This is a genomic window from Shewanella sp. Isolate11, from assembly GCF_022398315.1.
Lineage (GTDB): Bacteria > Pseudomonadota > Gammaproteobacteria > Enterobacterales > Shewanellaceae > Shewanella.
The window spans coordinates 749731-807401 of the sequence record NZ_JAKEVF010000001.1 but is presented as its reverse complement, the minus strand read 5'-3'; the positions used below and the strand labels follow the sequence as shown (position 1 = coordinate 807401).

The window sequence follows — 57671 nt, the reverse complement described above, 5'->3', positions numbered from 1 at the left end:
TAGCGCAATTTGTTAAACTCAAACTATCCTTCATTACAAGCCAGTTAAAGATGAGAATCGACCCTAATATCTCCTTAGTCTATAGCACTGATGGCGGTAAAATTACCGAGAAGCCAGAACCGAAATCTATCCCTGAAGGCGATGGCATCGTCCGTATTCATAAAGACAGCAAGGGACGAAAAGGCAAAGGCGTATCAGTGATCAAAGGACTGGGATTAGACGAAAAAGAGTTAAAAGCCTTAGCACAAAAGCTGAAAAAACAGTGCGGCTGTGGTGGAACTGTCAAAGAGTTTAATATCGAAGTCCAAACCGATAACCGCGAACAGCTTAAATCACTGCTTGAAAAATTGAATTATCAAGTTAAATTGGCCGGTGGTTAAACCACCGTGAGGTGCCAGATGGAAAGTTTGCAGAACCATTTATTGTTAGCCATGCCCGCACTCAATGATTCTTTTTTTGAGCGCAGCGTGATCTATTTATGCGAACATAATGAACAAGGCGCCATGGGTTTGATGGTCAATAAACCCATAGGCGTCGATGTCAATGAGCTGCTAAAACAGATGCAACTTGAAGACTACCGCACCATAGAAAGTATCAATAGTCAGGTACTGCTCGGCGGTCCAGTGGCACAAGAGAAAGGCTTCGTATTACACACGCCGCAATCTCAATGGAGCAGCAGCCAACAGATCAGCGATCAGCTCATGCTAACGACCTCTCGGGATGTGCTTACATCACTTGGAAACGATCAGGCACCTGAAAACTTTATTGTCGCCCTAGGCTATGCCGGCTGGAAACGCGACCAGTTAGAACAGGAACTGGCCGATAATGCCTGGTTAACCATTCCGGTAGATATCGATATCCTTTTCAATACTCCCCATGATGAACGCTGGGTAAAAGCCACTCAATCATTGGGGTTTGATATCAGTCAGCTCTCCTCGCTTACTGGCCACGGATAATCAGACCAAACATCATTCAACAGGAACAATAATGAGCTTAGCAAGCGTATTAGGTTTTGATTTCGGAACTAAAAGTATTGGTGTTGCCATTGGGCAACAGATCACCGGCAGTGCCACACCTCTGAGTTCTATAAAAGCCAACGACGGCATTCCCCGCTGGGAAGAGATTGAAGCCTTAATCAAAGAGTGGAAGCCCGATCTGATCGTTGTAGGTCTGCCATTGAACATGGATGGAACTGAACAAGAGATGACCCAGAGAGCACGTAAATTTGCCAATCGGATCAACGGTCGATTTGGGGTGAAAACCGCGACCCAAGATGAACGCCTGACCACTGCAGATGCCAAAGCAAGACTATTTGAAATGGGCGGTTATAAGGCGCTAACTAAAGGGCAAGTGGACTCGATGTCAGCAGTGTTAATCATCGAAAGTTACTTCGAAAACCTCTATTAAATCTACAACACCACTTTTAGTCTGCGTCACTGTCGGCTGGATGATTAACACCATCGAGAGTGACAACCTTTCCTAAATCAAACGGATTAACCCCTTCTAGACAGCCAACATTATAGCCATATTCATTGGGTGCAGAGCGGCGTTGGTGATGGGTATAAATACCACAATTTGAGCAAAAGTAATGCTTAGCGGTCAGCGTATTAAACTGATATAACTTGAGTAAATTGTCACCTTTTAAAATAGTGATCCCATCCAGCGCCACAGAGGCAACAATCGCCCCTTTTCGGCGACAAATAGAACAATCACAGCGACGAGGGTTTTCTATCCCATTAGGCAGATAAAGTAGTAGTTCCACACCACCACAGTGGCAGCTCGCTATGTGTTTCAATTTTATTGGCGTTTTACCCACAACTGTAATCATCTTATATCCTTATAATCTTGCTTACATGACTTTCTGCTAGCCTGAAATTTACTGATAAACACGCCCATCATGTTTTAGCCAACCATCCACATGGTATCCTCTCGGGTCGTGATGAGTCCAATGTATCACTCCCCCCTTGTTGTTCCACTCATATTCACCATAAAACTCAAGCTTATCGCCAACATTCAAGTTTGCGACGCGCGGGGCAAGGTCGATATTATGAGCGATTAAGATGGTTTGCTGTGCAGAAACTTTAACAATAAATTTTTGATGTTTTGAGCCACGTGTATCATCGGCCAATAAACGGATAACTCGGCCAACACCTTGAACTTGAATATCACTTTGTTGTTGCTCAAAGGCTCTCTGTAGCAGCTTGCTACTATCGATAGCAACTGCGTCAACTGCTGCAACGTCAACGCCCAGATTATTGATTTCATCGGATCCGAGCTTATCTCTATCGACAGAGTCTCGATGTAAAAACTGCCAAGCGGCAATCAAAACTAGACACAAAATCAGTATGTTTTTCATCATTCACTCCCTGTAATGACAGTCTCTTGCTCGCTTTTGATTAATCGGATACAAGAGTGCATGTAGCAATAAAAACAGATAATCCTAGGTCAAGATAATACGAAAAATCGATAAAAAAACCGATAACCTCAGAGGCTACCGGTTTTGTCCACTAGATTAAACAAACCTTGTTAATCTAAGTCTAGAGTTACCCCTTCCATAAAGCCGGAGCTGGCAGACTCTTTACTTTGCAGCTTAATCATCAAGCGAAGATCGTTGGGTGAATCCGCATGATGTAGTGCATCTGAATAAGTAATTTCGCCTTCCACATACAGCTTCAACAATGCTTGGTCGAATGTCTGCATTCCTTGCTCATTGGACTTGGCCATGGTTTCTTTGAGCGCATGAAGCTCATTTTTCTGAATCAAACTGGCAACACGAGGGGTATTGATTAACACCTCTATCGCCGCTCGACGACCACTACCATCGCTCTTAGGAATCAGCTGTTGTGCCACAATACCACGTAGGTTCAACGATAAATCGAAAAGTAACTGCTGATGTTTACTCTCAGGTACCAAGTGCATAATACGATCTAAGGCTTGGTTCGCGTTGTTGGCGTGCAAGGTAGCCATACACAAGTGACCCGTTTCGGCGAACGAGAGAGCAAACTCCATGGTCTCTTGAGTACGGATCTCACCAATCAGAATCACATCTGGCGCCTGACGCAGTGAACTTTTCAGTGCTGCATCGAACGATTCGGTATCTATGCCGACTTCGCGTTGAGTAATAATACTCTTACGATGATCGTGAACAAATTCTACAGGGTCTTCAATGGTCAAAATATGACCGCGCGCCTGAGAGTTTCGATAACCCACCAGCGCTGCCAGTGAAGTTGATTTACCGGTACCGGTACCACCGACCATGATGATCAAACCACGCTTGCTCATTACCAGATCTTTCAAAATTGGCGGCAACATTAAGTCTTCAACCAAGGGGATTTTGGTTTCGATACGACGCATCACGCAACCTGGCGATTCTCGCTGCCAAAATGCACTGACACGAAAACGACCGAGTCCTTTTGCCGCATAAGCAAAGTTACATTCGCGGCTTTCGAGAAACTCTGTACGTTGTGCCTCTGTCATTAAGGATTCGACAAATTCTAACGACTGCTGCGGCGTAAATGGATTTTCAGCAAGAGGTTTAACCTCACCATCGACCTTAGCACTGGGGGGAAAGCCCGCGGTGATAAACAGATCCGACGCTTTGCGGTCAACCATGACTTTTAAAAATGGGAGTACATCCATAATAAAAACCTTAACTAGAAACTAGCATTTTTGTTTGAGCTCTTAGACATCGCATCTTCACGAGTAATGAGGCCACGATTCACCAGATTCTGTAAACACTGATCTAGCGTCTGCATTCCGTGAGCCATACCAGTCTGAATAGCTGAATACATCTGTGCCACTTTATCTTCACGGATCAAGTTACGGATCGCAGGCGTGCCCATCATAATTTCGTGAGCTGCAACACGACCACCACCGACTTTCTTAATCAGTGTCTGAGAGATAACCGCCTGTAGCGACTCAGATAACATGGTACGCACCATACTCTTTTCGCCTTCAGGGAATACATCGACCACACGGTCAATGGTTTTCGCCGCTGAGGTGGTATGCAAAGTACCAAAAACGAGGTGACCGGTTTCCGCCGCCGTCATAGCTAGGCGAATGGTTTCAAGGTCACGCATCTCACCCACAAGAATCACATCGGGATCCTCACGCAATGCGCTGCGCAGTGCGGCATTGAAACTATGGGTATGGCGATGCACTTCACGTTGGTTAATCAAACATTGTTTGTTTTGATGAACGAATTCGATAGGATCTTCGATAGTTAGAATATGATCATGACGATGCTCATTCACATAGTCGATCATCCCCGCCAAGGTGGTACTCTTACCCGAACCCGTTGGTCCGGTAACCAATACCAAGCCACGAGGGTAACTCGCAATCTTCTTAAAGATTTCTGGGGCACCCAGCTTTTCAAGACTTAGAATCTCACTAGGAATGGTACGAAATACCGCGGCAGCACCACGGCTTTGGTTAAATGCGTTCACACGAAAACGAGCTAAATTGGGTACTTCAAATGAGAAATCGATCTCAAGATGTTCTTCATAATCCTTACGCTGCTTATCATTCATGATGTCATAAACTAGGCTATGTACACCCTGATGATCTAGCGCTGGAAGATTGATCTTCCTGACCTCACCATCTACACGTATCATGGGAGAAACCCCAGCTGAAAGGTGTAGATCCGACGCATTGTGTTTTACACTAAAGGCAAGTAACTCTGTGATTTCCATAGTTTGGGATATCCATTCAACCAAAAACTTACACCATGACAACAATAGCAGACAGACTGACTCACGCCCACCAAAGAATCAACCAAGCGGCGCAAAAATCATCACGTAATCATGATGAAATACAACTTCTTGCCGTCAGTAAAACCAAACCTATCGAACAAATAGTAGCGGCTTATAAAGCTGGGCAGCGACTTTTTGGTGAAAACTATGTGCAAGAGGGTGAATCTAAGATAATTGCACTAAAGGCCGATTACCCGGATATCGAGTGGCATTTTATCGGTCCACTGCAATCGAACAAAACAAAAACCATCGCAGAAAACTTCGACTGGATGCACACCCTCAGCCGAGAAAAAATCGCCCTCAGACTCAATGAACAGCGCCCTTCTCATCTCGCGCCACTTAAAGTGTGTATTCAAGTCAATGTCAGCCAAGAACAGAGTAAATCTGGTGTATCGGCCGATGAGATTGCCCCTCTGGCTAAACTTATCGACTCGCTGCCCAACTTAGAACTACGCGGCTTAATGGCCATTCCAACCGCCACCGACGATATTGAAATACAACACGCTGAGCTACAAAAGATGCAACGACTATTTGAGTCACTCAAGCAAAGCTACGCAAAACTTGATACCCTCTCCATGGGAATGAGTAATGATTTAGAGCAGGCTATCGCATCAGGCTCCACTATGGTGCGAATTGGCAGCGCCATTTTCGGCAGCCGTAATTGACTTAGTTTTAGCCGTAATTAACTTAGTTTAATCACCAAATATGTCACCACGCCCTTGTGATCTCACTCCAAGCCCAGATATACCATTCATTGATTTAAAAGAATAATTGAGACCTTTTATGACACAGAAAAAAATATGCTTTATTGGTGCAGGTAACATGACTCGCAGTATCGTCAGTGGTTTAGTCAAAAGTGGCTACCCTAGCGAATTAATTCATGCCACTAACCCAAGTGAAGGCAAACTTATCGCCCTACAACAAGATCTCGGTATTCAAGTTTCCCATGACAATTTAGCCGCCGCAGAGCAGGCCGATGTGATTGTACTAAGTGTCAAACCCCAATTGATGCAACAAGTGTGTGAACATCTCGCCAGCTTAGATTTATCCAATAAGCTGATTGTCACCATCGCCGCAGGTATCACGGCTAATCGTTACCACGATTATTTTAATCAACCGATTAAATTTATCCGCTCAATGCCAAATACGCCAACTCAAATTGGCTATGGCATGACAGGTCTCTTTGCAGAAGCGTCAGTATCAGAGGCTGACAAAGCCTTATGCGAACAAATTATGCAGACGGGTGGTGAAGTGGTTTGGGTCGATAAAGAAGATGATTTAAATCAAGTTATCGCGCTAGCAGGTAGCTCGCCAGCCTATTTTTTCCTTATGATGGAAGCTATGATAGACAGTGCAAAACAAGATGGTGTCGATGAAGCTGTCGCCCGTGCATTAGTGCAGCAAGCCGCTTTAGGCGCTGCACAGATGGTTAAGCAAAATCAACAGTTAACCGCTGGCCAGCTCAGAGAAAACGTCACCTCAAAAGGCGGCACTACGGCTCAAGCCCTCGCGGCATTTGAAAAAGCCGGTTTACGCGATATTGTCAGAGGGGCAATGCATGACTGCATGGCTCGCGCCGACGAAATGGCTAAGCAATTTTAATTAAGATCGAATCTGCATACCAATAAGTAGAGACACACAATGAATGCATTAAGCTTTTTAGTGAATACCGTTTTTGACCTATACCTGATGGTCGTGATCATCCGCATTTGGCTGCAAGTAGCCCGTGCTGACTTTTACAATCCCTTCAGCCAATTTGTCGTGAAAGCCACTCACCCTATTGTGGCGCCAATGAGACGTGTATTACCTGCTATGGGCGGTTTAGACACAGCTTCTGTGGTATTGGCGATATTAGTTGTGGTGTTAAAATTCGTTATTTTAAGCTTAATTGCCGGCGCAGCCATCAGCCTGCCGACTATCTTGCTGGTTTCAGTGGTGTCTGTGTGTAAACAAGCCGGTGTACTACTGTTCTGGATGTTGATCCTTCGCGCTATCCTAAGTTGGGTCAGCCAAGGTCATAATCCGATTGAAATGGTGATGGGGCAGTTAACTGAACCACTTTTATCACCGATCCGCCGTATTCTTCCGCCGATGGGAGGCTTAGATCTATCCTTACTAGTAATGATGATCATCTTAAACTTCCTCAATATCTTATTGGCTCAATACGTACCATTCTGGGCTAATGTTTAGTGGTTGCAGTGCAACAGCAACAAGGTGATCTGTTACTTAAACTTTATATTCAACCTAAAGCCAGTCGGGACCAAATTGTGGGTCCCCATGGTGACGAAGTTAAAGTGGCAATCACCGCGCCGCCTGTCGATGGCAAAGCCAACGCCCATCTTAGCAAATACCTTGCTAAACAGTTCAAAGTACCCAAAAGCAATATCATCATAGAAAAAGGGGAACTGGGGCGTCATAAGCAGATTAAAGTGATTGAGCCTAAACAGGTTCCTGCAGAAATACAGCTGTTACTCACTGGCAATACCTCTGCCTAAAATCAAGCCATTCAGATACAGACCCAAGCCAATATTAAACAAAAATGACTATACTAAACCCACTATCTAGTCTCTAGGAGTTAATCATGTTCCGTACGCTAATTTGTGCCCTGCTACTCTCTTTTGGCGTGGTAAGCAGTGCTCTCGCAGAACAAAAGCAGACTGTCGGTAACTTCGATATTCACTATGTCGCCCTCGGCAGCACCTTTATCACTCCACTAATCGCTAAAACTTATGGTATTCAGCGCAGCAATTACACAGGCATCATCAATATTTCGGTACTAGACACCAGTCAAAAGGGGAAGCCAGCCATTCCCGTTGAGATATCGGGTATCGCCAATAACCTCCTCGATGCTCGTGTCGCTCTGACATTCAGGGAAATCAGAGAGGGAGAGGCGATTTACTATATTGCCGAAGTTCCCTATCGCGACGATCAAGAAATCAACTTTCAAATCGCCATCAAAGCGGGTAACAGACTTAATACACAGCTGACATTTAAGCAAAAGTTTTATATCGAATAAGCAGAGTCCCACCTCTATCTCGGCGACTTTCCTATTTTCTGACTAAAGTAAAATGCAAAGTCGCCCGTCTCCCCTACCGTTTCACCTTAAGCTTGGGTATCATTGCGCCCATAAATTGCAGCAGATGAGTCCGAGATCCAGATGAATAAAATTGTATTAGCCAGTGGCAACAAGGGAAAACTAAAAGAGTTTGCAGAAATCTTGGCCGAATATGGCATCGAAGTGCTGCCACAGAGCCAGTTAGGAGTCGAAGAAGTTCCAGAAACCGGCACCACCTTCGTCGAAAACGCCATCATCAAAGCCCGTCATGCCGCTAAGGTGAGCGGACTTGCCGCAATTGCCGATGACTCAGGATTAGAAGTTGATCTACTCGGTGGTGCGCCTGGCATCTATTCAGCTCGTTATGCCGGTGAGAATGCCAATGCAACAGACAACTGCATAAAGCTATTGGACGCATTAAAAGATGTTCCACAGCAGCGTAGTGCGCGCTTCCAATGTATTTTGGTGTACATGCGTCATGCTGACGACCCAACCCCCATCATCTGCCAAGCATCATGGGAAGGTCATATTGGCGTTGAAGCTAAGGGCGATAATGGTCATGGCTATGATCCTATTTTTATCCCTCAGCAGCATCAATGTAGCGCCGCAGAACTCAATAGCGATGAAAAAAATGCCTTGAGTCATCGTGGCAAGGCGATGCAATTATTATTGGCTGAATTAAAAGCAAAAGGCGTACTCGGTTAATGCTTACTCTGCCTCCACTGAGTTTATATATTCATATACCTTGGTGCGTTCAAAAGTGCCCCTACTGTGACTTCAACTCCCATGGTCAGCATGGCGAGTTGCCACAGCAGCAATATGTCGATGCGTTATTGGCCGATCTCACCAATGACCTTCAATATGTGCAACAGCGCAAACTGCACTCTATCTTCATTGGTGGCGGCACCCCTTCTCTGTTTAGCGCCGAACAGATCAAACGTCTGCTCGATGGCGTACAACAACAGATACCCTTCCAGGACAAGATCGAAATTACCATGGAGGCGAATCCCGGCACGCTAGAGCATGATGATTTTGTTGATTATCGTGCAGCAGGCGTGACAAGACTCTCTATCGGTGTACAAAGCTTCTCTAGTGACAAGCTCAATTTATTGGGACGAATTCACGATAAAGATGAAGCCAAAGTGGCTGCAGAAAAAGCCAGCCAAGCTAATTACAAAAGCTTTAACTTAGACTTAATGCATGGCTTGCCTAACCAAAGTTTCACTGAAGCGATGCGCGATATCGAAACGGCTGCGGCGCTTAATCCACCGCACCTATCTTGGTATCAACTGACAATTGAACCCAATACCCTATTTCACTCTAAGCCACCACAGCTACCTGATGATGAAGCCTTATGGCAAATCTATGAACAAGGGCAACAACGCTTAGCGGAATTGGGCTATGAGCAATATGAGATCTCCGCTTACGCTAAGCCGGGATATCAGTGTCAGCACAATCTTAACTACTGGCAATTTGGTGATTATCTCGGCATAGGCTGCGGCGCCCATGGCAAAATAACCCAACTTGCAGAGCAAAAAATTTACCGCACAGTAAAGATTAAACACCCTAAGGGCTATTTAGCTGCAAGCGATTATCTGTTTGATAAAACCGAAGTAGCTGAAGAGGATAGAGCCTTAGAGTATTTAATGAATCGCCTCAGATTAATGTCGCCTATCCCTAAAGCAGAATTTGAAATGAGAACCGGGCTTGCGCATACAAGCCTAGATATAGGCATGCAAAAAGCGGCTGAAAAAGGATTAATGCAAATTAGTCACGACCACTGGCAACTCACTCCCAAGGGCAACATGTTTGTTAATGAAGTTCTTGGTCAATTCTGCGATTAACTTCAGCAAAGCCAATTGAGAGCTAATTTAAGTACCACTGAATTTACCAGCCATACAAAACGGTCAAGTTTCAAGCAAACAAAGCAAAATCGGCTTAAGTTAACGGTTAACCTCAGTTTAACGCTTAACTTTCACCTTAAAAAAATTTACATTAAAGAAACATTTAATAACATTTGTGTCAGTTACTTTTCTGCTCATTTGGTTAGGATGGTTAGCTTAAAGTAACGGGAAAAATTTATGACCATAAAAATAAAAACAACAACAAAATTACTCACCGTCGCCATATCGACGCTTTTATCAGCAAGCTTTAGCGCAAATGCTTTGCCAGTCAGCAGTGTTAATGTTCAAGCCCCTAATGGAATAAATAGTGGAATAAGCAGCGCCCAAGCCAATCAGCAGGAATCGGCTAAAGCCAACAAGCTGTTTGAAACCATCTTTATGGAAAATGTGATGGCCAGCCCCACTTTCCAGACACAATTGGGTATCAAAGCAGATTACGACAAATGGGATGATATCGGTAAGACTGCCGATGAAGCCGATCTAAAACGCGATAAAAAACATTTAAAACAGTTACAACAGCTCAACCGCGATGGGTTAGATCTACAAACTCAGTTGAGTTATGACTTACTCAGCCAAAAACTACAAAACAGCATAGATGATTATCAATGGCGCCTTTACAGCTACCCAGTTAATCAGATGTATGGCGGTCATTCCATGGTCCCATCATTTTTAATCAACCAGCATCAAGTTGACAATATTGACGATGCCAAAGCCTATATCAGCCGTTTAAGCGGTGTGCCTAAGTACCTTCTGCAACTACAAGAGGCATTGGAAGAGCGAGCTGCAGCCAGTATCATCGCACCGAAATTTGTATTTGCTTACGTACTTTCCGATAGCCGTAATATCATCAGCGGTGCTCCTTTCGATCAACAAGCCGATAGCGCGCTTTGGGCCGATTTCAAACGTAAAGTCGCAAAACTTGAAGTCAGCGACCAGCAAAAAGACCAGTTGCTCGATGAAGCTAAAAACACCCTTATCACCCAAGTACAGCCGGCATACAATAAGTTGATCACTTATATCGGCAGCTTAGAACAACAAGCCGACAATCGTGATGGTGTATGGAAGTTTAAAAATGGCGAGGCATTTTATAATAATGCGCTAGCACGTACGACAACCACCAACATGACCGCTGATGAGATCCATCAATTGGGTCTTGCAGAAGTGGCGCGTATTCACGATGAAATGCGTGCCATCATGAAAAAAGTGGGATTTAAGGGCGATCTTACCGCTTTCTTCAAATTCATGCGTGAAGATAAGCAGTTCTACTACCCTGACTCTGAAGCTGGACGAGAAGCTTATTTAAGCGACGCCACTACTATAATAGAGAATATGGAATCTCGCCTAGATGAGGTATTCAACGTCAAACCTAAGGCACCGATGATCGTTAAGCGAGTTGAAGCCTTCAGAGAAAAATCGGCAGGAAAAGCCTTTTATAACGCGCCGACGCCGGATGGAAGTCGCCCAGGGACTTACTACGCCAACTTGTACGATATGGACGCTATGCCGAAATATCAGATGGAAGCCTTAGCCTATCATGAAGGTATTCCAGGTCATCACATGCAGATCGCTATCGCTCAAGAATTAGAAGGAGTTCCTAAGTTCCGAAAATTTGGTGGTTATACCGCTTACATCGAAGGTTGGGGACTTTACAGCGAATTCTTCCCTAAAGAGATGGGATTTTATAATGATCCCTATTCTGACTTTGGCCGTCTGGCGATGGAATTATGGCGCTCATGCCGCTTAGTCGTCGACACTGGCATTCATGCTAAAAAGTGGACTCGTGAACAAGGGATCAATTATTACGTCGATAATACGCCTAACGCTAAATCAGATGCGGTTAAGATGGTTGAACGTCATATCGTAATGCCATCACAAGCAACGGCTTATAAAATTGGCATGATGAAAATTGTCGAATTAAGAAAGCAAGCAAAACAGATCATGGGCGATAAATTTGATATTGGTCAGTTCCATACCTTGCTACTTAAAAATGGGCCATTGCCGCTGAATGTGCTTGAACAAAAAGTACTAGAATGGGCACATAAGTCCTGAGCATCACCGGCGAAGTTCAAATAAAAAACCACCTAATATAGGTGGTTTTTTATTGTCTGCCGACGGCAAAGACACATAACACTGAGTGGCTATTCATTCAGATAAAAACAGGGATAATTTGATAAAGCGAGATAAGCAGAAGTAAGCCAAAGGCCCTAAAGAAAATACCCCAGCAATAAATTGCTGGGGTAAACCAAAACTAGGATGATGGTTTTAAGGCTAGCATTGTTTTAGTTATTAAATCGCTGCCAGCGTTGAGATCAGATTGCGTTTAAGCCGACCTGAACAAATAACTTTAGGAGGGGTCATTCCATGGTTATTTATGTAACTCAGTTCATCTAAAATCAACTGTTGCCATTGTATTAAATTAAGAACAAAGTTCAAACCTATTTGTCATACAATATTAGTTCCGGCTTAACAAATCGCTAGCAATCACGCCCAACAAATACATATTAACCTACTGATAATAAACAAAAAGCCAGCCAACCATCCATTGACTGGCTTTTTATCTCAGAAATAGAACAATGTTTTCAATTTGGCGATAAATAAAACTTGATTTAGGTTTTATCTACACGAAGATAACCAACTCTATTTCACTGTTCATTTTGTTTATTTACGCTGAGCATAAAGCACATTGTATTTATCATCCCAATAAGGTGGCGTACCAATTCGCTCCTTAATGAAATCAATAAATGCACTCACCTTAGGAGCTAAATGCTTACGTCTTGGGTAGACAGCTTGTAGAGGTAAATGGTGAGTCAATTGCCAATCAGCCAATAATGGCACTAAGGTACCGGCCTCAATTTCATCTTCTAGTAGATAACTGGCGAGATAGGCAATGCCAAGACCACTAATCGCTGCTGACTTTAACGCTGGCGCATTATCCACTCTAAAATTACCTGAAACCCCTATTTCACAGTAATCATCGCCTTTTTTAAACTGCCAGACGCTGTGCTCATGCCATTCACCTTGATAGACCAAACAATTATGGTCAACCAACTGCTCAGGGCGATCGAGCTGATTGTGCTTAGCGACATATTCAGGCGAAGCGACCAACAAAAACTGACACTTCATTAGCGGTCTTGCAACCATGCCTAGAGGCAGTTGCTCCGACATAGTCAGTAACAAATCTAACCCTTCGCTGACAACGTCAACCTTGTGATCTAACAGGCTCACTTGAAGTTCCAGCTCGGGGTGTTTAGCCATAAAATCTGGCAAAGCAGGAATAATATGCATGGTACCGAAAGATTGAGAAATCCCCACTTTAAGTACACCACGAGTCGCATCGTTAAGGTTATGCACACTCGCTACCGCTTGCTCGGCGTCCCTCAATAACTCCTCACCTTGGGCGTAAAGTAACTGACCCGCTTCGGTTAAACTCAAGCTACGAGTAGTACGCTGAATTAATTGCACTCCAAGCTTATGCTCGAGATCTGCAACCTGCGTACTCACCTTAGATTTAGAAATCCCCAATTTACGCGCAGCAGAACTAAAACTGCCAGCACGAGCAACATGAGTAAAAATTGCAATAGGTTCTAAAAGTTCTAACATTTAAAAAGCCTTAAGGTGTTATCAACCCTAGTAATACTAATAATAAATCAGAGAGATAGCTCATGATGTCAGAGCATTTCAATGACAATTAACTATAGTTCAAGAGTAGAGTCAGGCTGTTATCCATTTCTTAGGGAAATTTCGTCAGCATTGTTTTTATTTTTCACAAGTATACCAAAGATTTGCACTCTGATTCTAATACCTATGTACTAGTTACTATACACACAATCAGATTTCGAAGAAAAGCTATCAAAAACAATACAAACAAAAAAGCCCTACACCCAAGGAAAGTGTAGGGAAACTGCTGGTTGTCCAAGTCCAAACAGAGGGGAAACTCGTTACTTAATAAACCTATTTCAGCTGTTGTTGCTGCAGGTTCATCAATGGATATTTGTTAAGTTGTGGCACTTGTTGATGAAGCTGTTGTTCCAATGCCGCCAATTGTTGGAAGTTATCGCAAAGTAAATTGGCTCGCTCATCAAGCTCATCGGCTTGCTGCTCGATTTGGGTTTCTATATCTTCGCCGACTTTCTCCATCTTAGCCGAGAAAGACTGCATCTTTTCTTCAAACGAGTCGCCATCGCCACTCATCATTTCGCTACCTAGGCTCATCATCATGCTACCAATAGAGCTTTGAACCAACTGCTCCATCTCCTGCTCAAATTCTTTACCAAAGGTTTCTTCAAGAGAAGACTCTGTCGCACCAAGATAGAAGCGGTCACCATGCTGATAGGCTACGGTATCGATACGCTCACTCAGACTTGCCATCATGGCATCGATTTTAGCACCAGCAGCATCGCCCAATAATGGCGTTAATGCCATACTTACGGCAGTTGAAGCAATATCAACAGCGTCATGCACTAAATCGATAACTTCAGGCAGTTGCTTAGACACATCTGCGGCATATTGATTAACCAACTGCTGTTGTTCGCTATCAAGCTCTACTTCATTGCCTTCAACATAGAGTTTGCCCTGCTCAATACGGTAAACCTCTTTTTGCGCTTCACTGATCACCAACTTACGAGGCTCGACCGCAACATCATAATTAAGGCTAACCTGACATTGATTATCATCACCAAAAGAAATTTGATTGCCTTTATCACCAGCCCAAACATTGCTTGATAATAAGGTGGTTAAGCCTAATGCCGTTAACCCTAATACGTTTAAGCGCGTTCCATTTAAACCCAGTGAAGTCGTCAGCTTTTTCATCTCATTCATCCTTAACTTGTATTTTTACTCTTGGTGATTACGCTTCTAGCAGCGCATCACAATTAATATAGAGCTTTCAATACAGTTATCGTGCCAAAAATAAAATGACATTATAAATCAATAAAATAAAGAACATTCGATATTAATTTCAAAAACTAAATTAGCCATTTAGACGAGTTATTAGCTGAAATGACTAATAAAACCAATCGCAGTAATTATCTGGTCATTCTTGCTCGTTAAAATCGCCGATAACCGTGTTATAAATTTTGTTATTAGAATCACTAGTGACTGCAATGTACGCCTTGTTATCGACAACTTTTCCTGCGCCCTTTTCTGTTACAAACGAGCTGATCACCAATTTACTTTGATTGGTATAAAACATTTGAGTTCGGAAACGGTAATAAGAGAATAAAGAGTAACGGCAATTAGCGGAAAGTGATTAAGGGTAATTGTCACCAGCTAAAAAGGCGAATCGAGGTAAAATCAGGGAAAAATAAGCAGGTGACGGCTTGAAGGAATCAGTCCGTGAACACCTGCTCTTATCGTCTCAGCGGCAAATTAGCGCTTAACCCATACCGCAGATTAATTCCACCAAATGTCGTAAAGCTCGCTCACTTCAACACTTGATGTTGGCTGCTGTTTCCAGAAAGCGCTTACGGCTTCACGGTCTTCCTCGGTGCACTTACCTATGCTTTGGGTCGCAACTATGCCTTCCCACTCTTTATGTCCGCCACCATGGAATCCCAGCTTACGCGCCTCGATCACTTCATCGATAAATTGATCAACGATAGTATCGATCTGCTCTTCAGATACCGAATCATCGAAGGTCCAATTAACATCAAACCCAAACTCTTGAAACTCATCAATACGTAATTTTTTACGCAAACGACGGCTACGTGTTGCCATGTTCTAACCCCTTCAGTTTATAAAATTGATAAATTGTCGCGAAGTTATTCGCAGCGCTCGAACATTAAATCCCACACACCATGACCGAGTCTGTGACCGCGAGCTTCAAATTTCGTTAATGGACGATGATCCGGTCTAGGTACAAAATCATTGTTGCTTGACTGGTTCTTATAACCCGACGCAGCGCTCATCACTTCAAGCATATGTTCGCTGTAGTTTTCCCAGTCTGTCGCCAAATGGAACACACCACCAATCTTAAGGCAATTACGGATTGTTTGTGCAAACTCAGGCTGCACAATACGGCGCTTATGGTGACGCTTCTTATGCCAAGGGTCAGGGAAGAACAATTGCACTCGCGCAAGTGAACCCGGCAAAATACTGTTCTCTAACACCTCAATGGCATCATGATGAAAAACCCGTAAATTGGTAACTCCCGCTTCAGCAGCATCGGCTAAGCAGGCTCCGACACCCGGTTTATGCACTTCAATGCCGATAAAGTTAAGCTCGGGTGCAGCTTTAGCCATTTCGACCAAAGAAGCGCCCATACCAAAACCAATTTCCAACACGGTATCGGCTTCACGACCAAACACCTTGGCAAGATCTAACGGCTCAGGAGAGTAATCCAACCCCATTAGCGGCCATTGTTGCTCCATTGCAACCGCCTGTCCTTTGGTTAAACGTCCTTCTCGAAGCACGAAGCTTCTAACTTTACGAAGGTATTTACCCTCTTCATTAAATTCAGCGGTGGTAACGTCGCTCATGGTATATCGCCTTAATATCTGCCATTTGTTGGCCATATTGCTGCCAAAATCTACTTAGGATAAAGCAGAAAACTGCGGTGAATTTCACCGTAAGTTTAATCGCAATATGAATATAAATTTTTAAAAAGAAGGGCATTATCCAAAGTTAGTGGTGTAGTGCAAGCCCTATTGTTGCCAAAGTATACCAATAATCCCGTCAGGTGCGAGGAAAGGCCAAACTTAGCCTGTAATTAAGTTGAGAATTGTGCGGCTGCTCTATACACTGAGCGCCATGAAAACAGAGCAAAATCACCCACGCCAATTTCACCAGCGTATAGTAACTTGGTATGGCGAGCATGGCCGCAAACACCTTCCTTGGCAGCAAGACAAAACACCTTATAAAGTTTGGGTGTCCGAGATCATGTTGCAGCAAACCCAAGTCGCCACCGTTATTCCCTATTTCGAAGCTTTTATGCAGCGATTTCCCAGCATCAACGAGTTAGCTGCCGCTAGCCAAGATGAAGTGCTACATCATTGGACAGGTCTGGGTTACTACGCCAGAGCACGAAACCTGCATAAGAGTGCGCAGATAATCGCCAATGAATATCATGGCGTGTTTCCAACTCAGTTTGAACAAGTGCTGGCTTTACCGGGGATCGGCCGCTCAACCGCTGGCGCGGTTTTGTCACTGTCATTAGGCCAACATCATGCTATCCTCGATGGCAATGTAAAACGTGTATTGGCACGTCATGGCGCTATCGAAGGCTGGCCAGGAAAAAAACAAGTCGAAACCCAGTTGTGGCATTTGGCCGAGAACCTCTCACCAGAGCAGCAAATAGCACACTACAATCAGGCGATGATGGACATTGGTTCAAGCATCTGTACCCGCGCTAAACCCAAGTGTGAAATTTGCCCTGCTGCCATCGACTGTAAAGCCCAGCTAATGGGACGACAAAGCGAATTTCCCGGCAAGAAGCCCAAGAAAACCATTCCCGAGAAACAAGCTTTCATGTTGGTGATTAAGGACGATGACAAAGTCTTAATGGCTAAGCGACCACCAGCGGGCATTTGGGGTGGGCTATGGTGTTTTCCTCAATTTAGCACTAGAGGCGAGCTTGAGCAGTATCTATCACTACATAAGCTAACCTTAACCAGTGAAGAACCGCTGACTGGCTTCAGGCACACATTCAGTCATTTTCATCTGGATATCACCGCATTTACCACAACTTTAAACCCGAGTAACGCGCAGCTAATCATGGAAGATGACGCATCACTCTGGTATAACTTAGCCAATCCCCCCAAAGTTGGTTTAGCCGCCGCCACTGAGCGTATATTAATCAGCTTAGGTTCTGTATTAAATAAGGAGTGATCATGGGTCGCAAAGTAAACTGCCAGCATCTTAACAAAGAGGCAGATGGTCTAGCCTTTCAACTTTACCCAGGTGAGTTAGGCAAGCGCATTTTTGACAATATTAGCCAAGAAGCCTGGACACTTTGGCAAGCCAAACAAACCATGCTCATCAATGAGAAAAAGCTCAACATGATGAATGTCGACGATCGTAAGTTTTTAGAAGAACAGATGATCAACTTCCTGTTTGAAGGAAAAGAGGTCGAAATTGAAGGTTATGTGCCTCAAAAAGATGATGAGTAACCTCAAGTCTACATAAAGCGACTCGAGCGCTTATAAGTTTGGCAAAAATACTTTTAAAAAGGGTCTAGTGAAATACTAGACCCTTTTTAATTTTAGCCATCCTTATGCTAAACAATTACCAACTCAGCAAAAAGTGTACTTTCCCCCTTCAACTATCCTCCTAAGAAAAACGGCCTTCTCATAGAGAAGGCCGTTTCAATATTGCTACGACTATTATATAACCAGCTCAAACGCTGTCATTGATAACAAGAGCCGAGATAAAGCTGTTACTGTTTAACACCTTCGACGATAAAATCTAACGCCACTTTGGTCGCTGAAGGGCCTAAATCATAATCGATGCCGAAATCTTTTAAAGCAAACTCAGAGCTGCCGACAAAACCGGCGCGATAGCCACCCCAAGGATCTTTACCCTCTCCAATATATTGAGCATCGATACTGATAGGTTTAGTCACACCATTTAATGTGAATAAACCATTAAGTAATAGCTTACCCTCGCCTTTATCTTCGACCGAAGTCGATTTAAAGCTAGCTTGAGGAAATTTTTCAACATTAAGGAAGTCGCCACTACGCAGATGTTCATCGCGTGCTTCATGATTTGAGTCAACGCTTACGGTATTAATAGTTACTTCAATTTTAGCCGCACCAAGCTGGTCTTTATCGAAACTAAAGTTCCCAGAGAAATCATTAAAACGTCCGGCAACGAAACTATAACCTAGGTGACTGACCTTAAATTGAATCGATGCATGCGCGCCTTGTTTATCGATAACATAGTCAGCTGCTGAGACCGAAGCGGCCATCATCAGCCCGAACGCCAATAAGCTACTTAGAAAAACCTTTTTCATTGATATCTCCTTTACCTTTTAATGTGGAAACGACCTAGTTAAATTAATCACGGCTTCATATGTATAAAGTGAGTGTAGACAATAAAACAATCACACTAACGATATTAACTTCGATTTATTCGGGTAAAAATCGCGTAATTTCGCTTATAAACATCTAAATATTAGAAACATCGAACCCCATAAAACAAAAAGGACTTCATAGAGCTAACTGTGATTTATCGCTATCAAGCAAAAAATTTGCCCTTAAAGCCATTTTTTCAACAAAAAGTCACCGTGATCTCATAAAAAACCCAAGGTTTTGCACATTAACTAACCATGCGGTTAGATTTATCTAAAAAAGCACTTGCAGGATAAATTTCAGCACTATATTATACGCGCACTCCAAACGAGACGGGTTATTAACCCTTCTGTTTGTAGTCACTAAACATCAAGCTAAGTGCTTAGTTTAGCTGCCCGAATAGCTCAGTCGGTAGAGCAGAGGATTGAAAATCCTCGTGTCCCTGGTTCGATTCCGGGTTCGGGCACCACATTCGCCGGCATAGCTCAGTTGGTAGAGCAACTGACTTGTAATCAGTAGGTCCCGAGTTCGACTCTTGGTGCCGGCACCATACAAATAAAAAAACCACTCATTGAGTGGTTTTTTTATGCCTGAAATTCATGCTGAATCCCTTCTTACAACGCTGACTCACAGAAACTTAGTGAAGATAAATAGCTAAAGCCAGATGTAAAAAAACCGATGAACACTAGGACGTGTTCATCGGTTTTATATCAGCTTAAAGCTAAGCTTATTTCCAACTTTTCATCTTATAGCCTTTAACAGCGTAGAAGAGGATAAATAGGTAACAAGGCAACATTACCATATAACCCCCTTGCTGACCCAAAGACGTTGCTGAACTGGTTAAGCCCCAAAATAGCGGCCCAAACGCGCCACCAGCAATCCCCATCACTAATAGTGCAGAGCCTGTACTGGTCAGCTTACCCATACCCGATAATGCTAATGGCCATACTGCAGGCCAAACAATGGCATTGGCTAAACCGAGGAAAGCGATCATCAGCAAGGTATCAGGTAACATGGCGCCACCAAAAGGTACTAGCAATACATTAGCAATCGCATAAGACTCATTATCACCAAACAAGATCCCTAAAGTCAGCATCAAGCCCAAGATGGCAGAAATCATCAACGCCTTAGGCTGAGAGATAAAACGCGGAATAGTCAAAATACCTAAGGTATAACCCAGCACCATGCAGATCATGGTATATGATGTCATCACACCGTAATTTTCGACGCCCAGAGACAATGCAAAGGTACCGATAGTATCGCCAGCAATCACCTCTACTGCGACATAGAAAAATAACGCCACCACACCTAAGGCAAGATTGGGATGAGAAAGCGCCTCACGAGTTAAGCCTTTACCATCATGAGATTCATCTTCTTCCTTCTCAAGCTCAGGTAACGGAGAAAGCTTCACTAATACTGCAAGCACACCGATAAAGATTGCCATACCTAAATAAGGGACAACTAGGCTGTCAGCCATTTCATCGATCTGAATTTGAGTTAACTGAGTCCCCACACGATCTCTAAAGCTATCTAAAATAAGCGCGGTAAAAACCAGTGGAGCGATCACGCCCGCACCTTTATTCAGAATTCCCATCACACTGACACGCGCCGCCGCAGACTCTTCAGGGCCAATACGCACAACATAAGGGTTAACCGCCGTTTGCAATAATGTTTGCCCCGCACCCATCACTAACTGCGCAAACAGGAACAGTGCAAAAATTTGCGTCTCTGCCGCAGGGATAAACAGCAACCCTGCCAGCATCATAGTGCCCATGCCTAGCGCCATACCGGTTTTATAGCCCACTTTACGGATCACCCATGCCGAAGGCAGCGCGGTAAACGTCACAGCAATATAAAAAGAGAATAGAATTAACGAGGCTTGGAACGGCGTAAGCTGAAGGATCTGCTTAAGGTAGGGCATTAGCGAGCCGTTTAGCCATGTCGCAAAACCAAGAATAAAGAAAAGTCCTGCGACAATCGCCATAGGAATAATGCTACTGCGCTTACTTTCATTGTTTAATGTCATTTCCATAAGCCTGTTTCTTATAGTAATTAATATTTGATATCAAAGTGACTGATATCGGCCTTAGATAATTATTAAGCAGCTACTCACGACGCAGTACCACAATTACACTGCCAACTGCCCTGTTGTTTATTTGATGTTAAAACATAAGCCCCACCGAGACAACGCTGTCATTTATGACTTTCATTGCCAAAATGCGGCTAACATCAGCTAAATCACTTATAAAGGTTATTTATCCGTGATAAATCTTTTTTATACTTTGACGAAAATGCCACGCTTAAACATCCAGTACAAAAATAGCCACTGCACTGTAAGTAAACCAACAGTGCCCGCCAATGGGTGCATTGTTTCGGGTAATGCATTGATAAGCCCGCCAAACAGGCTTTGTGATACATATTCCCACTTCACTAAACTGGTCGATAAATAGATGATAATGGCATTACAGCCAATCACTACAAAAACAAAACCTAAACGCTGCCATTTAAGTACATCGATCAAGGCATAAAATATCCCGAGTAACACCAAGCTCCAGCCTGAGGTAACCAATACGAAAGAACTGGTCCATAACTCTTTATTTACTGGAATAATGCCATTGGCCAGCCAGCCAAGTCCGATAGTCACTACACCAACCAGCAATAAAATACCAACCTTAGCCCACTCCCCTTTCGGATGAGCCTTAACAATAAAGTGGCCAGTAAACACCCCCGCAAGCGCATTCACCACCGCAGGAATGGTCGACAATATCCCCTCAGGATCCATGGCTCTAGCTTGATAGGTGATGCCAGGCAATAAGAGGCTATCGACATAAGCATTTATTGAACCCGCTAGACTAAGGTCGCCCGCCACACCGCCGGGAACTGGCACCCAGAGTTGTATGATGGCGTAAGCCAATAAAATGCCGATAGCGACAATAATTTGAGTACGTAAGCTGGTATGCCAAACCAGAATGGCCGCAAAGAACCAAGCAAAAGCGATACGCCCTAATACGCTGGCATAACGCACTTCACCTAGCGCCGCAGGCACACCAGTTCCCCAGCCGTGATTATAGAGAATGCCTAGAAATAACAGCAAAGCCAGACGCTTAACTGCATGACGATAGATAGGTAACCGTGTTTGCATCGGTAACTTATCTAATCGTTTTGGCGACAACCCTAATGCCACGCCAGAGAGAAAGATAAACAGAGGAAAAATCAGATCGTAAAAGGTAAAACCATGCCAGACGCTGTGATGCACCTGAGCATCGGCGACTTGCCAGCCTTGCCACCCCGTCCAAAGCAGCAGCCCAACAAACAGCGCTTCACCACCCAGAATCCAAAACATATCGAAACCACGTAAGGCATCAAGCGACATCAGTCGCTGTTTAGGCTTCACCTTGGCCTCGACACTTGGGCTAGTAACCGCCTTAGCATCCTGACTCACTTGCATCTCATATTCCTATTTTTATAATTATCTTGAAATGGCAGCGACTAATTAACTGCGCTGCAAATGAACATTAGTACTTATGCTTGATAAACCAGCTTGCCGCCAATATAGGTACGAGACACATTACGCGCATTATCAAGCAATACCATATCGGCACTATGCCCCAGCTTTAATGCACCACGTTGTTTATCGTGGCCCATAAACTGTGCTGGATAGAGTGACGCCATTCTTAGCGCTTCCTCAAATTCAATACCCAACATATTAACGCTATTATTAACCGCGCCGACCATATCTAGCACGCAACCGGCTAATTCACCGGTGACAGCATTAAGACGATCGCCCTGACGAACCACCTGTGTACCAAACAGCTCAAAGCTGGATTCATCATCTAAACCGACTGGTGGCATCGCATCGGTCACTAGCATCACCTTGCCTCTGGGCTTAGCATAAATGGCCACTTTGGCAGCTGCGGCGTGAACATGGTGACCATCAACAATCAGCCCACACCAAGCATCACGACTCTCTATCGCGGCACCAACCATTCCTGGTTCACGAGAGCCCATTGGTGACATAGCATTAAATAGATGGGTAAAACCGGTCGCGCCCGCTTCTAATGCGTTAACAACCGTTTGATAATCAGCGTTGGAATGGCCTAAACAGACTCGTACACCTTGATCGACCAAGGCTTTTATCACATCAGTGGCAACGTTTTCAGGAGCTAAGGTCACCACTTTAGTCCCGAGATCTTGGCGACTAAATATTGCCAGTTCGGCATCGGAAATACGGCGAATAAAAGATTGTGGGTGGACCCCTTTCTTAGGAACAGAAAGATGCGGCCCTTCAAAATGCACACCTAACACTCCTGCACTACCTTGTTCTATCGACTCTGCAACAGCATCGGCAGCGCGTTGCATCACCCCAATATTATCGGTTATCAAGGTGGGGAGAAAACCAGTCGTGCCAAATTTGGCATGGGCCTGAGCTATCGTTTCGATGCCACTGACACTTGGATTGGTATTGAGCAGTGCACCGCCGCCACCGTTAACTTGAACGTCAATAAAACCTGGTACTAAGGTTCCTGCTACCTTAATAGGCTCAACCCCCGCATGAGTATCAAAGGAGATGATTTTGCCATCATCGATAGTGACAGGCAGCTGCTGATGGAAAACCTCACCATCAAAAACCTGATCTGCGATTAGGGTCTGTTTCATAACTGTACATCCTACAAGGATATTTCTATCTAAATTCGAGCAACTAAAAATTAATCGCTTACTGTATAGCGTTGACGAGCAAAATAACAAGCTCCGAGCTCTGGTGGCGCAATAACCGGCGAGATACGCTCGACAACTTCTTTATCTAACCAAGGTGCTAATGGCTCCGCAAGGCCACCAATCATAGAGAAACGTGGTGGGTTAATGCTAAATAACTTACGCGCCAATTCACTGATATAGCCAGCGCCTTGCATCACGATCTCTTTAGCAACGGTATCTTGCTCGCGGGCACACAACAAAACTTCACGGGCTAAAGTGGCATAACAACTGGAAGATTTACCCGCTAAATGCTCAACGATACCTAATGTGTTACTGACCTGAAAATGATTAAGTACCATTTCTGTCAGTGCCGTTTTGGGGCCAAATCCATCAAGGTGTAATAATGCCGCTTCGGCTGCTTTTAAACCGAACCAAGCACCGCTGCCTTTATCGCCAAGAGGAAAACCATGCCCGCCCAAGGATAATGAGTTATCCCCCACATGAGCATAGCCACAAGAACCCGTGCCAGTAATAATGACCGCACCATCGCCACCGTGATGGGCGCCGATACATGCGGTATGAAGATCTGTGGTCACAAACATTTCAGCAAATGGATGTTGCCATTTAATGAGTTCTTGGTAGAGATGAGGCACATTAACACCAGCAAGCCCCAGCCCCGCCACCAGCTTTTTGCTGTCACTCACTTTCAAGCCAGCATCGGCTAATGCTAACTCGGTGGAATGTTGAATCGACTCTAATGTTTGCGATAGACCAAATAAAGGATTCGCACGACCTGCCACTCCAGTTCCCAGCACACTGTCATCACTTGCGTATATTGTGGCTCGACATTTACTGCCACCACCATCAATACCAATGATTAAGGGCGCTTCCTTTGTCTGGTTAAATCCCATTACGGACCTCTTTCACAGTTTTATTATCCAAAGCAGTACCCTACTCGACACAACGCTTTGCCTGCTGACTACGTTAACTCTATGTTACAACAAAAATGACAGCGTTGTCATTTATATTTTAAAAACGAATTAATTAATAATTTTTACTAATTAAAAACAGTAGGATATAGAGATTAACCGAGGCTGTTAACACCTCGGTTATCGGTAAAAGCTAGTTAACAACTAGTGTGCGGCCTTTACGTTTTCCATCTGCTGCCACAGCTCTAACTTCGACTTTTCCTTCTACTTTGACCTTCTCCAGATAGGTTTGCCATTGACCCCCATTGACTCGATATTGGATCTGCAAACCTGGATAAGTCACATTAGTGTACAGTAGGCCTTCATGAATATGCGCCCCTACCGTTGGCACACGATAAGCGATACCAGCCTTATCTAACTTGACTAACTCTTTATGGCCTAGTGTATTGGCAAATGTCTGCCACTGAACTGCCTGTTTAGCACGCATCTCATCAGTGAAGTAACCACTTTGTTGATTATAAACAGCACCTTTATATTGATAGGGAACTTCCCAATCCGCTTGATGCCAAGCACGTTCAGCCAATACTAATAAACGCGGAAAAACCATGTATTCAACCACATCGTCGCTGCGGATAGTCTCGCTCCACAGCTGTCCCTGAATACCACTGAACTTAATACCTTCATTGAGTGGCCCGCTAATACGATTGCCTTCTTCATCTAGCTTCAAGGTGTCGTCAGCTTCAAACGGACGTCCTTCGATAGTGGTCCATTGCTCAGCATTCGCAGGGAGATTATCTGGCATCATGCTGTAGATATGACGCTCAGAAGAATTACGATGGCCCCAATAATAACCATGTTCTTTAGGATCGGCGGCGTAAGGAAAATCGAAATATAACACCTCGGGGTTACTCAACACGGTATCCCAACCTAAGTTGGCCTGCTCATGGGCGCGTTTGTAGCCGCCGTGAGAAACGATATCCCAGATATTAGTTTGACTTTCTTGCGGCATGTTTTGTGGATTCGTATGGCTCATGCCATCACTCCAGCCCGCAGCCTCTATTCCTTTGGCAGCCAGACTATTGGCAACACGCTCAATAAAGTAGGCGCCGTACTGACTTTCGTTGGTCACACCTTTGTCATTGTTGGCTAAAAACGCCTTACAAACAGGAGATTCAATCCATGCACCGGCGGTTTCATCGGCGCCAATATGATAGGTTTTTAGTGCCTGCCCAGCTTGCTGATGCAGCTTTTCAATTTCATTAACCACTTTATCGACAAAGTGATAGGTCGATTCCATACAAACATTTAAGGTGTTGTCGTCGTAATATTGAATCGATGAATACTCGGTTGTATCTTGCGGGTCCACCAAGCGATACTCGTTTGCCGCCGCTTCATCACCTTTGGCCATCAATTTACGATAACGCGCTTCCATGGATTTAATTGCAGCGCGCGAATGTCCCGGCATATCCATCGATGGGATCACTTCAATTTGACGTGCACCAGCATACTTTAAGATCTCGATATAATCGGCTTTAGTGTAATAACCATTAACCTCACTATCGGCATTCGGGCCGCTTCCTAGCTGAGGTAATAAACAATGATCTTCTTGCAGATCATGACAGCGCTTACTGCCGACCTCGGTAAGTTCTGGCAGACCATCAATTTCCAAACGCCAGCCTTCATCATCCCCCATGTGCAGATGTAAGGCGTTGAGTTTATAAGCTGCCATCTGATCCAGTAGGTCGAGTATGAACTGCTTACTGTGGAAATTACGCGCGACATCGACATGCATGCCTCTAAATTCATAACGCGGCTCATCTTCAATCTGCATGGCATCAACGACAAGATTGTCTACATCTATAAGGCTAGCCAATGACGCAAGACCATACGAAAAGCCGGCATCATCTGCCGCTTTAATGGTGATGTTATCGGCAGAGATATCAAGCTGATACCCGCCGGCCGCCAGGGCTTTACTCAAAGGCTCAAACTCGATTCTGGTACCTTTTTCGCTCTGTTGGATACCCAAACGCTGTAGTCGCTCAAGTGCTGCGACAACGCTCGCACGCTTCACTGTACCTAAAGACAATTGGTAACCATTCGCGAGCGATACCCCCGCTTTATGAGCACTCAACACTTGTTTTTTGGGCGTAGGAATAATGCTGTTGACCGCTAGATTAGCATCATCTTTGACATCTTGATTATCGAGGAAAACCTTTTCTGCCGTCGCCCATTTCAGCAAATCGGTATCACTGCGTTTATATTGGGTTGCCGCATCGGTAAACGCTGTCGCATAAGGACGGGTTTCCATACCAGTCTCAGGATCTTTACCTAACATGGTGCTTTTAATCACCACAGGTTGTAGGCCTTCGACAACAATATAGTAATTGGGCATAGCATCGGTTTCAGCTAACTGCCAAAGCTGGCCAATAAAATCGATATTCTGCGTCTGACCTTGCTTGAAACCGCTAAATTGCTCGGTTGGGGTGATTTTATGGAGATCCCCCTTAATATGAGTAATGGCAAACTCAGATGATAACACCTGCTTTAAAGGACGCATCTGACTGTAATAGATAGCCCAATTATGCTGTTCAAAATCGACTTCAGGAGTTAATGCAATTTGCGCCTTAAAACAACGGTCGTTGGTTCCGCTATTACCACACGCTTCAGGGTAATTAGTGACAGTGGTATAAGTCACCTTTAAGTTGTCGGCAAATTGCTGCAGTTGACTCTGTGTCAAACTGGCACTGACTTGTTGCTCGGTTTCTGCGTTTGATTGCGGTTCTGTGGTTGTTTTAGTGCAAGCCATACTGCCCAATCCTAGCATTACAGCAACTGCGACAAGTTTATTATTCATTACCATCCTCTTAATGTCTTATTCAATGACCCACTCTGCGGCAGGTAATTGCAAAGTCCCTATCTTCCCCCTTGTCAGCAGCTCAATAAATTGAAGGCTGAATCTAGATAAGGACACTATCCATGCGTCATTCTATTTCGTCCATCAGCGAACAAAATAAGCTTATTTTAGGTAGCGCACCAACTCTTTAATTCGGTTAGTTCATCGGCGAGCTGCGTTACCACTTTTATATTGGAGTCGATTTAATTGTGCAGTGCTTCTCATTAACGAAAGGACTCAAGGTGGGAAGTCAGCGAAGAGATTTATGAGCCTGATTGCGCTCAAACTGCAGCCCTCTTAATGACGCCTTCTCAAGTAAGCGTATCGAGTTGTTATTGTTGCCGCACATCAAAGTAAGGTATTAGCCATTCACTCAAACGCAAATAAAAAAATGCTAGGTGCAATATTGATTTTAACATTAATAAAGCACCTAGCTATCTCTAGTATCTGGGGAGAGACTAATAGGAGTACAAACACAATTACGCTCAATAAAATATCGTGCAGTAATTGCCAATTGCCTAGTTTAAGAGACCTCTTCCTAAACTCTGCATACCTTACAAAACAAACGTGCCACACAAGCAAATGACAACGCTGTCATTAATTAATCTACACAAGGATGAACATAATTTCTACATTTTTTTGACATTTTCTCTAAAAAAATCAATTTATTTTATATATTTGTTATTTTTCAATTATTTATATAAATAAAAATATCAATTAACATTTCAGTGACACCCGTAACAATAGTTGATAGCATTCCAATCAAGATTGCCAAAAGGTGTACTAATGTGGCTATAGAAACAGAACATACAATCAGGCCAACATCGCTTTCCAAGCGGTTTTCAGCACCAATTAGCCTGCTGGTGATACTCTTATTGAGCTTGTGGGCAGCTAGCCAAATTCCGGCAATATGGCAGTTAATAAGCCAATTCGGTCACTACCTATTTTTGGGGATCACTGGGGCTATTTTTGCCAATGCAACCGGTGCTGGCGGCGGGGTCATTTTTATCCCCGTATTTACCCATTTGGGCTTTAATGATGCACAAAGTTTATCCACATCATTTGCCATCCAATGCTTCGGTATGACAGCTGGGGCGATATCTTGGAGTTGGTATTATCTGCGTCACCAAAAGACTCAAGGTCAATGGCACTATTTTCTGCCTTTCGTTAGCATAATTAGCCTGTTTTCCATCGCCGGCATTTGGACAAGCTACGGCGCTAATTTGCCCTCCCCCGCATCTTTACATTTCGGCTTTAGTCTTTTTTCTATCCTGCTTGGTATCACCCTCATATACAGCAGTCAACAAAACAAAAAAACACATAACTTCAACATCATTCACATCGACTATTTGATGCTTGCAAGCATCGGATTTTTTGGCGGTATTATCACCACTTGGTTATCGGTAGGTGTTGGTGAGTTAGTGGTTATTTACCTGATGTTACGAGGTGTATGTGCAAAAATGGCAATCGCCACTGGTGTCGTGGTTTCTGCCATCAGTGTCTGGTCAGCGAGCCCTGTTCATCTAGGGCCAAACAGTGCGGCCGATTTCTATTTAGTGTTATTTGCAGGCCCAGGCGCTGTTATCGGTGGACTGCTGGCACGCAAACTGGCGTTATATCTGCCGGTATTAAAGCTAAAACTGTTTTTTTCAAGCTGGATAATTCTTACCGGCGCAGCCATGTTGGCTGAATAAAAAGGACGTTAAAAATGACTAATTCAAAACTAAAAACAATCACGTTAGTCGGTGGTGGTAGTACTGGTTGGATGACCGCACTCTACCTTTCACGCTTATATAATCAACAAGGGCAACAGGTTCATATTCGCCTTATTGAGAGTAAAGATATTGGCATTATCGGCGTCGGTGAAGCCACAGTACACAGCATCCGCTTCTTCTTTGCCGCCATGGGTATAGATGAAGCCGAACTGCTGCGAGAAACCAATGCGACGCTCAAAACAGGGATTTTATTCAACAACTGGATGAAGCCAGTCAATGGAGAAACTCACAGTTATTTCCACCCTTTTGAGCAGCAAAAACCGTGCGGTCCAGTAGATAACGCCAGCGCTTGGATCATGCAAAATCAACGCATTCCTAGTGATTTTGCACAGCAAACATGTCTGTCATTTAATTTAATGCGCGATAATTTAAGTCCAAAACAACTCAACAGTGCTCAATATCAAGGTGCCGTTCCTTACGGTTATCATCTTGATGCAGTGTTGATGGCGCGCTTCCTACGTAAAAAAGCCATCGCGGCCGGTGTTGAGCATATTGTTGCCAACGTCACCGATGCTGATGTTGAAAACCAACAGATCACCCAAGTCATTACCGATAATGGCCACTTTAGTAGCGATATTTTTATCGATTGTACTGGCTTTAAAGGCCTGCTAATCGACAAACTTAAAGCAGATAACTGGCAATCCTTCGAGGCTGAATTACCTTGTAATCGAGCCGTGGCAATACAGCGTGAGTATAGTGAAAACACCACGCCACGCTCTTATACGACTTCAACAGCATTAACTAATGGCTGGGTGTGGGAAATCGACCTAACAAACCGCCAAGGTACTGGTTACGTCTACGACGGTAATCGTCTTACTCGCGAACAAGCCGAGGCAGAATTAAGACGTTATTTAGGCGACGAGCAAAAAATCCTTAAAGCCACTCATCTGGATATGAAAATTGGCTGTCGCAAAGAGTTTTGGGTTGGCAATTGTATCGCCATGGGGCTTGCTGGAGGCTTTATCGAACCGCTTGAATCTACGGGTCTGCATCTGATCAACTTAGGTGTTCGTTTACTGGCAACCCATCTGACCTCAGCCAATCCATCCCAGCCTATCAGAGATTCATATAACCGCACTATGAATGGCTTATATGACGATTTACGCCAGTTTATCGTATTGCATTATTGCCTTTCTAACCGCGATGACACCGAGTTTTGGCAACAGGCACAAGCTTCAGTGAAATACACTCAAGGCTTGGCCGAAAAACTGGCGTTATGGAAAGTCAAAGTGTGTGAGCACGTCGATGTCGCCACCGGCTTTAGCTCGATTTTCTCCGATGAGAACTACCGTTATGTCTTATATGGCATGCAGCACGTACCATCTATTAATCTGCCTGTTACCGAACAGACTATCGATGCGATGCTAAAACAGCTCAATATGCAGAAAACCCAAGCCACCAGCCAGTGTTTAGCGCATCAGAGTTTTTTAGATAAGTTGCATCATGGACAAAACTGCTGAATCTAAAAGTGACTCATCGATCAAAAACGCCGGAATTGAATAATCAATTCCGGCGTTTTTTATCTCAGCATTACTTATATTGATTGGTATTATCGCTAAGTCATCAAGTATTAATTGAGTTGAATTCCATATTGTGCAATTCGCTGTAACAACTGCCTGTGGGGCAAGAGTTGCGGTTTTAGCATGGCAATCTGTTTATCTATCAAAGATTGACGTTGCTGCAATAACAGCTCGTCATCGGCCGATAAGCTCGTACACGATTCAGTTTCAAAGTCAGAGCCATAGAGTACATACAGATAATTTTCTAAGTTAAAAACTTCGAGCGTCGAAGCGAAATCATAAGCAGAAGGCTGATGGTACTGCCATAACGCTAAACTTTGCTGCAACGACTCAGGAATGGTTTCTGGCTTACGATTATCTCGCCAGAATTCACTATCATCACGCTTTGCGACGACATAATGCAGCTTGATGAAATCAATCACCTTATTCCAGGCATGTTGTACACGCTGGTTATAACGCTTGGCCACTGTGTCCATTATCGCCTCATTGGCAGGTAATGACTCGGCCAGCATACGGGCTGTTACATCGAAAATAAGCAAACCCGTCGCCTCTAAGGGCTCAACAAAGCCAGATGACAGCCCAATAGCAACACAATTACGATGCCAAGATTGAGCACGATAACCCACCTTCATCGGAACTTTTCTGAATCTAATCCCCTCAGCCGAGGAGCCCAAATACTCACGCAATACGGTTTCGGCTTGTTCATCACTGCTATAACGACTGGAATAAACATAACCGACGCCACGGCGCTGAGTTAGGCCGATATCCCAAATCCAGCCAGCCTCTTTCGCAGTCGACTGGGTAAAACAAGGAATTGGTGTATTAGTTTGGGCATAAGGGACTTGTGCCACCAAGGCTGTATCGACAAATAGCACGTTACTTTTATCGACAAACGGCACTTGGCAAGCTTGACCAATTAGCCTTGCCGAGAAGCCGGTACAATCAACATAAAGATCGCCACAAATCTCGGCTTGATCGGTAATTAAATTGAGTATCTTACCTTCATCATCGGTAATGACATCAACAACCTCTGCCAGTTGATGCTTAACACCAAGCTTGTCGATACCAAAGCGAGTAAGCATTTGGGTAAACTTCGCCGCATCCAGATGGTAGGCATAATTCATCTGCCCAATAAACTGAGGATTTGCCATGCTGCGAGGCCCAAATCCTGCATCAGCAAGTTGGCCTTGCACCGAAACGAGATCACTAAAAGGCCTCCGAGTTTCACAGGCTTGTTTGAGCCAAGAGTCGCTGATGCCTTTAAAAGCGGGATAATCGAACAGGTGATGATAATAGTCACCGGAGTTAGGCGTGTTCCAATCGATAAATTTAACGCTTTGCTTAAAGGTGACATCGCAATGGCGAATAAACTCATCTTCGCGGATACCAAAGTATTTCAGTGTCTCGCGCATCATAGGAACAGTGCCTTCACCAACACCTATGGTGGGAATATTGGGTGACTCGACTAAGGTCACTTGATATTGACCTTCGCTTGTCACCCATTTTTTTGCAAGATGGCAAGCCGTGATCCAACCGGCAGTACCTCCGCCGACCACGATGATATTCGTTACGGCTTTATTTGCGGCTTTCATACGACTTACCTATTGCAAGCTAACTTAAGCACCTGTCTGCAATGCAGCAAGACGATTTATCTGATGTAGTGAAGTTAAATGGCTATAGATAGGGCCAATTAAACCACGCTTACGCAGACCTAAATAAGCTTCGTCATCCATCTGGTTGAGCTTAGCTTCATCGATTAAATAGATACCGTTAATGGTACGAACTTCACCGTCAACTCTAACGGTTAACGATTGCGACACTAATAGCTCGTTATCGGCAAAATAACGCATTATGGCTTTAGTCGCCTGATCTTCTTCAAAGTGTTGGATGAGACTGTTTTTACGCTGGGTAAGAAACTCTGTTTCTTCCATGCCATTAAATAGCGCTTCACCTTCATCATTGCTCACTTGTGGGCTGTCTTCACGAACCCCAATCCACACCTTTTCTTGTTCGGCAGGATTAATCACAATCGTCAGCGGATAATCTTTTAAAATATTAGGTAAATAGCTACCTAGCCATTTGCCCTCTTTCTGCTTTAAATTTTGTCCTGGCTCAAGCCCAAGGATCATTACCGGTTGAAACTCACCAGTTTCACTGTTCTTAACAAAGACGATGGGAGAGTCTGTCGCCGCAGCGGCAAACTCATGTAATGAAATAGGTAAAATATGTTGTTCTGCAACGTGACTGAAATTAGCAGGCTTTAGCTTAAATTGACCGTGTTTAGCGGGATCAAGAATTACAACGTCATTCATTACAGGCTCCTTTTAGGGCTTCTTATGATTTATCTAATTGCAGTGCAATACCCAAAAAAGATACTGCCAATTTATTGGTTTTTTGTATTAAAAAAGGGAGCAAGCTCCCTTTTTTCTTTATACACGTTTTTAGCTTAAATTAAAAACGTACACTTGCACCTAAAGTGATACGACGGGCCATGTTGTACTCAAACACAGGGAAACCATCGGTGAAACCACTTAAGTTAGTTTGCATTTGGTTGTTACCAAATTGGCGCGAACCTTCTTCAAGTAGGTTGTTACCATCTAACTTAACATCTAGGTAATCAGTAACATGCCATACAGCACTTAGGTCTAAGCTACCGTATGCGTCATGTAGGCGGTTACCGTATGAACCGGTTTCACGGATCATGTACTCACTACGCCAGTTATAGGCTAAACGAACTTGGAAGATGTCGTTTTCGAAATAACCGGTTACGTTGTAAGAGTGACGTGAACTGTCGCTTAGGAATGGATTGCCATCGCTAAATGTATCGTCATCAGTGCTGGTATCGGTATAGGTATAGTTAACAATCGAACCTAAACCATTACCATAATCTTGTTGATACTGAAGTTCCAAGCCTTGAATCGTTGCCGCTTTACCGTTGGCCTTAGTTTGAACCGTCCAACCGGCAGCCACTTCATCAGGTTGTAATACCCCTGGGAATGGGATATCAGCATTGTCAGCATGATATTCGGTAAAGTTTACGAAATTCTTAACATCCTTCATAAATACTGCGGCCGAAATCAATGAATCAGGATTGAAGTACCATTCCACACCTAAATCGATTTGGTTAGCAATAAATGGCTTAAGACCTACGTTACCCACAACCCAGTATTGGTTATTTGGTACACCATCATTAGCACCCAATACATCTGGGTTAGTATACATATCATCGTATTGAGGGCGTGCCATTACTCGTGCTGCAGAAGCACGTAGCAATACATCTTCAGATAGATCAAATACAACGTTTAAGCTAGGTAACCATTCACCGTAATCCGCATCAGTGTTAGTTTTAGCACCGTTGAGGTAATAAATAGAACTTGCGTTAGTGCCAGCATAACGCACACCGAAGTTACCGCGCATACCGTCAGTTGCAAAGTTAGCCATTACGTATGCAGCATAGTTATCTTCTTCGATTTCACGATATGAACCGAGATCTTCAGTTTCGCCAATGATGCTGGCTTTAGCGATATCTTTTAGTGCATCGGGATCGAAACGAATAATATCGTATTCGCTAGTACCCACACTGAATAAACCAGTATTTAGACCCGCAGTTGAGATAAGTGGGTTAAAGCTTGGATCTTGAATAAACTCATAACGACGGCTGGTCGTGTTGTGCTTAGCGAACTTAACACCAGTTTTAATTGCATTAACTACACCAAAATCAACGTCAAACTTGATGTCAGCTTGGATATAGCTTTCGTCATCAGTTTTAGGTGTTTTATTGAAGTTACTACCAGTACCCATCATAAGTGAACCTGGATCATAAGTGGCGGTATCAAAACCGTTTAGATCCCAAGTTTGATGACCGTTGGTAAAATCATAAGTTGCACCATTAAGTGCATAACCACCAGGACCATCTTCTACAACCATTTCGAAATCAGTACCACCGCTAGAAGTCGTATCACCGACTTGAACACTGAATTCATAACCATCACCTTTGTATTCCATTTTTAGGTCGAATACTTGTGATTTCATTGTTGCTTCACGAGGACGAGCTTGATAGTAAGCTAGATTAAGTGGACCAGCTACCTGAGTACCAGAATCAGCACCTGGTGCGTCGCCGCCACAAAGACCACAACCACCTAACCACTCTGTATTATCCCATGCGCCAGAACCTGGAGCACCAGACCATGAAGTATCATTTTGAGTAAACCATAACGCGTAGTTTGTGTTATCAGCGGCCATTTGCATGTCCATTGCGTTAAACACAAAGCTCAATGAGTCAGTAGGTGCCCACTGCAGTGTTGCAGCTAAAGCTGTACGCTCACGATCTTGTTCAAAAGCAACAGGACCTGCACCCCATTCCCAGAACGCTTCGTCACCTTGACGTTGTAGGCTTCGATTTTGTAGTACACCAGAAACCAACACACCGAAAGTTTCATCTTCGTTTTTCCAGCTAGTTAAGCCAGAGAAAAGTGGATCAGTTTCACCTGAGTCAGTTTGATACTGACCTTCGACAGACGCATAAACTGTCCAAGGGTCCATATCGAGTGGCTTACGGGTATTTACAACAACCGTACCACCAATACCACCTTCAGCTAGGTCAGCTTGTGAAGATTTGTAAACTTCTAAATCACCAACCAATTCAGATGGTAGTAATTCATAGTTGAAAGAACGTTTTGCTGGTTCTAGTACGAACCAACCGGTTGACGCCACGTTTTGGCCATTCAATGTAGTAAGAGTCAAATCTTGGCCTGCACCACGAATTGACACTCCTGCACCTTCACCAAATTGACGTTGAACGGTAACACCAGGTACACGCTGAAGTGATTCAGCAACGTTTTTATCTGGGAATTTACCGATATCTTCTGCAGAAATCGCATCAACGGTTCCGTTAGAAAAACGCTTAGAGTTTAGGTTGGCCTGTTGAGATGCACGAATACCGCGCACTTCAATTTTTTCGATATTATCAGTAGTAGCAGCATCATCGTCTGCAGCCATAGCTGATACAGACACCACACCACTCATGAGTAACGCAATATTTGTAGCTAATACACTTTTCTTAAAAATAGATGGTCGCATCTCGTTTCCCTTCCATAACTTTATTATCTTTTTTAATATCCATAACCATTCTACGAAGAATGACAACGCTGTCATGTTCAGTACAAAGATTACACAACTATTAACAGCTGTGCCACAACAAAATAACTAAAACACGAAATTTATATAAAATAACGGCTGTAATATACACATTACAGGCACAACAAACAAAACATAACCCAATGAATATAATTACTTTTTAATTAATGAATTAGTAATGTAAGAAAAGTTTAAAAATCTATTAACATCAACAAAAATTCATTTGATGATTGCTTAATGTGTTAAAAGTTAGCAATATTATTGCCTGAGTATCTGAGATCTGCTGTTTAGTTATACAGTGCGATGTTTGAAGAAAACAAAATGCAGTAGCGTTTAAACTTGCGACTGCCACAACGAGTGTCCACTAGATGAAAGTAACCATTAATGATGTCGCAAAATATGCCGGTGTCTCGATAAAAACCGTATCTAGAGTGACAAACAAAGAGCCTTCTGTTCGTCAGGCCACCATAGATAAAGTCAATCAAGCAATTGCCGCATTAAATTATCAACCCAATGTCGCAGCCAGAAATTTAGCCGGGACTAAGTCTTACGTTATCGCCTTCGTCTATGACAACCCAAACGCTTATTATGTCATTGATATGCAAAATGGTATTTTGTCTTCATGTAAGCAACGTGGTTATGAGCTTTTGATCCATCCCTGTGATGCAACATCCGACAATATTTGCCAAGAACTCACTGACTTAGTTCGTCACGCTAGATTGTCGGGGTTAGTACTTACACCACCATTATCTGAAGATCCCAAAGTGCTCGATGCCCTCGATGCCATAAATGCCAACTACGTAAGAATCATCGCCGGTGAACAAGCCCCAGAACAATCAGGCGGATTGTCGGTATTGGTAAACGATAAGCATGGCGCTATCTCTATTACTCAACACCTTATCGACTTAGGCCATAAGAAGATTGCATTTCTCAGCGGTGATCAGCAGCATGAATCGACCAAAGAGCGCTTAGCGGGCTTTAAACAGGCGATGAAAGACAATAATTTACCGGTAGACGATGAGCAAATCATCAATGGTGAATACTCGTTTGAATCAGGTGTAGAAGGCGCGAAAGCACTCTTGAAGATCAACAACAAACCGTCAGCTATCGTAGCCTGTAACGATGAAATCGCGGCAGGTGCACTGTTTGCAGCACGACTGGAAGGCGTTTCGATTCCTGCAGAATTGTCTATCGTGGGCTTCGAGGATAGCCCCTTCTCAAGACAAACTTGGCCTAAACTGACCACTGTACATCAGCCTAACGGCAAAATTGCGCAAACAGCAACGGAGCTGTTAATCGCAAACCTCAACAAATCGGAAGATAAGCTAAAAAATCAGGTATTTATTCCAGAACCTGTTATCAGAGATTCCAGCGCTAGCCCGTTAAATCATTAACATTAAAACAAGTCTTAGCCACAAAAAAACCATTGAACAGATTCAATGGTTTTTTTAAACATCGACGCTGTATTGACTGATTAAACGGCTTCTTCGTTTTCTTCACCAGTGCGGATACGGATCACACGCTCAACCTCGGTCACAAAGATCTTACCATCACCGATTTTGCCCGTTCTGGCTGTATCCACTATCACCTCTAACGCTTGCTCAAGTTGCTCATCTTGGATGACAAGTTCAATCTTCACTTTTGGCAGAAAATCAACCATATATTCGGCGCCACGATACAGTTCAGTATGGCCTTTTTGACGACCAAAGCCTTTAACCTCTAACACTGTCATGCCTGTGATACCAAGTTCTGCCAGAGACTCTCGCACATCATCTAACTTAAATGGCTTAATTATGGCCTCGACTTTCTTCATTAAACGCTCCCTTTAACATCACTCAACGGCTAAACACAATGAAACAATAGCTTACCACGCAGTAAAGCGACACAGAAGTTGATTATATCGAGATAGCTAAAGAAGCAATTTTCATAGAACAGAACAATATAAAATTATCCATGTGGCCAGACGCTGGGCTAACTATACTCGTCTACAAGCTTGCAGGATGCGGGCGGGTTAACTCTCAAGGGATGAGCAATGAACACTAATACTCGTTTTACTCATAATGGCTTAACATTAGTCGAACTTATGGTGACTATTACCGTCGCCACTATCTTAATTGGCATCGCCGCCCCGTCACTATCATCACTGTATGATGCACAGCGTGCAGGCGCTAATATTCGCAAAATACAGCAAAGTTTACAATTTGCCCGAAACGCAGCCATTAGCTATGGCGTAAGAGTCACTGTTTGCCCTGTAGCTGATAATCAATGTAATTCAGATTGGCAATCGGGACTGGTGATATTCACCGATTCGGGGACGACGAATATCTTGGATGGCAGTGATAAAGTCATTTATCAAACTGGCGAATTTCATCAACAAGATACCATCAGCTATAACCGAAGAGCGGTACATTTTTACCCGGATGGATTAGCCTCTGGCAGTAACGGCACACTCAAATATTGCCCTGGCTCCCCCACGAGTTCCAGTTCAAAAGCTGTCATCGTCAATCAAGCTGGGCGAGTTCGATTTTCGACTGATAACAATATCAGCTGCAGCCCTTAGATTTAACTATTATATCGAGCCGATAAATTACTTTTTAATGTCAAACTATTGGCATTAAAAAGAATGAGTTATATATACTGAAATTCACTCACAACTCGCATATACTTTAAAAAGAGATAAGCGAGGATGAGTTATATGCGCCGCATAGTTATAGGATTTACCCTAGTCGAATTGATGGTCACCATTGCCGTTGCAGCAATTCTGCTGGCCATTGGAGTCCCCTCATTAACCTCTATTTATGAAAGTGTTCGAGTTAATAACAACATCGAAAAAATTAACAATATTCTCGCCTTCGCCCGAAACCAAGCCATCAGCTATGGCGCCACTGTTAATGTATGCGCCTATGCCTCCGCTACCTCATGCGGTACAAATTGGGGAAATGGTATCAGAGTATTTATAACTGACGCAGACGGCGCAGATCACGAGCTCAGAGCTATCGATGGCTTTAATAGTAATGATGCAGTCAAAGGCCCTACGGCTACACTAACCTTTTCTTCCGAAGGGTTATCACCTTCAAATGGTAGCTTTATCTATTGCCCTAGAGGTAACTCCAGCGGTTCTAAAAGCGTTACTGTCAGCTCAAGCGGCTTAATCACTTACGACACTGATAACCAAGGCTGCAGCTGATACATAGCTCGTAGCCAGCTTAAAACATAAAAAGCCCCATATGTAATTCATACGGGGCTTTTTATTAAAATCAGCTCAGCTAATACAGTTGCAACGATAACTATCTTAATGTGCGTTTATCTTGTGCTTTTGCTTGTTTGCTGCTGAACTCTTCACTTAAGGGCACGCACTCTTCAACGCTCTTGATAAAGTACTTTTTACCTTTATTATCGGTTCTCTGTTTGCCCACAAGACTTGCCGCCTTTTGCTGGAGGTCTTTACTGTCCCAACGATAGAACACCACCTGATGGCCTTTGGCAGAACTGTTGATAAAGCATTTATAATCTTGCTTGGCTGCCAAGACTGGCTGACTCATTGCCATAGCCAACACACAAGTTACACTCATGATAAATCTGATCATTTCCAACACTCCGTCGCAGGACCTTTTGCTCCCGCCGATGTCATGGTAATCGTACCGCAAGTCGAATCTCTACTTGCCTGTGCTCCCTGCGCCGTTGCGGTAATGGTGAAAGATGATGTCCCTGCAGAAGCAACGCTATAATGACCGTGCTCAGTGACAAAAGGACTAGCTCCCAGCCCTAAATCTGTCATATCCGTCGCATAAGCCCGATTATCCATATAATATTGCTCCTGTAAGTTAGCAATTCGCATAACCGCTGCAACACCTTCAGAACGCGCACTTTTAGTGATGTAATCGATATAAGAGGGATAAGCGATCGCCGCTAAAATACCGATTATCGCCACCACTATCATCACCTCAATTAAGGTAAATCCTTTTAACTTAAGCTTTTTCATTAATACTTTTACTCGTTTATGTGGTAATAAATTCTATTAGTTGATAAACCGCTACCTAGAGCGACAGTCCCTTTACACTCACCATTTTCACATTCACCTTTACCTACCCCGATAATATAGGCTTCAGCTTCCTCACCATCTTCTGGTTTAGGAATAACAATTTGAGGAGTATCCGGCACTCGTTCGCCTATTTCAAAATAAGGCTCGCTATATGTTCTAGTCCCCTTATGCAGATCGAACACGTATAAACGTCCTTCACCAGAGAATCCACAAACTCCAGCATCGAGATCTATATCTTGATTAATCGGCGGAACAAACGAAGTGAAATACACCTTACCATCAAAGATTAACGAAGCTGATAAACTCTTTTCACCTGTAGATTGAAAATTGTAATACCAGCCTCTTTTACCACCAAAAGCAATATTATCGCTTTGACTACTTGGTGCTGCCGAAGTCACATTATATAAATCGGCCACAGTTAAAGGCGCGGGAGCATCTGCGCTCGTAAATGTTTTAGTAACCACATTTCGATCTTGGAAAACATAAAACATATCATCAGTCGTAGTACCTAGAGGATTAGTTCTGTTACCACTACCAACTGTTACCGCATCATAAGGCACAACTTGGTAACTTATTGTTGTGCCGTTATCATCAATATTATTAAATTGAGTTTGCGCTACTGTTGGTTCAGCAAAAAACATTCTATTATTCGGTGCGGCGCTAGCACTAATCGCGGCAAACTTGAAAATGGACCAAGTCGTTTTAGTCACTGAAGGAATATCTATTCGCCACACATTACCAATATTATCAGTCGCATAAAGCCTATCAGTTATACCATCATTATTGCTATCTAGAGTCGCAATTTTGTTGGGTACGCTCCCCATACCTGTTGATGTGAATTTCTGAATAAATGCTCCAGTATCAGCATCTGCAATATAAACAACTTCACCGGAGCCATCACTTGAAGCCATACCACCACCAAATATAAGCACAGGAGTATCAATTCCCGGAATAAACGTCACTATAGGTTCAGACCAAGTTTGACCTAAATCTTCAAATCCTGTTGTATCAGAATCAATCTTCCATTTGAAAGCAGGGCTATCTGGATCAGTTATATCCAAAGCATAATATGAGGAACCACCTCTTCTCATGCCCATATACAACCATGCTTTATCGACTTTGCCATCAGAATCAGTTTCCGTGTAGACAATTGGTGATAAGTCCATACCATATACATCATGGCTGCCAGTCGGATTATTTTGTCTTAATATTGATACATTTCCCAATAGCTCATCGGGAATAAAGGCCCAAGTTTCAGATACTGAACCGACAGTAAAATCATCACTACCGGTATCTGAATCTTTAAACATATGAACTAGACCTTGGTTTGTTCCAACCAAGATTCGCACATCAAGGCTTTCTGTTCCATTTTCATTAGGCTTATCACCAAAATTAATCGCAAGCGGTTTGGAATGAAGCGGATCGCCCATTACATCTTCTCTTGCTTCCGTGGTGCTACCATCACTATCATCATCGTCAATATCAACACCATATAACCATTGAAGATCTTCTGCATTGCTAGATGCAAAGCTAGAACTATCTATATCAATTAAACTCCCACTATTAAGCGTGAGAATATTTCGATTAGTTAAACTGCTTCTTATGTGTGGTAACACCCCACCAGAATTAACTTTATTACCATCTATACTACTGGCAGAGCAAGTATTCCAATAAGTGCAGGTTGAGGCTGAAATGTTACCATTTGAATCAATCGCTGTAGCCGTTCCACCAGGCCCGACAATCTCACCAGCCGAGTTAACTTTCAATTTTTTGAGATTTCCACTCCATCTCGGGCCTTGACCGGGAAGGAACATAGAGAAATAGGCAGAATTATACGTTTGAGTTTTATCGAAGTTGTTACTCGCGATACTTGGCGAGGTAAAAGAGGAGTCAATAGAGAAGATTGACTTTAATACCTCATTAATCGCTGCTGCTAACTCGACATCGTTATAGGCTCTAAAATAACCTTTAGAAACACCATTGACACGAGGAGAGCCAGCTCTAAATGCAGCCTCCTCAAGTAATGCTGCAGCTGCATCTGCCCCATCAGAAAAGCCAATAGTGAACAAGCGAACATTTTGTTTATGGTCAACACCATTAACATCTGTCACACCTTCAACTAAATCATTATTTGCCATATATGAAGCGAGAGCGGGAAGATAGCTAGTTTCATCATCACCAACTTCGTTAGAATAAGTAAAGTTCGTATAATCACCCGAATTTTTTGCCGAACCTGTCAAGCTTTGTATAAATGTATCAGCAGAATGGTCTAATGTTGGCGCACCATCGGTTATATAAACAATATATGCAGTGTCGGCACATTTTTTAAATGGGGTCGTGTAGTTTCCTGTATTCAATATACTGGCGGGGCTGTTTATAACATAATCATCAATCTTATCTTTACCATTTGGATTGGCATCATCGTCACCAAAAGTAAGAGCTCCACCACTAAAATATTGGTACGCTTCATATAAGGTTTCACACAATGGAGTATTAGTTTGCGCAGGCATACCATTAATTAAAGAAATCAATGAAGATTGATTCGTCTCATTCATTTCTTGTAAATCAAACACTATACGTCCACCATCCGCAAAATTTTCTTCCGGATAATTTAAATTGAACACTGCTAAACCCGCATCGATTGCAGTGGACGAATCAGATAAACCTTCTAATGCATTAGCTAAAGCAGCTTTTGCAGCATCTAATCTAGTTCCTGATGAACCACTATTTTGCCCCTCTTCTGTTTGTGTAACCCACTCGTACCAAACAAGATAATGAGCAGTATAAAGTGTCACTGGTGAGCCCGAAGCAAATAGATTTTTCATATCGGTGTCGATGGCAGCATCATACATATCCGTTGTATTGACAGGAAAACCATCAGGATAATCTGTATAGGTGTTGCCCTGTTTTTTTCTTCCAGGATTATCCGCGTTGTTATCAATTATATCTTGGTAACAGTCAACGACTTGGTTCTGGTTAAAACCTTCATTCTCAGCCAAAGGTGACCAAGTACCAGTGTTACCAGAAGATTTAAATTCGCGAAGAAACCCTGTGTAACGACCTTTGGTTAATAATAGTGCTGCGGCTGCACTGCAATTATTATTATCATCATAAAAACGACGCGATTCGGTTGGGTCGTCAGGTATTGGTGCTAGGGTAGTATTATCTATTCCTCCTGCATTCCAATAAGTCCCCTTATCGTTAATATAACCCGAATAACCTGCTGCGTACTCTTCAAAACCATCGGGATAAGTACACTCACCAGCGGTATTACTTTCAGGGGAACAATATGAACTTGTCACATTTTCATCTTCAGTAGACATACTTCCTGAATTATCGAAAATGAACAATATCTGAGGCCGTTTTCCACTAACGGTAGAGGTATTAATCAAATAAAGCTCAGTATCGTCAGCAAATGCCATTGCAGAAATAACTGTCAAGGCCGCCATTGCGCTACATAAAATCTTACTTAACATAATATTAATTTCCCGTAAGCACTTGCTGCTCAACACCTGCAGCGACCGTCAATGAACCAAGATTCTCTCGTCCAAACCCTACTGTACTTGTTACTTCAACTCTTCGACAACTCACTAAGTTAGCACCAGTTGCGTTGGCAGTACGCTGACACCCTACATCTTTAACCCCCGTTAGCGGCAGCGGCGTAATAACTTGCTCACTCCCAAACTCACTAGCTATCGAACTTGCAGCGAGATTAGCAAACGGAGCTCCAGAGTTATTGGCAATAACTTGAGCTAATCCGCCATCGGCAACCGCTTTGGCATCAACTCTTTCGGCACCTGCTCCAGCCATTCGCAGTGATTGAGTAGAATTAACCGCCAAGGCGATACCTATCACCGTCATCATTACTAAGATGATTAACGAGAAAAATAGCACTACGCCTTGTTGTCTTTTTAAACTTTTCATAACTCTTTTCATAAGCGTTCTGATTAACTCCGAATCAACACTGGATTTTCAAGAACTATCGTGGTCGACAACACCTTACGACGGTAATTATCACTTGGAGCCACTATAGTTTTATCGCCCAATTTATAAGTCGTTTGATTTGTGTATGTACGATCTTGTTTTATCGATCTCACTAATACATACACTTTAATAGCGACCAGACGTTGAAAAGATTCGTTATCCCACATTAAGGAAGTCACTTCATCTTCAGGTATATAACGATCCGGGGTATTGTCATCATCATTATCAAAACCATACAAAAAACGAATATTTTCAATACCTTCAACAAGTTGCTCATCACTCCCCATACCACTGCTAGTTAAAGTTTTTCTTCTCAAAATTGGCGTACCGCTACTATCATCTGCGATAAAATATACATGCTGCTGGTACTCCCAAATACGGGAATTAACTAACACTGATGAGGGCGCTCCACTATTAAAAAAAATTGCCTGGCTCGATGTAGCTGAAACAAAATAGTTACTACTATTACCGGCCGTTACACTTGGGCCAATAAAGCGTTTAATCTGAATAACATCGGTGCCGCTTTTTACATTAGAAGCAGATAAACAAGTTAACGAGCCAGTACTAACCCCACTTTCATAACCCCATAGGCGTCTAAAGTGGGCAGGCACATCGGCAGGTAAAGTTGCATTATTTAACCCCTCCCCCACACAATCTGTCCCTGAAATAGCGGTATCAACAGTCGTATTGGTCCCAATAACAAAATCAGTACCAGTGATATCCCCCATAAAGCCCAGCTGTGAGATATCACGCTCCATGATCGCCAATGCAATACGACCATTTTCTTGGAGCTGATTAAACTGGCTAGTGGTAGTCACATTCGATGAAGACATGCTAAACATGGTAAACACGCCCGCGGTCAAAAACAGTGCGATGACCATAGCCACCATTAATTCAACCAGTGACATACCCGATTGTGATTTAGTTAAGCGATGCATGGTAAATTTCATCTAAATAATCACCGTCTGAATTGAAAAAATTCGGCGGTTCTCTTTCGAAGCCGCACAAGAAGTGGTGGTATCAATAACGGGAGAGTCTGAGCTTATAGTAGTATTTCTAATTCCGCGCCATGCCATCACCACAGTCACAGTATTACCGTTTACTTGCACACAAGCTGTTGCGGTATCAAGCCCGCCAACATTCTGCGAGCCAACAACTTCTGCGGCCCCCGTAAAAGCCGATTGCCATTCATAAAGATCCCAAGCCGCCATTTGTGCTGGCGTACAGTTAGTCGTTCCCTCACAAGCTGGGGTCACTACTGCTGGAGTTCCTGAGTAAGTCCCCACATAGCTAGCTAATTGCGCACCATTCAACCTCATCCGGTTAATGATGTCATTGGCGTAATAAGAGGCTTGGGTCTGCTGAAAAGATTCGAAACTACCGCGTTTTGCGACAATATGAAGATTAAAAATGCCCACCAAGCCGATCACTAAGATGATCAGCGATACCATAACCTCGATGAGAGACATTCCTTTCTCATATTTTCTCATGCCGTCAAATCTCCGTTGCTAGCCATACTTTTGACAGTTAATTCAGCCATTTAGTCTTTTAAAATCTGTGCTTTAGCTGTAAATCGACTATACTATTTAATCTTAGGTTAGTCGACTCATCCTTGCTAGTAATGTTAGTAATATTAGACTCTAAAAAACAAATTGTTATATCCAAGTTATAATTTCAAGTATAAAGATAACTCTCTATGAATTCGAGAGTTTAGTGATAAAGATCAAAAAAGGAGGCCAAGGCCTCCTTTAGATTGATTAAGAATAGAAACGAATTTCCTAATTCTTATTCATCATTTATTTAACGAAGTTCAGCAGGAACCGCAAATACGGTATCTTCTTTGCGTCCTTCCACCTCAGTGATCACACTTGGTGCCAACTGCGCAATCGCATCTATCACTTGCTGCACCAATACTTCTGGTGCCGAAGCCCCTGCGGTCACGGCCACTTTCTCCACCCCATCAAACCAAGCGCGGCTGATATCTGATGCGTTATCAACTAGATAAGATTGAGTGCCTTTTTTAATCGCCAGCTCTTTTAAACGATTAGAGTTAGAGCTGTTTTTAGAACCCACCACAATAAACAGATCGACATCATCAGCAACATTTCGCACCGCATCTTGGCGGTTCTGTGTAGCGTAGCAGATGTCATCTTTACGTGGACCTTGGATCGATGGGAAACGCTTCTGCAATGCCTGGATCACATCGGCAGTATCGTCCATAGATAGGGTCGTTTGAGTTACAAAGCAGAGATTGTCAGGGTCTTTCACCACCAAAGCCTCGACATCGGCTGGTGACTCAACCAACAATACGCCACCTTCAGGGTTATCGTATTGCCCCATGGTGCCTTCCACTTCAGGATGACCTGCATGACCAATCAGAATACATTCTATCCCTTTACGGCTAGCACGTGTTACCTGCAAATGTACTTTGGTGACCAATGGACAAGTCGCATCAAATACACGTAAACCACGCTTTTTAGCCTCAGCACGCACCGCTTGTGACACACCGTGAGCACTAAAGATAACAATACTGTCGTCTGGGACCTGATCCAACTCATCGACAAACACAGCACCTCGGTCTTTTAAGTTTTGCACCACATAGCGATTGTGAACCACTTCATGGCGCACATAAATCGGTGGAGAAAACAACTCGAGCGCTCGCTCAACAATGCTGATGGCTCTATCTACGCCCGCACAAAAACCGCGTGGGTTTGCCAGTTTAATTTGCAAGCTTTGAGGAGGATTTATCATCGTCATGTTAACAGTACCTGCACCACTTCTATTTCAAATGTTACCGCATGGCCAGCCAAGGGATGGTTTAAGTCGACGGTCACCGAATCTCCCATGACTTCGCGGACAATACCGGGGATTTCGCTACCGCCGGGACCTGCAAAGCTGACAATAACTCCCGCTTCTAGACTCATATCTGCAGGAAATTTGCTTCTGTCTAGATGGTGAATAGCATCTGGGTTTGACTCACCAAAAGCATCGACAGGTTGCAAGGTAAAGCTATGTTTGTCACCTTCATTAAGGTTAGCTAGCTCAGCTTCAAACGCAGGGCTTAAGGTTTGATCGCCAATATTAAGCTTAGCTGGCTTGCCCGATGCTTTAGTGCTATCAGCTGTAGAGCCGTCTTCGAGCAAAATATTCATATGACATAATAATGAACGGGTTAAAGACACGGTATCACCCCTTTGCTGCATCATTGTTATTTGAATTACGCTCAGCCGTAAAGGTATCAAGGATGATCAATCCAGCCCCAATACAGATGGCCGAGTCGGCAATATTGAACGCAGGGAAGTGACTGGTTTTCCAATAAAAATCGAGAAAATCCACCACGAAACCATGTTGTAGACGATCAATAAGATTCCCCAGCGCTCCACCTATCACTAAGGTAAATGCAAGATTGAGTTGCCATAAGGACTTCGATTGCTTACGCAACCACACAGTCAATAAGGTACTAAAACCAACGGCAACAATGGTAAACAACCAACGCTGCCAACCACCCGCATCACTTAAAAAACTAAAAGCAGCACCGTAATTTCTCACATAAGTAAAATTAAAACTGGGTAACAGTTTAATCGACTCATAAAGTTCAAAATTGGCTAAAACCCATTGTTTGGATAGTTGGTCGATAATGAAAACCAACACAACTACCCAGTACCAACGTAAGCCACTCTCTTTCCAGCTAGAAGGCATCAAATATTCCTTTACGCGAACTGACGAACTTCACCGTCACCTTCGATATTGGTAACACAGCGAGTACATAGAGTTGGATGTTCAGCCACTTGACCTACATCTTCTCTGTGGTGCCAGCAGCGCTCACATTTCTCAGCGGTGGTTTTATGCAAGCTCAACTTCAAACCAGAAAGTTCAGTAGCAATTGCATCAACTGGAGCATCGGTCAAATCCACTAAGGTGGTGTTTGAGGTCAACAACACAAAACGCAATTCATCGCCCAAAACGCGTAATGAAGATTTCAATGCATCATCGGCGTATAAGGTAATTTCAGCTTCTAATGAACCACCAATCTGTTTCTCACGGCGGGCATTCTCAATTACCTTGTTAACTTCGGCGCGCACACTTAACAGCTGCTCCCAATACTCATCGCTAAGATCGCTTTCGAGCGTGACTGATTTAAGCCCTTCATACCAAGTTTGGGTGAACACATACTGGTCACGTTGACCTGGTAATAACTGCCAAATTTCATCGGCAGTGAAGCTTAAGATTGGCGCAATCCAGCGTACCATAGCTTCAGAGATAAGATATAACGCAGACTGACAGCTACGACGTGCATTACTGTCATCTTTAGCCGTGTACTGTCTGTCTTTAATGATATCAAGATAGAAACTGCCTAACTCAACTGAACAGAACTGCATCAATTTCTGAGTCACTAGGTGGAAGTTGTATTGATCATAGGCTTCTAAAAGTTCAGTTTGTAGTGCCGCGGCACGACGAACAACCCAACGATCCAGAGCCACCATATCTTCTACGGCAACCATATCGGTTTCGGGATTAAAGCCATTGATATTGGCTAACAAGAAGCGCGCCGTATTACGAATACGACGGTAAGCATCGGCGCTACGCTTTAAAATCTCATCAGAAACAGTCATCTCGCCACTGTAATCGGTCGCAGCGACCCAAAGACGCAGAATATCTGCACCCAGCTTATTAGTGACATGTAAAGGTGCTATCACGTTACCGACTGACTTTGACATCTTGCGGCCTTGACCATCAACGGTAAAACCATGAGTAAGCACTTGCTTATATGGCGCTTTACCATTCATCGCGGTCGAGATCATCAATGACGACATAAACCAACCACGGTGTTGGTCACTACCTTCAAGATACAGGTCAACAGGATGACCATTAAACTCTGGGCGTGATGCTACAACCGATGAGAAGGTTGAACCTGAATCATACCAAACATCTAAAGTATCGGTGACTTTACGGTACTGCTCGGCTTCATCGCCAAGCAGTTCGGCTGCATCGAGATCCCACCAAGCCTGAATACCTTGTTGTTCTATACGATTAGCAACCCGCTCCATCAAAGACACACTGTCTGGATGCAGCTCCTCGGTTTCACGATGTACAAACAAGGTGATCGGCACACCCCAAGTACGCTGACGCGAGATACACCAGTCAGGACGGTTTTCAACCATCTTCTCGATACGGCTTTGTCCCCATGATGGGATCCACTGGGTTTTCTCAATTTCGCTCAAGGCTTGTTGACGCAAACCTTTTTGCTCCATCGAAATAAACCATTGCGGTGTCGCACGGAAGATAATTGGCGTTTTATGGCGCCAGCAGTGTGGGTAGCTATGATTTAGCGCCACATGATTAAGCAAGGCGCCCTTCTCTTCAAGCAGTGCAATCACACTCTTGTTAGCTTTAAAGACGTGTTGACCGGCAAAAAATTCGGTATCGGGTTTATATACCCCGTTATCACCCACAGGATTAGCCACTTCTAGGCCATACTTTTGACCCACAACGAAATCGTCTTGACCATGACCTGGCGCGGTATGCACCACACCTGTACCTGAGTCTACCGTCACGTGGTCACCTAAGATCACTGGCACATCGAAGTCATAAAATGGGTGGTTGAAACGCAGCAGCTCAAGTTCACTGCCTAATGTCTTACCTAATATAGTATGAGATTCGGCGCCAAAGCGCTCTAGGCATGACTCAACCAATTCATCGGCTAAAACCAACGCACGGCTTACGCCAGCTTGAGTCATTTCAACTAAGGTGTATTCGACATTTGCCGCAACAGATAAGGCGCGGTTAGCAGGCAAAGTCCAAGGGGTGGTTGTCCAGATCACCATAGCGATATCATTGGCATACTCACTCACGCCAAACTTGGCCAATAACGCTGCTTTATCTGTTGCACTAAAGGCAACATCGATAGCCGGTGACATCTTATCTTCGTACTCAACTTCGGCCTCGGCTAATGCCGAACCACAGTCAGTACACCAATGCACAGGTTTGACACCTTTATGTAGGTGGCCACTTTCAATCACTTTAGACAATGAGCGCACGATATTTGCTTCGGTGCTGTAATCCATCGTCAGGTAAGGGTTTTGCCAATCGGCAAACACACCTAAACGGATAAAGTCATCACGTTGGCCATCAACCTGTTTTGCCGCATACTCACGGCATTTTTGACGAAATTCAGCCGCGCTCACTTTATGACCAGGCTTACCGACCTTTTGCTCAACCTTTAACTCGATAGGCAAACCGTGGCAGTCCCAACCGGGAATATAAGGCGCATCAAAACCAGATAAGGTTTTAGACTTAACAATAATATCTTTAAGAATTTTGTTTACTGAATGGCCAATATGAATATCACCATTAGCGTACGGAGGGCCGTCATGCAAAATGAAGGGTTTTGCACCGGTGCGACTTTCACGAATCTTCTGGTATAGACCATTTTCAGTCCAAGATTTCAACATCTCTGGCTCGCGATTAGCCAAGTTACCACGCATCGGAAATTCAGTTTCCGGCAAATTCAAAGTAGATTTATAGTCGCTCATTGATCCTATACCGTTATTTAGCTAAAAGAGCTCAGCCTGCATCAAAGCCAAGCAGAGCCAGTGCTCTGTCAGCATCATTTTTAATTTGTAGCTTCAGCGCATCTAAAGATTTAAATGGCTGTTCATCTCGAATTTTTGCCACCAACTCGACTTCGACCGTTTTACCATACAGATCACCGTCAAAATCGAATAAGTGGACTTCTAACTGACAATGTTGTCCATTCACCGTGGGCCTAAAACCAACATTAGCGACACCATCATAGCTATCGCTACCATCCCAATGCAGCTTAACCGCAAATACACCGCGCACAGGGGATACCTTACGTTTTAGTGCAATATTGGCTGTGGGAAAACCAATGGTTCTCCCAATTTTTTCCCCATGGGCCACTTTGCCACTCAAGGTAACTGGATGGCCAAGTAAACGTCTTGCTTGCTCAAGGTTACCTTTAGCCAGCAAGCCTCTTATTTCTGTCGAACTGACTCGCTTGTCAGCAAGCATAAAGCTGGCCGTACTGACGACAGCAAAACCAAATTTTTCACCAGCTTGTTTAAGCATCTCGAAATTGCCGACCCGCTGTTTACCAAAACAAAAATCGTCTCCTACAACTAGGTACTTAACCCCTAACTGTTTGACTAATAATTGTTCGATAAAATCTTCTGCGGGCATGGCGGCAAACTTACGATTAAAATTAACGCACAATAATCGCTCGACACCTAACTCATCCAACAGGCCAATTTTATCTCGTAGCAGGCTTAAACGTGCTGGAGCACTGTCGCCACAAAACAGTTCTTGAGGCTGTGGTTCAAATGTCATTAATGTCGCAGGAACCCCATGGTGCTGGGCTTTTTTCACTAGCGCAGCAATCACTTCAGCATGACCTCGATGGACACCATCGAAGTTGCCAATGGTTAATACACAACCGTGGTGTTTGGGTAAAATATTATGTATACCGCGGATCAGTTCCATTACATTCAATAACTAGCAAGCATAAGTTGGCGGATTATATACCAGCTAAGCAGGATAATCAGCACTCAAACGCCAGCTTTCATCCTCCAAGGGCGAATTCCTAACAATATCATAGTGAGCAAGTAGACCACAGCACCGCCAGCAATCAATTGCAATAAATTGATCACTCTTTGCATAAAGCTAAACGCCAGCCATTCATCCATTGCTGGTAACAATTGATACAAGGTAATGACCATCAGCACCGCAGCGACCAATGTCTTACAAAAAAACAATAAAGTCTGAAGGCTGACTCTATAAACTCCGGCTTGGTGTAGGCCACGATACAATAAAGTGGCATTGAGCAAGGCCGACATAGAAGTTGCAATGGCTAAGCCTACGTAACCCAATGGGAAAACTAAAATAAGGTTGAACGCCATATTACTCACCATAGCAATAATGCCGTACCGCACTGGCGTTTTGGTGTCTTGACGCGAGTAATATCCTGGTGCCAACACTTTGATCATCATAAAGCTTAATAAACCGCTGCCGTATGCCATTAAACTGTAAGACGCCATATTGACATCATCGACGCTAAAAGCGCCGCGCATAAACAGCACCATCAACATAGGCTTTGCCAGCACAATCAAACCGCACATGGCTGGCAGGCCAAGCAAAATAATCGCTTTAACCCCCCAATCCATTGTTTTGGAAAAACCTTGCCCTTCGGCATTCACATGATTTCGAGACAGTGCGGGCAAAATAACTGTAGCAATAGCAATACCAAATAATCCTAACGGGAACTCCAAAAGCCTGTCAGAGTAGTACAGCCAGCTGATTGAACCCGTCACCAAAAAGCTGGCAATAAAGGTATCAAGTAATAGGTTAATCTGTGAAACCGATACCCCGAATAATGCTGGGATCATCAAGGTTCTGATTTTAACCACTCCAGGGTGATGCCAGCCCCAACTTGGCTTAACCAGCACTCTTTCACGAAATAAAAAAGGGATTTGAAATAAGAATTGAATCGCACCACCAGCAAACACCCCCCAAGCGAGACCTATTTCAGGTTGTTCAAGGTTGGGCGCGAGATAAATTGCTGCGGATATAATGGCGACATTTAAAAATACCGGCGTAAAAGCAGAAACGGCAAAACGGCCACGCGTATTCAGAATGGATCCTGCGAGCGCCGTAAAAGTAATAAACCATAAATAAGGAAAGGTGATTTTCAGCATCAAAGAGGCTAATTCGAACTTCTCACCGTTAGGCTCATCATTTAACCATGCCAGAAACCAGCCACCACCAAACAAGGCTGTCAACACAGGCGATGCAATAACACCGATTAAGGTAACAATGGTGATCACCAGGCCCAGTGTTCCCGCAACTTTAGCTAATAATTGACGAACCTCTTCCTGTTGTTGCTTCTCTTGATATTCAGTGAGAACAGGAACAAAAGCTTGTGCAAACGCCCCTTCGGCAAACAATCGGCGCAAAAAATTAGGAATTTTATTGGCAAAGAAAAATACATCTGCACTACTGCCCGCGCCCATTAAATTGGCTATCACTACATCGCGAACTAAGCCTAATACGCGAGAGATCAATGTCATAGCACTGACAATCATTCCTGACTTAAACAGTTTTTTGCTCAAAATAACTCCTGAAGCGGGCAAAAACAGTGACAAAATCGGCTTAAAAGTCGACTTACCCCCTGTCACCATGCAGTATTTACTGCTAGAATTGCGCACCATATTACACGAGTTAGGTTGAAGAACGCCAAGACTGCTCTGATTAATTTATCTTTAAGATAAAGATCCGATCATTGTCATTGACAAAGTGACAAAAAAAAGGCATATTCCTCGACCTTTAAAAATATCTAACCCTTTTAGGAGTTGCACCTTGGCTAATAGCAAGTCTGCAAAGAAGCGCGCGCTTCAATCTGAAAAACGTCGTCAGCACAACGCTAGCCGTCGTTCAATGCTACGTTCTTACGTTAAAAAAGTTATCGCTGCAATCAACGCTGGCGATCACAAAGCGGCGACTGACGCTTTCAATGCTGCACAACCAATTGTTGACCGTATGGCGACTAAAGGCCTTATTCACAAGAATAAAGCTGCTCGTCATAAGGCTCGCTTAAACGCTAAAATTAAAGCACTTGCTGCTTAATATTATTAGCGAAATAAAAAAACCGGCTTAAGCCGGTTTTTTTGTATCTATATCTTCCCGATTTTTAAACCATCCGAGCTTTACCTTACAGCAACTATAGTCATTAACGGCTTTGCTTAAGAAAATAAGCAAGCATAATGAAACAATGACAATGGTTAACATAAGTGCCCTACGATGAGTGTCCCCCAACAAAAATCGCAGACACACTAAAAACTGACATAGCCTATACTCTGTCAGTTTTTAGCAATAAACCCGAAAGCAAACTAGTGACAATAAATATTGTTCAGTAGTTTGATCATCTCAGAGACTTCTTGGCTCTTTAATGAATAGTAAACCGTTTGCGCTTCTTTTCGTGTTTCAACTAAATTATCTTTACGAAGCCAAGCCAAGTGTTGTGAAAGTGCAGACTGACTCAAGCCTAACTTCTTATTCATTTCACCTACACACATCTCACCTTCACTGAGTAGGTAACATAAAATAAATAGTCGACGTTCGTTAGCTAACGCCTTTAGCAACACGACAGCATTGTCTGCTCGTTGCTGCATTAATTCTATATTCATTACGAGCCTTTTCTCCTAAAACAAACCTCGCCCTAATATAGCGTTGACTTAAAGATATAGTCGGGACATAAAGCACACTTTTTGTTAGATTGTTTTTAAAAATGGGACATACGTAATAAAAATAAAGGAAACTCATGAAAAGCTCGTCTCTTCTCCTACTCGGCGGCCTCTTTTTCGGCGGAATAATTGGTTGTCAAAGTGCAGCAACACAAGACACAAATCAAGGCGTTAGTCTGCAGTTAAAACAGCAAGCATTAGCTTCAAGCCTCTCTTACGACATTGTCGAATCATTAACAGTTGAAGTCGGCCCGCGACTCGCTGGCAGCGATAAAGATCTGCTCGCAGTAAAATGGGCTGAGGATAAACTCAATTCACTCGGTTTTGATAAAGTTTACAAAGAACCGGTACAAGTTCCGGTGTGGCAGCGTGGTGAAGCTAAAGCCAGTGTTATCTCGCCTTATCCACAGCCATTAGTCGTCACCGCGCTAGGTGGCAGTGTGGCAACTCCCGCAGAAGGTCTTAGCGCCCCAATTGTGCGTTTTACGAGTTTAGCTGACTTAGAAGCCGCACCCGATCAGCAACTAAAAGGCAAAATTGCTTTTATGGATAACATTACTCCACGCTATAGAGACGGTAAAGGCTATGGCATGACGGTCGGAGGTCGCTCAAAAGGCGCTGTTGCCGCAGCCAAAAAAGGGGCCGTTGCTATTGTCATTCGCTCTATCGGCACAGATCATGACCGCATGGCCCATACTGGCATGATGCGTTATCAAGATGGTGTGGATAAAATTCCAGCCGCTGCCATGTCAAACCCTGATGCAGACTTAATTGCATTAATGCTCAAACGCGATCCTAATGTGGTAGTCAAACTCAATATCTCTGCCGAAAACTTGGGTTACGCCACTTCATATAATGTGATCGGCGAAGTCACAGGTAGCACTAAGCCTGATGAAATTGTATTGATTGGTGCTCACTTAGATTCATGGGATGAAGGTACAGGCGCTATTGATGATGGTGCAGGTGTGGCCATTGTCACCACCGCAGGTCATTTAATTTCTCAGCTACCGACAAAGCCAGCCCGTACCGTTAGAGTTGTGCTTTATGCTGCCGAAGAGGTAGGTTTAGTTGGTGGCAAGGCATATGCAAAAGCACATCAGGCAGAGCTTGATAAACACTATATCGCCGCTGAGTCTGATTTTGGCGCGGGCCCTATCTATCAAATCGACTTTAACGTAGCCGAAAGCGCCTTTGATGCCATAAAACAGCACAGCAGCTCTATGCAGGCTAATAATGTTGAGCTTGGTGGTAACAAGGCTTCGGGTGGACCTGATGTGTCTATGTTACCTTCTTATGGCGTCCCCGTTGCCTCTTTGAGACAAGATGGCACCGACTACTTCGATTATCACCATACGCCAAACGATACTCTGGATAAGATCGATCCAAAGGCATTAGCACAAAATGCCGCAGCCTACGCTCAGTTTGCCTATTTGATGGCGCAATCTGAAATTGAACTAAGACCGTTAGTCCGGAAATAAGCCTCACCGGCTGTGTTAACTCAATAAAAAAAGCAGCCATTAGGCTGCTTTTTTATGTTCGAGGCAAAACTCGTGATTACTGCTCTTCACGCAAGAATACCGGCTCATTAACGCTAGATTCCGCTTCACTGTAATAGTAGCCAGCAGTATCAAACTTAATTAAGCCATCGTAGTCCTTCACATCATTATCAAGCAGATAACGCACCATCATGCCGCGGGCTTTCTTGGCAAAGAAACTAATCACCTTATATTGACCGTTCTTTTTATCTTTAAAGATAGGCGTAATTAATTGACCCGATAACTTTTTAGGTTTTACCGATTTAAAATACTCATTTGAGGCCAAATTAATCAACAGCTCGTCACCCTGCTCAGCCAACGCCTGATTCACTTGCTCAGTGACGATATCCCCCCAAAACTGATACAAGTTGCTGCCTCTTGGGTTTTCAAGGCGCGTTCCCATCTCCAGGCGATATGGCTGCATCAAATCCAGTGGACGTAATAAACCGTATAAACCCGATAAAATTCTGAGCTGTTGCTGCGCTCGCTTAAGACTCGTATCAGACAAACTATCCGCATCTAAACCGGTATAAACATCACCACGGAAAGCAAATACCGCCTGCTTAGCATTTTCAGGGGTAAACTCAGGACTCCAAGAAGCAAATCGCGCAGCATTAAGGCCGGCAATTTTATCGCTGACTTTCATCAACGAAGCGATATCGGCTGGTGATAGTTTGCGGCAAACTTTAATCAACTCAGCGCTATGTTCTAACAAGCTAGGTTGAGTAAATTCGGAAGTTTTCGCAGGGTTTTCATAATCCAATGTCTTGGCTGGAGACACTAAAATCAGCATCGAATATCCTTTATTAGTGACGTGTTAATTGCTGTCTATCATACTGATGCAAACATAAAAAAACCACGCTTAAACGGCGTGGTTTTTTAGATAGTGTTAATTCAATTTCTACATTAACACTAAAATAAGAAGCGGCTTAACGTTCTGCCTGAGCTTCATATTCAATGTCAGACTCAACCAGATCGGCCCCCTCACCACTCCATACACCTTGCTGCAGGCCTTTAATTTGTGGGAACGCATTCGCATCAAAGGTGGGCACTTTGCCCGCTTTAACCTGCTGCTGATAATCTTTAATTACGGCAAAAGCTATTTTAGACAACATTACTATCGCAGTAATATTAACTAGTGCCATCAATCCCATGGAAACATCGGCAAAGTTCCATACCAATTGCAAAGAAGCAACAGAGCCTGCCATCACCATAGCTAACACCAATGCTCTGAAGATATAAAGTACCATTTTGTTCTTGCTTAAAAACATTACATTATTTTCAGCATAGCTGTAGTTGGCAATGATAGAAGAGAAACAAAACAGCAAAATTGCAAAGGCAATGAAATAAGCCGACCAGCTTCCCATCTCATTACTGAGCGCCAATTGCAATAATCCAATACCTTCTTGGCCAGCAGGATTATCTAATACTCCTGTTAACACGATAATTGCCGCCGTGGCAGTACAAATGACGATAGTATCCACAAACACCCCTATCATCTGCACAAAGCCCTGTGACGCAGGGTGATTAGGGTTTGGTGAAGCCGAAGCTGCAATATTCGCTGCACTCCCCATACCTGCTTCGTTTGAAAATAAACCACGAGCCACGCCAGCCATCATAGCTCCCATCGCGCCACCAGCCGCTTCCTCCCAGCCAAATGCACTCTTAACTATGTAACCTATGGCAGCTGGAACCTGCTCTATATTCATCAGCAGCACCACTAAAGCAATGGCTAGATAAACCACTGCCATTACCGGCACAATTAACTCTGATGCCTTAGCAACCTTCCTCAAACCACCAGTAATGATATAAGCGGCAACGACAACAATAATAAGTCCTACAACCGTTTTATCGAAACCAAAAGCATTGTTTAATGCGTCGGTCATGGTATTAGCTTGGGCGGCGTTGAACGCAAAACCAAAGGCAATAATCAGCAGCACAGAGAACAAGATCCCCATCCAGCGTTTGCCTAAGCCTTTCTCCATATAATAAGCAGGGCCACCACGGAACTGACCTTCACTGTCACTCTCTTTATAAACTTGAGCTAAGGTAGACTCGATAAATGCAGTTGCCATGCCTAATAAGGCGATTAACCACATCCAAAATACGGCACCAGCGCCACCCACTGTGATGGCCACGGCAACCCCGGCCATGTTACCGGTACCCACACGAGCCGCCATAGAGGTACAGA

Annotated in this window: 53 protein-coding genes and 2 tRNA genes (1 of these 55 running past the window's edge); 22 read left to right on the top strand and 33 right to left on the bottom strand. The window is 43.6% G+C overall.

The genetic code is table 11. The annotated features are described in order from the left end of the window. Positions 1-50: 50 nt before the first annotated feature. From yciH to ruvX, 3 genes are read left to right on the top strand one after another with little or no spacing between them, the layout of a single operon-like run. Positions 51-380, top strand: coding sequence for a stress response translation initiation inhibitor YciH (gene yciH, locus L1D21_RS03540; protein WP_239843842.1), 330 nt, complete (start codon positions 51-53; stop codon positions 378-380). Positions 381-398: 18 nt separating this feature from the next. Beyond that, the gene (locus L1D21_RS03535) at positions 399-956 is read left to right on the top strand and encodes a YqgE/AlgH family protein (protein WP_239843841.1); all 558 of its coding nucleotides are present in this window, start codon (positions 399-401) and stop codon (positions 954-956) included. 31 nt (positions 957-987) lie between these two features. Next, complete coding sequence (gene ruvX, locus L1D21_RS03530) at positions 988-1407, top strand: Holliday junction resolvase RuvX (RefSeq protein WP_239843840.1); 420 nt, start codon at positions 988-990, stop codon at positions 1405-1407. Between the two features lie 16 nt (positions 1408-1423). On the opposite strand, the gene L1D21_RS03525 is transcribed toward ruvX, so the two are convergent. The 4 genes from L1D21_RS03525 to L1D21_RS03510 form a co-directional block, all read right to left on the bottom strand. Continuing rightward, on the bottom strand, positions 1424-1828 hold the full coding sequence (locus L1D21_RS03525) for a GFA family protein (RefSeq protein WP_239843839.1): 405 nt from the start codon (positions 1826-1828) through the stop codon (positions 1424-1426). A gap of 48 nt (positions 1829-1876) precedes the next feature. Further along, the gene (locus L1D21_RS03520) at positions 1877-2356 is read right to left on the bottom strand and encodes a DUF3465 domain-containing protein (RefSeq protein ID WP_239843838.1); all 480 of its coding nucleotides are present in this window, start codon (positions 2354-2356) and stop codon (positions 1877-1879) included. A 170-nt stretch (positions 2357-2526) separates the two neighbouring features. Continuing rightward, the gene (locus tag L1D21_RS03515) at positions 2527-3639 is read right to left on the bottom strand and encodes a PilT/PilU family type 4a pilus ATPase (RefSeq protein ID WP_239843837.1); all 1113 of its coding nucleotides are present in this window, start codon (positions 3637-3639) and stop codon (positions 2527-2529) included. A 14-nt stretch (positions 3640-3653) separates the two neighbouring features. Next, positions 3654-4691, bottom strand: coding sequence for a type IV pilus twitching motility protein PilT (locus L1D21_RS03510; RefSeq protein WP_239843836.1), 1038 nt, complete (start codon positions 4689-4691; stop codon positions 3654-3656). A 35-nt stretch (positions 4692-4726) separates the two neighbouring features. Between L1D21_RS03510 and L1D21_RS03505 the strand changes: the two genes are divergently transcribed. The 8 genes from L1D21_RS03505 to L1D21_RS03470 all read left to right on the top strand — a co-directional run bounded on the left by L1D21_RS03505 (position 4727) and on the right by L1D21_RS03470 (position 11759). Continuing rightward, positions 4727-5416 (top strand): YggS family pyridoxal phosphate-dependent enzyme, encoded by a 690-nt coding sequence (locus tag L1D21_RS03505; protein ID WP_239843835.1) that lies wholly within the window; start codon positions 4727-4729, stop codon positions 5414-5416. A 118-nt stretch (positions 5417-5534) separates the two neighbouring features. Next, a complete protein-coding gene (gene proC, locus L1D21_RS03500; RefSeq protein ID WP_239843834.1) occupies positions 5535-6353 on the top strand; it encodes a pyrroline-5-carboxylate reductase in 819 nt (272 codons plus the stop codon). A 39-nt stretch (positions 6354-6392) separates the two neighbouring features. Then, entirely contained in the window at positions 6393-6941 is a 549-nt protein-coding gene (locus tag L1D21_RS03495; RefSeq protein WP_239843833.1) for a YggT family protein, read from the top strand. Further along, on the top strand, positions 6941-7246 hold the full coding sequence (gene yggU, locus L1D21_RS03490) for a DUF167 family protein YggU (protein ID WP_239843832.1): 306 nt from the start codon (positions 6941-6943) through the stop codon (positions 7244-7246). The genes L1D21_RS03495 and yggU overlap by 1 nt, the downstream gene beginning before the upstream one ends. Positions 7247-7332: 86 nt before the next feature. Continuing rightward, complete coding sequence (locus tag L1D21_RS03485) at positions 7333-7767, top strand: DUF4426 domain-containing protein (RefSeq protein ID WP_239843831.1); 435 nt, start codon at positions 7333-7335, stop codon at positions 7765-7767. Positions 7768-7908: 141 nt separating this feature from the next. Beyond that, entirely contained in the window at positions 7909-8511 is a 603-nt protein-coding gene (rdgB, locus tag L1D21_RS03480; protein ID WP_239843830.1) for an RdgB/HAM1 family non-canonical purine NTP pyrophosphatase, read from the top strand. Beyond that, entirely contained in the window at positions 8511-9650 is a 1140-nt protein-coding gene (gene hemW, locus L1D21_RS03475; RefSeq protein WP_239843829.1) for a radical SAM family heme chaperone HemW, read from the top strand. The genes rdgB and hemW overlap by 1 nt, the downstream gene beginning before the upstream one ends. Positions 9651-9893: 243 nt before the next feature. Beyond that, the gene (locus L1D21_RS03470; protein ID WP_239844181.1) at positions 9894-11759 is read left to right on the top strand and encodes a DUF885 domain-containing protein; all 1866 of its coding nucleotides are present in this window, start codon (positions 9894-9896) and stop codon (positions 11757-11759) included. A 609-nt stretch (positions 11760-12368) separates the two neighbouring features. Here L1D21_RS03470 and L1D21_RS03465 read toward each other — a convergent pair. The 4 genes from L1D21_RS03465 to trmB all read right to left on the bottom strand — a co-directional run bounded on the left by L1D21_RS03465 (position 12369) and on the right by trmB (position 16186). After that, positions 12369-13310: a LysR family transcriptional regulator gene (locus L1D21_RS03465; protein WP_239843828.1), complete on the bottom strand. Its 942-nt coding sequence runs from the start codon at positions 13308-13310 to the stop codon at positions 12369-12371. A gap of 351 nt (positions 13311-13661) precedes the next feature. After that, the gene (locus L1D21_RS03460) at positions 13662-14519 is read right to left on the bottom strand and encodes a YggN family protein (protein WP_239843827.1); all 858 of its coding nucleotides are present in this window, start codon (positions 14517-14519) and stop codon (positions 13662-13664) included. Positions 14520-15101: 582 nt separating this feature from the next. Then, entirely contained in the window at positions 15102-15425 is a 324-nt protein-coding gene (locus tag L1D21_RS03455) for a YggL family protein (RefSeq protein ID WP_239843826.1), read from the bottom strand. Positions 15426-15469: 44 nt separating this feature from the next. Further along, positions 15470-16186, bottom strand: coding sequence for a tRNA (guanosine(46)-N7)-methyltransferase TrmB (trmB, locus tag L1D21_RS03450; protein ID WP_239843825.1), 717 nt, complete (start codon positions 16184-16186; stop codon positions 15470-15472). A gap of 271 nt (positions 16187-16457) precedes the next feature. On the opposite strand from trmB, the gene mutY reads away from it, so the two are divergent. Next, on the top strand, positions 16458-17534 hold the full coding sequence (gene mutY / locus L1D21_RS03445) for an A/G-specific adenine glycosylase (protein WP_239843824.1): 1077 nt from the start codon (positions 16458-16460) through the stop codon (positions 17532-17534). Positions 17535-17536: 2 nt separating this feature from the next. After that, a complete protein-coding gene (locus tag L1D21_RS03440) occupies positions 17537-17815 on the top strand; it encodes an oxidative damage protection protein (RefSeq protein WP_239843823.1) in 279 nt (92 codons plus the stop codon). 266 nt (positions 17816-18081) lie between these two features. Here the strand turns inward: L1D21_RS03440 and L1D21_RS03435 are convergent, their stop codons facing one another. After that, a complete protein-coding gene (locus tag L1D21_RS03435) occupies positions 18082-18657 on the bottom strand; it encodes a YceI family protein (protein WP_239843822.1) in 576 nt (191 codons plus the stop codon). A 451-nt stretch (positions 18658-19108) separates the two neighbouring features. On the opposite strand from L1D21_RS03435, the gene L1D21_RS03430 reads away from it, so the two are divergent. After that, positions 19109-19184 (top strand) — tRNA-Phe (locus tag L1D21_RS03430). A 5-nt stretch (positions 19185-19189) separates the two neighbouring features. Then, positions 19190-19265, top strand: a tRNA-Thr gene (locus L1D21_RS03425). Positions 19266-19442: 177 nt separating this feature from the next. Here L1D21_RS03425 and L1D21_RS03420 read toward each other — a convergent pair. From L1D21_RS03420 to L1D21_RS03400, 5 genes are all read right to left on the bottom strand, one after another. After that, positions 19443-20741 carry a sugar MFS transporter gene (locus tag L1D21_RS03420; protein WP_239843821.1) on the bottom strand — a complete coding sequence of 433 codons (1299 nt, stop codon included), beginning with the start codon at positions 20739-20741 and terminating at the stop codon, positions 19443-19445. Between the two features lie 249 nt (positions 20742-20990). Further along, entirely contained in the window at positions 20991-22163 is a 1173-nt protein-coding gene (locus L1D21_RS03415) for a DUF5009 domain-containing protein (RefSeq protein WP_239843820.1), read from the bottom strand. Between the two features lie 74 nt (positions 22164-22237). Beyond that, a complete protein-coding gene (gene nagA / locus L1D21_RS03410; RefSeq protein WP_239843819.1) occupies positions 22238-23371 on the bottom strand; it encodes an N-acetylglucosamine-6-phosphate deacetylase in 1134 nt (377 codons plus the stop codon). A gap of 50 nt (positions 23372-23421) precedes the next feature. Then, positions 23422-24321, bottom strand: a complete 900-nt coding sequence (locus L1D21_RS03405) for a BadF/BadG/BcrA/BcrD ATPase family protein (RefSeq protein WP_239843818.1) — start codon at positions 24319-24321, stop codon at positions 23422-23424. Positions 24322-24532: 211 nt separating this feature from the next. After that, a complete protein-coding gene (locus L1D21_RS03400; protein WP_239843817.1) occupies positions 24533-27193 on the bottom strand; it encodes a family 20 glycosylhydrolase in 2661 nt (886 codons plus the stop codon). 914 nt (positions 27194-28107) lie between these two features. Between L1D21_RS03400 and L1D21_RS03395 the strand changes: the two genes are divergently transcribed. Both L1D21_RS03395 and L1D21_RS03390 read left to right on the top strand, forming a co-directional pair. Next, a complete protein-coding gene (locus L1D21_RS03395; protein WP_239843816.1) occupies positions 28108-28926 on the top strand; it encodes a sulfite exporter TauE/SafE family protein in 819 nt (272 codons plus the stop codon). 14 nt (positions 28927-28940) lie between these two features. Next, positions 28941-30467 (top strand): tryptophan halogenase family protein, encoded by a 1527-nt coding sequence (locus L1D21_RS03390; RefSeq protein ID WP_239843815.1) that lies wholly within the window; start codon positions 28941-28943, stop codon positions 30465-30467. Between the two features lie 110 nt (positions 30468-30577). Here L1D21_RS03390 and L1D21_RS03385 read toward each other — a convergent pair whose 3' ends face one another. The 3 genes from L1D21_RS03385 to L1D21_RS03375 form a co-directional block, all read right to left on the bottom strand. Then, positions 30578-32119: a tryptophan halogenase family protein gene (locus L1D21_RS03385; protein ID WP_239843814.1), complete on the bottom strand. Its 1542-nt coding sequence runs from the start codon at positions 32117-32119 to the stop codon at positions 30578-30580. A gap of 24 nt (positions 32120-32143) precedes the next feature. Beyond that, positions 32144-32839, bottom strand: a complete 696-nt coding sequence (locus L1D21_RS03380) for a SapC family protein (protein WP_239843813.1) — start codon at positions 32837-32839, stop codon at positions 32144-32146. 139 nt (positions 32840-32978) lie between these two features. After that, on the bottom strand, positions 32979-35606 hold the full coding sequence (locus tag L1D21_RS03375; RefSeq protein ID WP_239843812.1) for a TonB-dependent receptor: 2628 nt from the start codon (positions 35604-35606) through the stop codon (positions 32979-32981). Between the two features lie 425 nt (positions 35607-36031). On the opposite strand from L1D21_RS03375, the gene L1D21_RS03370 reads away from it, so the two are divergent. Then, the gene (locus L1D21_RS03370) at positions 36032-37057 is read left to right on the top strand and encodes a LacI family DNA-binding transcriptional regulator (RefSeq protein WP_239843811.1); all 1026 of its coding nucleotides are present in this window, start codon (positions 36032-36034) and stop codon (positions 37055-37057) included. A gap of 80 nt (positions 37058-37137) precedes the next feature. Here L1D21_RS03370 and L1D21_RS03365 read toward each other — a convergent pair whose 3' ends face one another. Next, positions 37138-37476: a P-II family nitrogen regulator gene (locus tag L1D21_RS03365; protein WP_239843810.1), complete on the bottom strand. Its 339-nt coding sequence runs from the start codon at positions 37474-37476 to the stop codon at positions 37138-37140. Positions 37477-37695: 219 nt separating this feature from the next. On the opposite strand from L1D21_RS03365, the gene L1D21_RS03360 reads away from it, so the two are divergent. Both L1D21_RS03360 and L1D21_RS03355 read left to right on the top strand, forming a co-directional pair. After that, complete coding sequence (locus L1D21_RS03360) at positions 37696-38223, top strand: GspH/FimT family pseudopilin (protein WP_239843809.1); 528 nt, start codon at positions 37696-37698, stop codon at positions 38221-38223. A gap of 135 nt (positions 38224-38358) precedes the next feature. Further along, the gene (locus L1D21_RS03355; protein WP_239843808.1) at positions 38359-38850 is read left to right on the top strand and encodes a GspH/FimT family pseudopilin; all 492 of its coding nucleotides are present in this window, start codon (positions 38359-38361) and stop codon (positions 38848-38850) included. 100 nt (positions 38851-38950) lie between these two features. Here the strand turns inward: L1D21_RS03355 and L1D21_RS03350 are convergent, their stop codons facing one another. From L1D21_RS03350 to murJ, 12 genes are all read right to left on the bottom strand, one after another. After that, positions 38951-39250 carry a TapY2 family type IVa secretion system protein gene (locus L1D21_RS03350; protein ID WP_239843807.1) on the bottom strand — a complete coding sequence of 100 codons (300 nt, stop codon included), beginning with the start codon at positions 39248-39250 and terminating at the stop codon, positions 38951-38953. Then, on the bottom strand, positions 39247-39645 hold the full coding sequence (locus L1D21_RS03345; protein WP_239843806.1) for a type IV pilin protein: 399 nt from the start codon (positions 39643-39645) through the stop codon (positions 39247-39249). The genes L1D21_RS03350 and L1D21_RS03345 overlap by 4 nt, the downstream gene beginning before the upstream one ends. Before the next feature lie 8 nt (positions 39646-39653). Next, positions 39654-43181, bottom strand: a complete 3528-nt coding sequence (locus tag L1D21_RS03340) for a PilC/PilY family type IV pilus protein (protein WP_239843805.1) — start codon at positions 43179-43181, stop codon at positions 39654-39656. A gap of 4 nt (positions 43182-43185) precedes the next feature. Further along, a complete protein-coding gene (locus L1D21_RS03335; RefSeq protein ID WP_239843804.1) occupies positions 43186-43629 on the bottom strand; it encodes a pilus assembly PilX N-terminal domain-containing protein in 444 nt (147 codons plus the stop codon). Positions 43630-43652: 23 nt separating this feature from the next. Further along, the gene (locus L1D21_RS03330; protein WP_239843803.1) at positions 43653-44639 is read right to left on the bottom strand and encodes a PilW family protein; all 987 of its coding nucleotides are present in this window, start codon (positions 44637-44639) and stop codon (positions 43653-43655) included. Then, a complete protein-coding gene (pilV, locus tag L1D21_RS03325) occupies positions 44640-45179 on the bottom strand; it encodes a type IV pilus modification protein PilV (protein ID WP_239843802.1) in 540 nt (179 codons plus the stop codon). A gap of 310 nt (positions 45180-45489) precedes the next feature. Further along, the gene (ispH, locus tag L1D21_RS03320; RefSeq protein WP_239844180.1) at positions 45490-46419 is read right to left on the bottom strand and encodes a 4-hydroxy-3-methylbut-2-enyl diphosphate reductase; all 930 of its coding nucleotides are present in this window, start codon (positions 46417-46419) and stop codon (positions 45490-45492) included. Positions 46420-46442: 23 nt separating this feature from the next. Beyond that, positions 46443-46871, bottom strand: coding sequence for an FKBP-type peptidyl-prolyl cis-trans isomerase (gene fkpB / locus L1D21_RS03315; protein ID WP_239843801.1), 429 nt, complete (start codon positions 46869-46871; stop codon positions 46443-46445). 4 nt (positions 46872-46875) lie between these two features. Beyond that, entirely contained in the window at positions 46876-47388 is a 513-nt protein-coding gene (lspA, locus tag L1D21_RS03310; RefSeq protein WP_239843800.1) for a signal peptidase II, read from the bottom strand. 11 nt (positions 47389-47399) lie between these two features. After that, positions 47400-50222, bottom strand: a complete 2823-nt coding sequence (ileS, locus tag L1D21_RS03305) for an isoleucine--tRNA ligase (RefSeq protein ID WP_239843799.1) — start codon at positions 50220-50222, stop codon at positions 47400-47402. A gap of 31 nt (positions 50223-50253) precedes the next feature. Beyond that, positions 50254-51189 (bottom strand): bifunctional riboflavin kinase/FAD synthetase, encoded by a 936-nt coding sequence (gene ribF, locus L1D21_RS03300; protein ID WP_239843798.1) that lies wholly within the window; start codon positions 51187-51189, stop codon positions 50254-50256. Between the two features lie 65 nt (positions 51190-51254). Continuing rightward, positions 51255-52814 carry a murein biosynthesis integral membrane protein MurJ gene (murJ, locus tag L1D21_RS03295; protein ID WP_239843797.1) on the bottom strand — a complete coding sequence of 520 codons (1560 nt, stop codon included), beginning with the start codon at positions 52812-52814 and terminating at the stop codon, positions 51255-51257. 247 nt (positions 52815-53061) lie between these two features. Here murJ and rpsT point away from each other — a divergent pair, with 247 nt between their 5' ends. After that, the gene (gene rpsT / locus L1D21_RS03290) at positions 53062-53328 is read left to right on the top strand and encodes a 30S ribosomal protein S20 (protein WP_239843796.1); all 267 of its coding nucleotides are present in this window, start codon (positions 53062-53064) and stop codon (positions 53326-53328) included. A 263-nt stretch (positions 53329-53591) separates the two neighbouring features. Here the strand turns inward: rpsT and L1D21_RS03285 are convergent, their stop codons facing one another. Beyond that, the gene (locus L1D21_RS03285) at positions 53592-53888 is read right to left on the bottom strand and encodes a metalloregulator ArsR/SmtB family transcription factor (RefSeq protein WP_239843795.1); all 297 of its coding nucleotides are present in this window, start codon (positions 53886-53888) and stop codon (positions 53592-53594) included. Between the two features lie 134 nt (positions 53889-54022). Between L1D21_RS03285 and L1D21_RS03280 the strand changes: the two genes are divergently transcribed. Beyond that, positions 54023-55423 (top strand): M28 family peptidase, encoded by a 1401-nt coding sequence (locus L1D21_RS03280; protein ID WP_239843794.1) that lies wholly within the window; start codon positions 54023-54025, stop codon positions 55421-55423. A 76-nt stretch (positions 55424-55499) separates the two neighbouring features. Here L1D21_RS03280 and yaaA read toward each other — a convergent pair whose 3' ends face one another. Then, positions 55500-56273, bottom strand: a complete 774-nt coding sequence (yaaA, locus tag L1D21_RS03275; RefSeq protein WP_239843793.1) for a peroxide stress protein YaaA — start codon at positions 56271-56273, stop codon at positions 55500-55502. 136 nt (positions 56274-56409) lie between these two features. Continuing rightward, positions 56410-57671: the 3' portion of an alanine/glycine:cation symporter family protein gene (locus tag L1D21_RS03270; RefSeq protein WP_239843792.1), read on the bottom strand. Its footprint extends 211 nt past the window's final position; the window shows 1262 of its 1473 coding nt (coding positions 212-1473); the start codon falls outside the window, past its right edge — the gene reads right to left on this strand; it ends in the stop codon at positions 56410-56412.

Excerpts from the sequence above, each read along its gene's own strand:
- yciH (WP_239843842.1), top strand. The coding sequence starts at position 51 with ATGAGAATCGACCCTAATATCTCCTTAGTCTATAGCACTGATGGCGGT.
- L1D21_RS03535 (WP_239843841.1), top strand. The coding sequence starts at position 399 with ATGGAAAGTTTGCAGAACCATTTATTGTTAGCCATGCCCGCACTCAAT.
- ruvX (WP_239843840.1), top strand. The coding sequence starts at position 988 with ATGAGCTTAGCAAGCGTATTAGGTTTTGATTTCGGAACTAAAAGTATT.
- L1D21_RS03525 (WP_239843839.1), bottom strand. The coding sequence starts at position 1,828 with ATGATTACAGTTGTGGGTAAAACGCCAATAAAATTGAAACACATAGCG.
- L1D21_RS03520 (WP_239843838.1), bottom strand. The coding sequence starts at position 2,356 with ATGAAAAACATACTGATTTTGTGTCTAGTTTTGATTGCCGCTTGGCAG.
- L1D21_RS03515 (WP_239843837.1), bottom strand. The coding sequence starts at position 3,639 with ATGGATGTACTCCCATTTTTAAAAGTCATGGTTGACCGCAAAGCGTCG.
- L1D21_RS03510 (WP_239843836.1), bottom strand. The coding sequence starts at position 4,691 with ATGGAAATCACAGAGTTACTTGCCTTTAGTGTAAAACACAATGCGTCG.
- L1D21_RS03505 (WP_239843835.1), top strand. The coding sequence starts at position 4,727 with ATGACAACAATAGCAGACAGACTGACTCACGCCCACCAAAGAATCAAC.
- proC (WP_239843834.1), top strand. The coding sequence starts at position 5,535 with ATGACACAGAAAAAAATATGCTTTATTGGTGCAGGTAACATGACTCGC.
- L1D21_RS03495 (WP_239843833.1), top strand. The coding sequence starts at position 6,393 with ATGAATGCATTAAGCTTTTTAGTGAATACCGTTTTTGACCTATACCTG.
- L1D21_RS03485 (WP_239843831.1), top strand. The coding sequence starts at position 7,333 with ATGTTCCGTACGCTAATTTGTGCCCTGCTACTCTCTTTTGGCGTGGTA.
- rdgB (WP_239843830.1), top strand. The coding sequence starts at position 7,909 with ATGAATAAAATTGTATTAGCCAGTGGCAACAAGGGAAAACTAAAAGAG.
- hemW (WP_239843829.1), top strand. The coding sequence starts at position 8,511 with ATGCTTACTCTGCCTCCACTGAGTTTATATATTCATATACCTTGGTGC.
- L1D21_RS03465 (WP_239843828.1), bottom strand. The coding sequence starts at position 13,310 with ATGTTAGAACTTTTAGAACCTATTGCAATTTTTACTCATGTTGCTCGT.
- L1D21_RS03460 (WP_239843827.1), bottom strand. The coding sequence starts at position 14,519 with ATGAAAAAGCTGACGACTTCACTGGGTTTAAATGGAACGCGCTTAAAC.
- L1D21_RS03455 (WP_239843826.1), bottom strand. The coding sequence starts at position 15,425 with ATGGCAACACGTAGCCGTCGTTTGCGTAAAAAATTACGTATTGATGAG.
- trmB (WP_239843825.1), bottom strand. The coding sequence starts at position 16,186 with ATGAGCGACGTTACCACCGCTGAATTTAATGAAGAGGGTAAATACCTT.
- mutY (WP_239843824.1), top strand. The coding sequence starts at position 16,458 with ATGAAAACAGAGCAAAATCACCCACGCCAATTTCACCAGCGTATAGTA.
- L1D21_RS03440 (WP_239843823.1), top strand. The coding sequence starts at position 17,537 with ATGGGTCGCAAAGTAAACTGCCAGCATCTTAACAAAGAGGCAGATGGT.
- L1D21_RS03435 (WP_239843822.1), bottom strand. The coding sequence starts at position 18,657 with ATGAAAAAGGTTTTTCTAAGTAGCTTATTGGCGTTCGGGCTGATGATG.
- L1D21_RS03420 (WP_239843821.1), bottom strand. The coding sequence starts at position 20,741 with ATGACATTAAACAATGAAAGTAAGCGCAGTAGCATTATTCCTATGGCG.
- L1D21_RS03415 (WP_239843820.1), bottom strand. The coding sequence starts at position 22,163 with ATGCAAGTGAGTCAGGATGCTAAGGCGGTTACTAGCCCAAGTGTCGAG.
- nagA (WP_239843819.1), bottom strand. The coding sequence starts at position 23,371 with ATGAAACAGACCCTAATCGCAGATCAGGTTTTTGATGGTGAGGTTTTC.
- L1D21_RS03405 (WP_239843818.1), bottom strand. The coding sequence starts at position 24,321 with ATGGGATTTAACCAGACAAAGGAAGCGCCCTTAATCATTGGTATTGAT.
- L1D21_RS03400 (WP_239843817.1), bottom strand. The coding sequence starts at position 27,193 with ATGAATAATAAACTTGTCGCAGTTGCTGTAATGCTAGGATTGGGCAGT.
- L1D21_RS03390 (WP_239843815.1), top strand. The coding sequence starts at position 28,941 with ATGACTAATTCAAAACTAAAAACAATCACGTTAGTCGGTGGTGGTAGT.
- L1D21_RS03385 (WP_239843814.1), bottom strand. The coding sequence starts at position 32,119 with ATGAAAGCCGCAAATAAAGCCGTAACGAATATCATCGTGGTCGGCGGA.
- L1D21_RS03380 (WP_239843813.1), bottom strand. The coding sequence starts at position 32,839 with ATGAATGACGTTGTAATTCTTGATCCCGCTAAACACGGTCAATTTAAG.
- L1D21_RS03375 (WP_239843812.1), bottom strand. The coding sequence starts at position 35,606 with ATGCGACCATCTATTTTTAAGAAAAGTGTATTAGCTACAAATATTGCG.
- L1D21_RS03370 (WP_239843811.1), top strand. The coding sequence starts at position 36,032 with ATGAAAGTAACCATTAATGATGTCGCAAAATATGCCGGTGTCTCGATA.
- L1D21_RS03365 (WP_239843810.1), bottom strand. The coding sequence starts at position 37,476 with ATGAAGAAAGTCGAGGCCATAATTAAGCCATTTAAGTTAGATGATGTG.
- L1D21_RS03360 (WP_239843809.1), top strand. The coding sequence starts at position 37,696 with ATGAACACTAATACTCGTTTTACTCATAATGGCTTAACATTAGTCGAA.
- L1D21_RS03355 (WP_239843808.1), top strand. The coding sequence starts at position 38,359 with ATGCGCCGCATAGTTATAGGATTTACCCTAGTCGAATTGATGGTCACC.
- L1D21_RS03350 (WP_239843807.1), bottom strand. The coding sequence starts at position 39,250 with ATGATCAGATTTATCATGAGTGTAACTTGTGTGTTGGCTATGGCAATG.
- L1D21_RS03345 (WP_239843806.1), bottom strand. The coding sequence starts at position 39,645 with ATGAAAAAGCTTAAGTTAAAAGGATTTACCTTAATTGAGGTGATGATA.
- L1D21_RS03340 (WP_239843805.1), bottom strand. The coding sequence starts at position 43,181 with ATGTTAAGTAAGATTTTATGTAGCGCAATGGCGGCCTTGACAGTTATT.
- L1D21_RS03335 (WP_239843804.1), bottom strand. The coding sequence starts at position 43,629 with ATGAAAAGTTTAAAAAGACAACAAGGCGTAGTGCTATTTTTCTCGTTA.
- L1D21_RS03330 (WP_239843803.1), bottom strand. The coding sequence starts at position 44,639 with ATGAAATTTACCATGCATCGCTTAACTAAATCACAATCGGGTATGTCA.
- pilV (WP_239843802.1), bottom strand. The coding sequence starts at position 45,179 with ATGAGAAAATATGAGAAAGGAATGTCTCTCATCGAGGTTATGGTATCG.
- lspA (WP_239843800.1), bottom strand. The coding sequence starts at position 47,388 with ATGCCTTCTAGCTGGAAAGAGAGTGGCTTACGTTGGTACTGGGTAGTT.
- ileS (WP_239843799.1), bottom strand. The coding sequence starts at position 50,222 with ATGAGCGACTATAAATCTACTTTGAATTTGCCGGAAACTGAATTTCCG.
- ribF (WP_239843798.1), bottom strand. The coding sequence starts at position 51,189 with ATGGAACTGATCCGCGGTATACATAATATTTTACCCAAACACCACGGT.
- L1D21_RS03285 (WP_239843795.1), bottom strand. The coding sequence starts at position 53,888 with ATGAATATAGAATTAATGCAGCAACGAGCAGACAATGCTGTCGTGTTG.
- L1D21_RS03280 (WP_239843794.1), top strand. The coding sequence starts at position 54,023 with ATGAAAAGCTCGTCTCTTCTCCTACTCGGCGGCCTCTTTTTCGGCGGA.
- yaaA (WP_239843793.1), bottom strand. The coding sequence starts at position 56,273 with ATGCTGATTTTAGTGTCTCCAGCCAAGACATTGGATTATGAAAACCCT.